The sequence below is a fragment of the Stenotrophomonas genospecies 3 genome, assembly GCF_054473855.1.
Map to the genome: position 1 here is coordinate 113039 of NZ_JBTMUR010000003.1, position 57671 is coordinate 170709.

The 57671-nt window shown below is 66.0% G+C and carries 49 protein-coding genes and 1 tRNA gene (2 of these 50 running past the window's edge); 33 read left to right on the forward strand and 17 right to left on the reverse strand.

Annotation, left to right across the window (positions count from 1 at the left end):
• The 6 genes from ACX9OT_RS05365 to ACX9OT_RS05390 form a co-directional block, all read right to left on the reverse strand.
• Window positions 1-313: the 5' portion of a M13 family metallopeptidase gene (locus tag ACX9OT_RS05365; protein WP_049460715.1), read on the reverse strand. 1694 nt of this gene lie to the left of the window's left edge; 313 of the gene's 2007 nt are visible here — the first part of the coding sequence; the start codon lies at window positions 311-313; its stop codon lies off the left edge, out of view.
• A 308-nt stretch (window positions 314-621) separates the two neighbouring features.
• Window positions 622-2724 (reverse strand): M13 family metallopeptidase, encoded by a 2103-nt coding sequence (locus tag ACX9OT_RS05370; RefSeq protein ID WP_049398732.1) that lies wholly within the window; start codon window positions 2722-2724, stop codon window positions 622-624.
• 190 nt (window positions 2725-2914) lie between these two features.
• Window positions 2915-5767, reverse strand: a complete 2853-nt coding sequence (locus ACX9OT_RS05375; protein WP_459001305.1) for a TonB-dependent receptor plug domain-containing protein — start codon at window positions 5765-5767, stop codon at window positions 2915-2917.
• Between the two features lie 186 nt (window positions 5768-5953).
• Window positions 5954-7981, reverse strand: a complete 2028-nt coding sequence (locus tag ACX9OT_RS05380) for an alpha/beta hydrolase family protein (protein ID WP_107431283.1) — start codon at window positions 7979-7981, stop codon at window positions 5954-5956.
• A gap of 169 nt (window positions 7982-8150) precedes the next feature.
• Window positions 8151-10958 carry a TonB-dependent receptor domain-containing protein gene (locus ACX9OT_RS05385; RefSeq protein ID WP_049423807.1) on the reverse strand — a complete coding sequence of 936 codons (2808 nt, stop codon included), beginning with the start codon at window positions 10956-10958 and terminating at the stop codon, window positions 8151-8153.
• 342 nt (window positions 10959-11300) lie between these two features.
• Window positions 11301-14090, reverse strand: a complete 2790-nt coding sequence (locus tag ACX9OT_RS05390) for a TonB-dependent receptor plug domain-containing protein (protein ID WP_132810556.1) — start codon at window positions 14088-14090, stop codon at window positions 11301-11303.
• Window positions 14091-14304: 214 nt separating this feature from the next.
• On the opposite strand from ACX9OT_RS05390, the gene apbC reads away from it, so the two are divergent.
• Window positions 14305-15159, forward strand: coding sequence for an iron-sulfur cluster carrier protein ApbC (gene apbC / locus ACX9OT_RS05395; RefSeq protein WP_026347084.1), 855 nt, complete (start codon window positions 14305-14307; stop codon window positions 15157-15159).
• 77 nt (window positions 15160-15236) lie between these two features.
• Window positions 15237-15809: a dCTP deaminase gene (gene dcd, locus ACX9OT_RS05400; protein WP_010483020.1), complete on the forward strand. Its 573-nt coding sequence runs from the start codon at window positions 15237-15239 to the stop codon at window positions 15807-15809.
• Between the two features lie 96 nt (window positions 15810-15905).
• On the opposite strand, the gene ACX9OT_RS05405 is transcribed toward dcd, so the two are convergent.
• Genes ACX9OT_RS05405 through ACX9OT_RS05415 form a run of 3 tightly spaced genes read right to left on the reverse strand, consistent with a single transcriptional unit; the run spans window position 15906 to window position 17179 of the window.
• On the reverse strand, window positions 15906-16073 hold the full coding sequence (locus ACX9OT_RS05405; protein ID WP_005418011.1) for a LiaI-LiaF-like domain-containing protein: 168 nt from the start codon (window positions 16071-16073) through the stop codon (window positions 15906-15908).
• A gap of 15 nt (window positions 16074-16088) precedes the next feature.
• Complete coding sequence (locus tag ACX9OT_RS05410; protein WP_049398714.1) at window positions 16089-16511, reverse strand: HIT domain-containing protein; 423 nt, start codon at window positions 16509-16511, stop codon at window positions 16089-16091.
• A complete protein-coding gene (locus ACX9OT_RS05415; RefSeq protein WP_125895846.1) occupies window positions 16508-17179 on the reverse strand; it encodes a dienelactone hydrolase family protein in 672 nt (223 codons plus the stop codon). Before ACX9OT_RS05415 ends, ACX9OT_RS05410 begins: the two co-directional genes overlap by 4 nt.
• Window positions 17180-17382: 203 nt before the next feature.
• On the opposite strand from ACX9OT_RS05415, the gene rimO reads away from it, so the two are divergent.
• Complete coding sequence (gene rimO / locus ACX9OT_RS05420) at window positions 17383-18744, forward strand: 30S ribosomal protein S12 methylthiotransferase RimO (RefSeq protein WP_459001310.1); 1362 nt, start codon at window positions 17383-17385, stop codon at window positions 18742-18744.
• A complete protein-coding gene (locus ACX9OT_RS05425) occupies window positions 18741-19577 on the forward strand; it encodes a DUF3025 domain-containing protein (protein ID WP_459001312.1) in 837 nt (278 codons plus the stop codon). Before rimO ends, ACX9OT_RS05425 begins: the two co-directional genes overlap by 4 nt.
• A gap of 145 nt (window positions 19578-19722) precedes the next feature.
• Here the strand turns inward: ACX9OT_RS05425 and greB are convergent, their stop codons facing one another.
• Window positions 19723-20229 carry a transcription elongation factor GreB gene (gene greB / locus ACX9OT_RS05430; RefSeq protein ID WP_121504573.1) on the reverse strand — a complete coding sequence of 169 codons (507 nt, stop codon included), beginning with the start codon at window positions 20227-20229 and terminating at the stop codon, window positions 19723-19725.
• Between the two features lie 78 nt (window positions 20230-20307).
• The gene (locus ACX9OT_RS05435) at window positions 20308-21813 is read right to left on the reverse strand and encodes a helicase HerA-like domain-containing protein (RefSeq protein ID WP_049423817.1); all 1506 of its coding nucleotides are present in this window, start codon (window positions 21811-21813) and stop codon (window positions 20308-20310) included.
• A 122-nt stretch (window positions 21814-21935) separates the two neighbouring features.
• On the opposite strand from ACX9OT_RS05435, the gene ACX9OT_RS05440 reads away from it, so the two are divergent.
• The gene (locus ACX9OT_RS05440) at window positions 21936-23540 is read left to right on the forward strand and encodes a transglycosylase SLT domain-containing protein (protein WP_459001314.1); all 1605 of its coding nucleotides are present in this window, start codon (window positions 21936-21938) and stop codon (window positions 23538-23540) included.
• Window positions 23541-23562: 22 nt separating this feature from the next.
• Complete coding sequence (locus ACX9OT_RS05445) at window positions 23563-23910, forward strand: ribonuclease E inhibitor RraB (RefSeq protein WP_459001316.1); 348 nt, start codon at window positions 23563-23565, stop codon at window positions 23908-23910.
• Window positions 23911-24001: 91 nt separating this feature from the next.
• Here ACX9OT_RS05445 and asd read toward each other — a convergent pair whose 3' ends face one another.
• Entirely contained in the window at window positions 24002-24844 is an 843-nt protein-coding gene (gene asd, locus ACX9OT_RS05450) for an archaetidylserine decarboxylase (protein ID WP_189720818.1), read from the reverse strand.
• Window positions 24841-25491, reverse strand: a complete 651-nt coding sequence (locus ACX9OT_RS05455; protein ID WP_459001318.1) for an SCO family protein — start codon at window positions 25489-25491, stop codon at window positions 24841-24843. The genes asd and ACX9OT_RS05455 overlap by 4 nt, the downstream gene beginning before the upstream one ends.
• A gap of 122 nt (window positions 25492-25613) precedes the next feature.
• Between ACX9OT_RS05455 and prmB the strand changes: the two genes are divergently transcribed.
• The 10 genes from prmB (at window position 25614) to ACX9OT_RS05505 (ending at window position 36690) form a co-directional block, all read left to right on the forward strand.
• Complete coding sequence (prmB, locus tag ACX9OT_RS05460; RefSeq protein WP_032128243.1) at window positions 25614-26543, forward strand: 50S ribosomal protein L3 N(5)-glutamine methyltransferase; 930 nt, start codon at window positions 25614-25616, stop codon at window positions 26541-26543.
• Window positions 26540-27643 (forward strand): chorismate synthase, encoded by a 1104-nt coding sequence (aroC, locus tag ACX9OT_RS05465; RefSeq protein WP_459001321.1) that lies wholly within the window; start codon window positions 26540-26542, stop codon window positions 27641-27643. Before prmB ends, aroC begins: the two co-directional genes overlap by 4 nt.
• Window positions 27636-28673 (forward strand): 2-hydroxyacid dehydrogenase, encoded by a 1038-nt coding sequence (locus tag ACX9OT_RS05470; RefSeq protein WP_049423825.1) that lies wholly within the window; start codon window positions 27636-27638, stop codon window positions 28671-28673. Before aroC ends, ACX9OT_RS05470 begins: the two co-directional genes overlap by 8 nt.
• A 92-nt stretch (window positions 28674-28765) precedes the next feature.
• Window positions 28766-29794 carry an aspartate-semialdehyde dehydrogenase gene (locus ACX9OT_RS05475; RefSeq protein ID WP_012511725.1) on the forward strand — a complete coding sequence of 343 codons (1029 nt, stop codon included), beginning with the start codon at window positions 28766-28768 and terminating at the stop codon, window positions 29792-29794.
• A gap of 148 nt (window positions 29795-29942) precedes the next feature.
• Window positions 29943-31997: a FimV/HubP family polar landmark protein gene (locus tag ACX9OT_RS05480; RefSeq protein WP_459001323.1), complete on the forward strand. Its 2055-nt coding sequence runs from the start codon at window positions 29943-29945 to the stop codon at window positions 31995-31997.
• 26 nt (window positions 31998-32023) lie between these two features.
• Window positions 32024-32386 carry a VOC family protein gene (locus ACX9OT_RS05485; RefSeq protein ID WP_032128247.1) on the forward strand — a complete coding sequence of 121 codons (363 nt, stop codon included), beginning with the start codon at window positions 32024-32026 and terminating at the stop codon, window positions 32384-32386.
• Window positions 32387-32418: 32 nt separating this feature from the next.
• Entirely contained in the window at window positions 32419-33189 is a 771-nt protein-coding gene (gene truA / locus ACX9OT_RS05490) for a tRNA pseudouridine(38-40) synthase TruA (RefSeq protein ID WP_049398724.1), read from the forward strand.
• Window positions 33186-33842 carry a phosphoribosylanthranilate isomerase gene (locus ACX9OT_RS05495; protein WP_019660598.1) on the forward strand — a complete coding sequence of 219 codons (657 nt, stop codon included), beginning with the start codon at window positions 33186-33188 and terminating at the stop codon, window positions 33840-33842. The genes truA and ACX9OT_RS05495 overlap by 4 nt, the downstream gene beginning before the upstream one ends.
• 253 nt (window positions 33843-34095) lie before the next feature.
• Window positions 34096-34785, forward strand: coding sequence for a hypothetical protein (locus tag ACX9OT_RS05500; RefSeq protein ID WP_081352348.1), 690 nt, complete (start codon window positions 34096-34098; stop codon window positions 34783-34785).
• Between the two features lie 48 nt (window positions 34786-34833).
• Entirely contained in the window at window positions 34834-36690 is a 1857-nt protein-coding gene (locus tag ACX9OT_RS05505; protein ID WP_459001327.1) for a C40 family peptidase, read from the forward strand.
• Between the two features lie 48 nt (window positions 36691-36738).
• Here the strand turns inward: ACX9OT_RS05505 and ACX9OT_RS05510 are convergent, their stop codons facing one another.
• Window positions 36739-37626, reverse strand: coding sequence for a LysR family transcriptional regulator (locus ACX9OT_RS05510; RefSeq protein ID WP_032128249.1), 888 nt, complete (start codon window positions 37624-37626; stop codon window positions 36739-36741).
• Window positions 37627-37724: 98 nt separating this feature from the next.
• Here ACX9OT_RS05510 and trpB point away from each other — a divergent pair, with 98 nt between their 5' ends.
• From trpB to glmM, 5 genes are all read left to right on the forward strand, one after another.
• Window positions 37725-38942, forward strand: a complete 1218-nt coding sequence (gene trpB / locus ACX9OT_RS05515; protein ID WP_014647880.1) for a tryptophan synthase subunit beta — start codon at window positions 37725-37727, stop codon at window positions 38940-38942.
• A complete protein-coding gene (locus ACX9OT_RS05520; protein ID WP_049423832.1) occupies window positions 38939-39619 on the forward strand; it encodes a hypothetical protein in 681 nt (226 codons plus the stop codon). The genes trpB and ACX9OT_RS05520 overlap by 4 nt, the downstream gene beginning before the upstream one ends.
• A gap of 1 nt (window position 39620) precedes the next feature.
• Window positions 39621-40430, forward strand: coding sequence for a tryptophan synthase subunit alpha (gene trpA, locus ACX9OT_RS05525; RefSeq protein ID WP_071229133.1), 810 nt, complete (start codon window positions 39621-39623; stop codon window positions 40428-40430).
• A gap of 259 nt (window positions 40431-40689) precedes the next feature.
• Window positions 40690-41565 (forward strand): acetyl-CoA carboxylase, carboxyltransferase subunit beta, encoded by an 876-nt coding sequence (gene accD / locus ACX9OT_RS05530; RefSeq protein WP_005410473.1) that lies wholly within the window; start codon window positions 40690-40692, stop codon window positions 41563-41565.
• Window positions 41565-42926 (forward strand): phosphoglucosamine mutase, encoded by a 1362-nt coding sequence (gene glmM, locus ACX9OT_RS05535; protein WP_459001330.1) that lies wholly within the window; start codon window positions 41565-41567, stop codon window positions 42924-42926. Before accD ends, glmM begins: the two co-directional genes overlap by 1 nt.
• Window positions 42927-43007: 81 nt before the next feature.
• Here the strand turns inward: glmM and ACX9OT_RS05540 are convergent, their stop codons facing one another.
• Genes ACX9OT_RS05540 through ACX9OT_RS05550 form a run of 3 tightly spaced genes read right to left on the reverse strand, consistent with a single transcriptional unit; the run spans window position 43008 to window position 46910 of the window.
• Window positions 43008-43865, reverse strand: a complete 858-nt coding sequence (locus ACX9OT_RS05540; protein WP_071229135.1) for a polysaccharide deacetylase family protein — start codon at window positions 43863-43865, stop codon at window positions 43008-43010.
• A complete protein-coding gene (locus tag ACX9OT_RS05545; RefSeq protein WP_107433346.1) occupies window positions 43858-45003 on the reverse strand; it encodes a glycosyltransferase family 4 protein in 1146 nt (381 codons plus the stop codon). Before ACX9OT_RS05545 ends, ACX9OT_RS05540 begins: the two co-directional genes overlap by 8 nt.
• Window positions 45004-45023: 20 nt before the next feature.
• Window positions 45024-46910, reverse strand: coding sequence for a DUF3413 domain-containing protein (locus tag ACX9OT_RS05550; protein ID WP_459001332.1), 1887 nt, complete (start codon window positions 46908-46910; stop codon window positions 45024-45026).
• Window positions 46911-47105: 195 nt separating this feature from the next.
• Between ACX9OT_RS05550 and ACX9OT_RS05555 the strand changes: the two genes are divergently transcribed.
• The 12 genes from ACX9OT_RS05555 to nuoH all read left to right on the forward strand — a co-directional run.
• Window positions 47106-48041 carry an isopenicillin N synthase family dioxygenase gene (locus tag ACX9OT_RS05555; protein ID WP_032128257.1) on the forward strand — a complete coding sequence of 312 codons (936 nt, stop codon included), beginning with the start codon at window positions 47106-47108 and terminating at the stop codon, window positions 48039-48041.
• Window positions 48042-48913: 872 nt separating this feature from the next.
• On the forward strand, window positions 48914-49669 hold the full coding sequence (gene tpiA / locus ACX9OT_RS05560; RefSeq protein WP_032128643.1) for a triose-phosphate isomerase: 756 nt from the start codon (window positions 48914-48916) through the stop codon (window positions 49667-49669).
• A 31-nt stretch (window positions 49670-49700) separates the two neighbouring features.
• Window positions 49701-50138: a preprotein translocase subunit SecG gene (gene secG / locus ACX9OT_RS05565; RefSeq protein WP_010486424.1), complete on the forward strand. Its 438-nt coding sequence runs from the start codon at window positions 49701-49703 to the stop codon at window positions 50136-50138.
• 51 nt (window positions 50139-50189) lie between these two features.
• Window positions 50190-50274, forward strand: a tRNA-Leu gene (locus ACX9OT_RS05570).
• Between the two features lie 111 nt (window positions 50275-50385).
• Window positions 50386-50742 (forward strand): NADH-quinone oxidoreductase subunit A, encoded by a 357-nt coding sequence (locus ACX9OT_RS05575; RefSeq protein ID WP_008265012.1) that lies wholly within the window; start codon window positions 50386-50388, stop codon window positions 50740-50742.
• On the forward strand, window positions 50733-51287 hold the full coding sequence (locus ACX9OT_RS05580; protein ID WP_005417936.1) for a NuoB/complex I 20 kDa subunit family protein: 555 nt from the start codon (window positions 50733-50735) through the stop codon (window positions 51285-51287). The genes ACX9OT_RS05575 and ACX9OT_RS05580 overlap by 10 nt, the downstream gene beginning before the upstream one ends.
• A gap of 33 nt (window positions 51288-51320) precedes the next feature.
• Entirely contained in the window at window positions 51321-52070 is a 750-nt protein-coding gene (locus ACX9OT_RS05585; RefSeq protein WP_005410462.1) for an NADH-quinone oxidoreductase subunit C, read from the forward strand.
• Window positions 52067-53374, forward strand: coding sequence for an NADH-quinone oxidoreductase subunit D (locus ACX9OT_RS05590; protein WP_005417935.1), 1308 nt, complete (start codon window positions 52067-52069; stop codon window positions 53372-53374). The genes ACX9OT_RS05585 and ACX9OT_RS05590 overlap by 4 nt, the downstream gene beginning before the upstream one ends.
• 97 nt (window positions 53375-53471) lie before the next feature.
• Complete coding sequence (gene nuoE / locus ACX9OT_RS05595; RefSeq protein ID WP_005410460.1) at window positions 53472-53999, forward strand: NADH-quinone oxidoreductase subunit NuoE; 528 nt, start codon at window positions 53472-53474, stop codon at window positions 53997-53999.
• A gap of 4 nt (window positions 54000-54003) precedes the next feature.
• A complete protein-coding gene (nuoF, locus tag ACX9OT_RS05600) occupies window positions 54004-55344 on the forward strand; it encodes an NADH-quinone oxidoreductase subunit NuoF (protein ID WP_071229139.1) in 1341 nt (446 codons plus the stop codon).
• Complete coding sequence (gene nuoG / locus ACX9OT_RS05605; protein WP_459001338.1) at window positions 55341-57575, forward strand: NADH-quinone oxidoreductase subunit NuoG; 2235 nt, start codon at window positions 55341-55343, stop codon at window positions 57573-57575. Before nuoF ends, nuoG begins: the two co-directional genes overlap by 4 nt.
• A protein-coding gene (gene nuoH / locus ACX9OT_RS05610; protein WP_006381129.1) for an NADH-quinone oxidoreductase subunit NuoH crosses the window boundary here: on the forward strand, window positions 57572-57671 show its start. The gene runs 995 nt beyond the window's last position; the window shows 100 of its 1095 coding nt (coding positions 1-100); the start codon lies at window positions 57572-57574; the stop codon falls past the right edge of the window. Before nuoG ends, nuoH begins: the two co-directional genes overlap by 4 nt.

The following is a 57671-nucleotide window of genomic DNA, read 5'->3' on the forward strand; positions in this document are numbered from 1 at the left end:
GGCCACTGGCCCAGAAGTCACCCAGCAGCTTCTGCACGTTGCCCTGCGGCGCCTTCATCGCTGCGTCGAGCAGTTCACGCTGCTGCTGGCGGCTGCGGTCGACCAGCTGGCCCAGCGCGGTGGTGGCGCCGGTCTGCGGCACCGGGTTGGCCTTCAGCCAGCCGGCATTGGTGGCGTCGTAGAAGTCGCTGCACTGGGCACTGACAGCCGGGGCACGCGCGGCCTTTTTCTTGGCGGCGAAGGCATCGTGGGTCGGGACCAGAGTCGCCAGGCTGATGCCCAGGGCGATGGCAAGCGGACGGAAATTGGGCATGTGGAACGAATCCGTGATGGATTGAGGGCGCGCGCACTATAGCAAGCCGCGCATGGGCGCGGCATGCACGCATCACGGCGCATCCGCCGGGCATGGCCCGGCGCTACCGGGTGTGTGGCATCGACACCGCATGCACGCATCACGGTGGCTCCGCCGTGCCATACGCCGACCAAGGTCGGCATCTGCCAATGGTGTGGGCCTGCACAGGCGCAGCAGATCCACGCCATGCGTGGATGACGGGCGCGGCAAAAAACAAAGGCCCGGGAATTCCCGGGCCTCTGCAGGTCTACCTTGGCATCAGCCAGGGCTTACCAGATCACCACCTGCTGCTCGCCGGCGCGGGCCATCGGCGAACCGGCCTTGCACTGGAAGGCCGCGGCAAAGGTCGGCAGGTTCGACGGCGCACCCATGGCGCGGAACTGCGCCGGCGCGTGCGGATCGGTGGCCAGGCGGACCTTGGCGTTTTCCGGGGTGTACTTGGTGCGCCACACGGTGGCCCAGTTGAAGAAGAAGCGCTGGTCGCGGGTGAATCCATCGACCTTTGCATCTTCCTTGCCGGCGGACGCCTTCTGCAGGGCGTCGTAGGCGGTAGCCAGGCCGCCCAGGTCGGCGATGTTCTCGCCCAGGGTCAGGTGACCGTTCACGGCCTGGCCGTCGACCTTGTACTGGTCGAACTGCTTGACCAGCTTGCCGGTCAAGCCTTCGAAGTTCTTCTTGTCAGCGGCGGTCCACCAGTCTTCCATGTTGCCGGTCGGCCCGAAGCGTGCACCCTGGTCGTCGTAACCGTGGGTCATTTCGTGGCCGATCACCGCACCGATGCCGCCATAGTTCAGTGCGTCGTCGGCCTTCGGATCGAAGAACGGCGGCTGCAGGATGGCGGCCGGGAACACGATCTCGTTCTGCAGCGGGTTGTAGTAGGCGTTGACCGTCTGCGGGGTCATGCCCCACTCGGTCTTGTCCACCGGCTTGCCGATCTTGGACAGGTTGAACTTGTAGTTGAACTCACTGGCCGCGCGCACATTGCCCAGGTAGCTGTCGCGCTGGGTCTGCAGGCCCGCCCAGTCACGCCACTTGTCCGGGTAACCGATCTTCGGGGTGAAGGTTTCCCACTTGGCGATGGCCTTGGCCTTGGTTTCATCGCTCATCCAGCTCAGGCCCTGGATGCGTTCCTTCAGCGAAGCGGCCAGGTTCTTCACCAGCTCTTCCATCTTCGCCTTGGCTTCCGGCGAGAAGGCAACCTTCACGTACAGCTGGCCGAAGGCTTCACCGGCGTCGTTCTCGATGGTGCCCAGCACGCGCTTCCAGCGCGGCTTCTGTTCCTTCTGGCCGTTGAGGGTCTTGCCGTAGAACTCGTAGTTCTCCTGAACGAAGGCATCGGCCAGGTACGGCGAGGCGCTGTCCACGGTGTGGAAGCGCAGGTAGGCGCGCCACACCGAGGGATCGGTATCGCCCAGCGCCTTGCTCACTTCCTCATGGAAGGCCGGCATGGCCAGCGAGAACTTCTCCGGCGCGGCTACGCCCTGCGACTTGAAGAACTCGGTCCAGCTGAAGTTCGGGGTCAGCTTGTCAGCGTCGGCCAGGGTGACCGGGTTGTAGTACAGCTCGACGTTGCGCGACAGCTCCACGCGCGACTTGGAGGCCTTGGCCAGGCGGGTCTCGAACTTGACCACGTCCTCGGCCTGCTTGGCAGCGTCGGCAGCGGCGACGCCGGACAGCTCCAGCACCTTGGCGACGTGTGCCTGGTAGGCCTTCAGCTTGTCGGCGTTCTTGGCATCGGTGTAGTAGGTGCTGTCCGGCAGGCCCAGGCCGCCCTGGCTGGCGTAGGCCAGGTTCACGGCCGAGTTCTTGAAGTCGGCTTCAGCGCCGAAGCCGAACAGGACGTTGTCACCCTTGGCCGCGCTGCTGCGCAGGTAGTCGGCGATGGCCGCCTTGTCCTGCAGGCCGTCGATCGCGGTCAGGTCGGCCTTCAGCGGCTCGATGCCCTGGGCATTGATCTTGGCTTCGTCCATGCCGGTGGCCCACAGGTCGCCGACGATCTTCTCGATATGGTTCGGGTTCTTGACCTGCGCGACCTGTTCAGCCAACTGGTGCTGTACGGCAACCGAACGCTCGTCGAGGATGGTGAACGCGCCCCAGCTGGTGCGGTCGCCCGGAATTTCATTGGCGGCCAGCCACTTGCTGTTGACGTAGTCGCCGAAGGCGCCACAGGCGTCCTTGCTGGCATCCAGATCGCTGGGCTGGAAGGCGTTGTAGGCCGGCAGCTTGCTCTCGTCCAGCGTGTAGTTGGTGGCTTCGGCCGCAGCCGGCGTGGAGGCGGTGGCATCCTTGGCCGGGGTTTCGTTCTTGCCGCAGCCGACCAGCGCGGCCGAAACGGCCAGGGTCAGCAGCACGATCTTGGGAGTACGGGTCACTTTGATGGCCTCCAGGCCGAGTGAGTCAGGGAAGGGCCGCGGGGACGGCCGTGGGCCGAACAATACGCCGCCGGCCTGCCCTGCAAGGGTGTCGAAGGTCATGGCCGGGCGCAAGGGGGCCGCTTCGTGGGCCGGAAAAGACAGACCCGGCAAAAGCCGGGTCTGTCGGGGTACTGCGATAAGGCGTGGATCAGAACTTGTACTTCAGACGCACGAACGGGGTGCGGCCGTAGTAGTCGTACTGGGTGGCGAAGGCCGGTACGTTGCCGTAGCGGGAATCGGCGACACCGATGGAAACCAACGGCGGGGTCTTGTTGAAGATGTTGCTGACGCCCACCAGGATTTCCCAATCGGCCTGCGCGTAGCTGACCGAAGCGGTGTGGTAGATGCGCGAGTCGGCCACGATGTCACGATAGGAGTTCGGACGACCCTGGTAGGTGAACACCGGGTCCAGATCGATGTCTTCGGTCTTGTGGATGTAGGTGGTCAGCCAGTTGTACGACCAGTCACCACGGGTCAGGCTCAGCGCCAGGTTGCCCACCACCTTCGGACGGCCGATGTCACCCAGCAGCTCCGAGGATTCCAGGCCGCTCGCAGCTGCGCTGGAGAACACTTCCTGGGTGTCTTCGATCGTGTAGGTGACCTGGGTCTCGGCCGAGAACTTGCCGAACGAGAAATCGTGGTCGAAGTTTGCGGTCAGGTCGTAGCCACGGGTGCGCTGCTTGTTGATGTTGATGAACTTGTTCTGGATCTGGGTCACCGCATACGGCTGGGTAGCACTGGCCGGATTGCGGGTCAGCAGATCGCAGTAGCTGTTCGGGTACACCGTGCCGCCGTAGCAGCCACGCATGACGTTGGTGCTGCCCAGCTGCGCGATTTCATTGCTCACTTCGTAGTCGAAGTAATCGATGGCCACGCTCAGGTTGGCGAAGGTCGGGGTGAACACGATACCGGCGGTCTTCGCACGCGAAGTTTCCGGAATCAGCGAATTACCACCGCCCTGGCGGTACACCGTGCCGCTGCTGCCGCCGCCGGCATAGTCGGCCGGGATACCTGCGGCCGCACAGTTGGCCTGGTAATTGGTATTGGAGCTTTCACCCCAGCGTACGCACGGATCGTTCGCCTGCTGGAAGAAACCAGTCTCGTTGCCAAGGTACAGCTCGTACAGGCCCGGCGCGCGGTAGGAGGTGCCGATCGAACCGCGCAGACGCAGCGACGGAATGACCTGCCAGTTCAGGCCGACCTTCCAGACATTGTCCGAATCGGCAACGTTGTCGTACTTGAACACGCGACCCGAGGCGTTCAGGCTCAGCGATTCCACCGCCGGCAGGCCCTTCAGCAGTGGCACGTCGAACTCGACGAAGGCTTCCTTGACCTTGTCGTTGCCCTTGGTCACATCAGCCGAGGACGAGCCCCAGATGTCGCCAGTGCGGGACAGTTCGCTCGGCTGGTCGTTGAGCGAGTAATAGCGGTATTCCAGGCCGCCCGCAAAACCGACCGCACCGGCCGGCATCTCGAACAGGTCGCCGCTGACGATGGCGTTGATGGTAGCCTGCTTGTAAGTGGTCTTGCCCCAGTCCCACGCACCGAGCTTGTCGACCAGCTCGTCGACCTTGCGGCCGCTCAGGTAGTCCGGGTCGAAGTAGTTCACCGCCGGCGGCGCGTCGGTGTAGTCCAGGTCGCCGCTCTTGGAGGCCTGGATGGCCAGATTGCCGTACTTGCCACTGGAGTGGCTGAAGTTCGCGTTGACTTCCCACGCCCAGGTGTCGGTGCCCTTGAACAGGCCGTCAAGCTTGGTGGCGGCGTAGAAGTAATCGACGGTGACATCCTGCTGGGACTTGAACAGCATCACCGGGTTGGCGACGATCTCGGTACCCGGGATGTAGGCATACGGGAAGAACTGGCGCCAGGAGAACGTCTCGGTTTCGCGACGGTTGAACAGGAACTGGGTCTTCCAGTTGACCGAATCGAAGCCGAAGTCGGTGGCCACGTAGGCGGTCTTCCGCTCCTGCTTGTTGATGATGTGGCCTTGGCCCCAGCGCGCGAAGTTCACCGGCTCATCGAAGAAGGCCTGGCCGCGCGCGTAGCTCTGGGTCTTGCGCGGGCGGTAGCCCGGCAGCGGGCCGACAGTGGTGCCATCACCCGACGGCACATAGCGGGTGCTGCCGATGTCGACCACGTTGTGCAGCATGTTGACGCAGTTGGCCAGCGGCGTACCGGCATTGAGCGAACGATCTTCGCGGTCGATGCGGTTGCCGTCGGCGTCCTTGACCAGGTCGTTGCTGCAGTTGAGGAAGTCGCGGTCGCCACGGGTCAGCTCGTTGTGCTGATACCACTCGACGGCAGCGATGATGCTGCCCTTCTCGAAGTTCCAGCCATTGGCCAGCGACGCCGAGAACACTTCACCGCCGCCTTCGGTCGGGACGCGGCCGGTAACGGTCAGCTCCGGGCGCTCGATGTTCTTCTTGGTGATCAGGTTGACCACACCGGCCACGGCGTCGGAACCATAGATCGAGGACGAACCGTCCTTCACGATCTCGGCACGCTGCAGGATGGCGGTGGGAATGACGTTCAGGTCGAAGGCGCCGACGGCGCCACGGGTACCGGCCGGGCCGGGGCGCTGGCCATCGAGCAGCACCAGGGTGCGGTTGGCGCCCAGGCCGCGAAGCGACACGGTCTGTACGCCGGTGCCGCCGTCCACGACGAAGCCGCCGAACTGGTGGGTGATCTGGGTTTCGGCCGAACCGATGGCCGACTTCTGCAGGAACTCGGCCACGTTGACCTGGCCCTGCTTCGCGTTGGTTTCGGCGTTGATGGTGAACACCGGCGAAGTGGTCTCGTAGTCCGCACGGCGGATCAGGGAGCCGGTGACCGTAACCTTGTCAAGATCGGTTGCGCGGGTGGAAGCGCTTGAGCTGCTTGACGCCTTTGCTTCCTGCTGGGTGGATTCCTGGGCCAGAGCCGGTGCGACCTGCAGGCAGGCCAGCACAGCAAGAGTCAACGGGACGCGGCTTGGCTTTGATTGGCGGTTGGCGTTGCGCATTTCGTTTTGATCCCCACTTGTTATGCTTCGGTTAATGGAGTGTATGAGTCGCGTAAAGTAAATGCAACATGAATATTAAAATATCTTAACTTGCTGTTGTTATAGGGAAATTCAGTATTTGGGGCATGAAAAAGCCCCTGCCTGGCCGGCAGGGGCTTGGTGAAAGCGAGGGTGCCCGGGGAGGGATCAGAGGCCGCCGGGGCCGCAATCCTTGCTCAGGTAGTCGGCCATGAGCGTCAATGTCGTCCGGAAGTGCGCGGGGTACCACGGCATGCTGTGCGGCATGTCGGGGATCAGCTCGAACCGGGCTGGGACCTTGCCCTGTACGCCGTTGTAGAAGTTCCTCGCATGGAAGGACGGCGTGCGTACGTCACGGTCGCCGACGAAGGTCAGCAGAGGAATCGTGGCCTTCGCAGTGTTCTGCATCGGGTCCATGCCCTTCACCGTGCGCCCCTGCAGAATGCGTTGCAGGCGGTTCTGGCTCCAGGAGGTGCCCAGCCGGCCAAGATCGGTGACCGGGGCACCCGCGATGGCGCACTGGTAGGGGGAGGGGCTGCGCACTGTCGCGGCGGCAGCCGCGAAGCCGCCGTAGGAATAGCCGAAGATCGCGATCCGGTCCTTGGCGGCGATGCCCTGTGAGACGAGCCAGGCGGCGCCGTCATCCTTGTCGTCCTGCATCTTCTGGCCCCACTCGGCGTCACCTGCCAGCCAGAGCTTGCGGCCAAGGCCGGCGCTGCCGCGGTACTGAGGGCGCAACACGGCGTAGCCGCGCGAAGTGAAGAACGGCACCCAGCCGGATGCATCCCAGCCGGTGTAGTCGCGTGCCCACGGCCCGCCGTGCGGATGAACGAGTGCCGGCAGCGGGCCGTCGCCCTGCTTCCAGCCCGGCGGGAGATCCAGAATCGCTGGAATCTGCAGCCCATCGCGTGCGGTGTAGGTCACCCAGCGTTGTTCACCGATCTGCTTGCTGTCCACCCAGGGGCGCTCGCTGCCCAGCGGCACGACATTCTTGCGATCAGCCAGGATGAAGTAGCTCTTCGGGTTGCGGTTGCTTTCCGTGGTGAACAGGACGCGCGAAAGGTCGTCGTTGTAGCCGGTGATGTAGATGCTCAGGCCGGGATAGGCTTTCTGCAGGCCCTCCTGCAGGGCCTTCATCTGCGGATCCACGTACACGGCCTGTCGCTGCGGACCGTCGATATAGAAGCCGAGGACCTGGTTGAAGTTGCTCTTGCGCGTGCCCAGGATCAGTGAACTGATCGAGAAGGAGGGATGGGCGGCCAGAGGCTCCTTGTCGAACTCCTTCTTGGCAGGATCGTACAGTCGCGCCTGCACCAGATCCGAGAACTGGTCGGTCAGCACGTACAGCTTGCCGCTGTCATCGTCTATGCCGACGACTTCCACCGTATAGCGTTCGCTCAGTCGGGTGGTCAGGGGGGCGTGCACTTCGAACTGGCCGGCGCTGTTCTTGATCAGAATGCGTTGTTCGAAATCGTCGGAACCGGCGGATTCGACCTGGGTCTGGGTAAGGACTTCACCTGTGCGGGGATGGAACAGGCCGGGTGACGTGCGGGAGCTGCCCTTGAACAGCAGTTCGGTCTGGCCCGTGCGCAGGTTGAAGCGATAGTAGTTGGCCTGCAGCGTGGCCTCATTGAGCTGGCTGATGATGACCCTGTCTGCATCCAGCGGCAGCCCATGGACGAGCGAGGCGGTACCCGCAAGTTCGAGGCAGCGAAGGGTCTCGGGGCTGACCCCGAGCGTGCGGGTGTTGTTGGCGAAAGCCTCGTCGAACTTGGTCTGGGTGGCGTCGGTGAGGTAGGCCTTGGTCAGGAAGGTCTTGGTGGCTCCCGTACTGTTGCCTTCACCGCAGCCGCCGAGTTTGCCTGTCCATTCCTGGCGCCCGATGACGAGGTTGCGTCCCGCCTTCAGTGCGCTTGCCGCGATGAACTTCATCCGGTCACCGGATGGCGTGATGGCGACCGGACCGGCGCCGAGGTTATCCAGGTTCCAGTTGGCCAGGGCGGTATCGCTGTTGTCGCTGCCGGGCGCGGCGACGATCGCGACCAGCTGCTTGCCGTCGGCGCTCATGGTGACCGACTGGATGGTGGGGATCTTGGCGAAATCCTCGGCTGGCAGAGGGCTTGCGAGGGCAGGGGCAATGCACAGCGCCGCCAGTGCGGCGGCGCCAAGGCGGGCGGGGGACAAGCGCAGTTCCATGGTCGGCAGGGTCCTTGTGGCGGGCACATCAATATGACCTGAAGATGAACGAAGACGTGAATCCAGTCAACTTGGCGTGAATGCCCGGGCGCGCGTCACGCCCTGGAGGGGCGACCAGCAAAAAAAGACCCCGCCGGGGGCGGGGTCTTTGGTGCGGCAAGGGCCTGGATCAGTGATCGCCGAACTCGTACTTGGCCTGCACATAGATCGCACGCCCGTAAGCGTTGTACAGGTAGTTGTTGTACGGCTGGCCGCTGGTGCCGGCGAAGCTGAAGCGCTGGTTGTCCGGCATCTTGTTGAACACGTTGTTGACCATCAGCGACAGGGTCAGGTTGTCCAACGCACGGTAGTTCACGCTCAGGTTGTAAGTGGTGTAGGAGCCCCACTTGCCTGCCTTGTAGCCGGAGCTGTGGACGTAGTCGTAGCCATTGCCCACGTACGCCATGTAGTTCGGCGTCTTGCCAATGTAGTTGGCGTACAGGGTGGTGGTCCACTTGTCCTTGGCCCAGCCGACCGAACCATCGGCGCGCACCTTGGCGTACGAGTCGTACACCCACATCGCGTACGGGTCACGCAGCAGGTCCAGGAACTCATCGCCCGGCTGCGGCTGCAGTTCGCGCTTGAGCATGTCGGTGTAGTTGCCCGAGAACTGAAGCGAACCGAAGCGGCCCATGTCGTGCACGTACTTGAAGCTGGCGGTCAGCGCTTCCAGGTTCTGGCGGGCGACGTTCATCTTCGGGGTATAGATCTCGTCCAGCACGCCGGACGCATCGCGGGTGATCCAGTCGTTGACGTTCTGGCAGCTGGCCGAGGTGTTGTTGGCCTGGCCGCCACGGCAGTAGTACTCAGCCAGCAGCAGCTGGTCGGAGCTGAGCGTATCGACCTCGTTCTTGATCTTCCAGTTGTAGTAGTCCACCGACAGCGACAGGTTGTTGATCGGTGCCCACACAACACCTGCATTCCAGACGTCGGCGGTGATCGGCTCCAGGTCCGGATTGCCGGCGCGGGTGCCGAACACCGAGACGCTGTCATACGGGCAACCGGTGGTGTTGGCCGGGTCGTAGCCCAACTGGCCGCAGCGGTAGTAGTCGGTGGAGCCGTTGGCGTAGTAGCCGCTACGGCCCTGGAACGCGTCGGACAGCGTCGGAGCGCGGAACGCCGTACCGTACTTGCCGCGGAACAGCAGGCTTTCGATCGGACGGAACTCGACGCCGATGCTGTAGGTGGACTTGTCGACGGTGTTGCTGCCGATCTTGAAGGCGTCGTAGCGACCGGAACCGGTCACCGTCAGCATGTCATGCAGGGGCAGGCGCAGTTCGCCGGTCACCGCATAGTTGCTGCGGTGGCCAGCACCGGAGACCGCCGTGGTGCCCCAGACGCTGCCATCCATCAGGCCCGGATCGGGGCTGTAGTCCCAGCCTTCGCTTCCACCTTCAACGACCACGGCCAGGCCGGCGTCGCCGCCGGGCAGCTTGAACAGTGATCCATTGGTGACCTGTGCACGGGCCAGGTTCTGCCAGGTGCGGCTCTGGCTGTAGCTGTAGCCGGTGAAGGTCTGGAAGTCACCGGCCGGCAGCGGCGCGTAGAACGCTTCCCAGTTCGGACTGTAGATGTCGTAGCCGGTGCTGGTGGTTCCCAGCACCGGGCCGAGCACGCGCTGTTCGAAGTAATCGTTGATCGGGTCATTCCAGCGCACGAAGTTGCGCTCGGTCAGCTTGTACTCGCCGCGGGTGAAGCTGAGGCTGTAGTCCCAGTTGCCGGCCGTGCCGCGGCCGCCCAGCGTCACCTGATAGGCCTTGTTGCGGTCGGTGTTCATGATGTCGCGGTAGCCGGCGCCGCCGATGTCTTCCGGGGCGAACACGCGCTGCAGGTTCATGTACTGGCCGCTGGCCTGGTCGTAGAAGCGGCCCCAACCGGAAGAGGTGCCCCACCAGGTGTAGCCGGAACCCGTTGCGTACTTGACCTCTTCCAGGCTGTACAGCGCATCGCCGAACAGCTGGAAATTGTCATTCACGTCGAAGGTGGCAGAGCTGTAGATCTGCGCGCTTTCCTTGCCGTTCTTGATGGTCTTGTAGCCGGTGCCATAGGTCGAGCCACATGCCTGGCCGGTGGGCCGGGTGCCGAGCACCGTGGTGCCATCGAACTGCCCGGCCACATTGGCGCACAGGTTCGGATCCATCATGGCGTAGGCGTTGTTGGCCGCCGGCAGCAGCACCAGGAAGTCGTTGGAAACGTACTGCGGGCTGTAGCCGTCGGGGTTGTTGACCTTGGTCAGATCGCGTTGGTAGCCCCAGATCGGGCTGGTCTTTTCGTACTGCACGTTGACCAGCGCGTGGAAGCGGTCATCGACACCATTGAAGCCGCGGGCGCCGCTGAAGCGGAAGCTGTTGCCGCCGCCTTCGCTGTAGGCGCCGCCACGGACGTTGAGGACGCCACCATCCATGCGTTCCTTGAGGATGATGTTGACCACGCCAGCGATCGCATCGGAGCCATACAGTGAGGACTGGCCGCCCGGCAGGATCTCGATGCGCTCGACGATGTCGATCGGAATGCCGCTGATGTTGTTGAACGTATCGCCGCCGTTGTACAGCGCCGGATATGAAAGCATCGGGCGGCCGTTGATGAGGTACTTGGTGTAACCCGGGCTGAGGCCGAACATGCCGGCGGCTTCGGCGCCCTGGGTGAACGAGGCCGAGGTCTGGCCACCCTGCAGGCCGCCAGTGGACAGCGAGGACTGCTGCAGGACATCGGCAACGCTGGTGAAGCCGCGGGTCTGGATGTCCTCTGCGGTCACGGTCAGGACCGGCGTGTGGTTCTCGATCTCGGTCTGCGGAATCAGCGAACCGGTGACCGTCACGCGGTCAAGCTGGGTCGGTGCATTGCCGCTTTGCGCCAGGGCCGTGCCGGAGGCGAGCAGTGTGCCGAGCAGGGCGAGCGTCAGTGGGTGGCGCGAGAGTGTGGAACGATGGCGAGACATGGAAAATCCCCGTAGTTAGCGATGTCTTGGCTACCGGCTTCCGTGTCGGCTTAACGATCTGTTCAGTTGCATTCCATTCAGCCGGACCGTAACACGCACTTAACGCAGGGAACACACGATCGTCATTTCGTCAATCGGGCTTTTGCCTGAAAAATGGCGATATATCAATGACTAACGCCAATTGTTTTGGAGTGTTTCAAAAGATGACGATATGAAGGGCATTCTTTCGTAGTGCATTTGCTGCTTCTGCATCAATGCTTTGCCGAAGGCTTCCTGGAACCAAAAAAAAGGCCCCGCCGAAGCGGGGCCTGGTCCAGACACGAAGTCCGGAAAACGACGGGATCAGAAGTTGTACTTGACCTGGGCCGAGATCTGGCGGCCGTAGACGCTGTAGAAGCCGTCATTGAACGGGGTCGATTCGTTGCCCGGGTAGTTGTAGCGCTGGCCTTCCGGCAGCTTGTTGAACACGTTGTTGACCATCAGCGACAGGACCAGATCTTCCTGTGCCTGGTAGTTCATGCTCAGGTTGTACGTGGTGTACGAACCCCACTTGCCGGCCTTGGCGCCGGAGGAGTGAACGTAGCCGTAGCTGCGGCCGGTGTAGGCCAGGTAGTTCGGGGTGCTGCCGACGTAATTGGCGTACACGGTGGTGGTGAACTTGGCGATGTTCCAGGCCACCGACAGATCGCCGCGGACCTTGGCGAAGTTGTCGTAGTACCACATGTTGTACGGATCGCTCAGCAGATCCAGCTTGGCGGCACCCGGCATCGGCTGCACTTCACGCTTCAGCATGTTGGTGTAGTTGCCGGAGAACATCAGCGAGCCGAAGCGGCCGATATCCTGCTGGTACTTGGCCGCCACGGTCACCGCTTCCAGGTTCTGGCTGGCAACGTTGAGCTTCGGCGTGTACACGCGGGTCAGGTTGCCACCGGCATCGCGGGACACCCAGTTGGTCACGTCACCGCAGCTGGCCGAGGTGTTGTTCGGCAGGCCGTTGTGGCACTGGTACTCGGCCAGCAGCAGCTGGTCGCTGCTGAGGGTCTTGACCTCGTTCTTGATCTTCCAGTTGTAGTAGTCGGCCGACAGCGAGAAGTTGCTGACCGGGGCCCACACCACGCCTGCGCTCCAGACGTCGGCGGTGATCGGCTTCAGGTCCGGGTTGCCGGACTTTTCGCTGTACACCGAGGTGTTCTTGTAGAACGAGCAGGCCTCGTCACGCAGGCCGTAGCCCAGCTGGCTGCAGCGGTAGTAGTCGTTCTGGCCGGACGAGTACGAACCGCTCATGCCCTGGAAGGCATCGGACAGGGTCGGCGCGCGGAAGGCGGTACCGTACTTGCCGCGCAGCAGCAGGCTCTCGATCGGACGGAATTCCAGACCGATGCTGTAGGTGGCCTTGTCGACGGTCTTGTCGGCGATCTTGAAGGCGTCATAGCGGCCCGACGCGCTGACGGTCAGCTTGTCGTGCAGCGGCATGCGCAGCTCGCTGGTGACCGCATAGTTGCTGCGGTGGCCGGCGCCGGCGACGGCGGTGGTGCCCCACACGTTGCCCTTGACGAACGCCTGGTCCGGCGAGTAGTCCCAACCTTCGCTGCCACCTTCCAGCACAACGGCCAGGCCGGCGTCACCGCCCGGCAGGCTGAACAGCGAGCCGTTGGTCACCTGCACGCGGCCCAGGTTCTGCCAGGTCTTGCTGCGGTGGGTACCGTAGCCGGTGAAGCTGGCGAACTGGTCCGGAGTGATCGGCGAGTAGAAGGCCGCGTAGTCCGGGTTGTAGATGTCGAAGCCATCAGCGGTGGTACCCAGGCGCGGGCCCAGTACGTTTTCGCGGAAGAAGCCATCGATCTTGTCCTTCCAGCGCACGAAGCGGTTCTGGTCCAGGCGGTACTCACCACGGGTGAAGCTGGCGCTGTAGTCCCAGTCGCCGACCATGCCCTTGCCGCCCAGGGTGACCTGGTAGGCACGGCTTTCGTCGGAGTTCATGATGTTGTTGTAGTGGCCCGGGCCGATTTCTTCCGGCGCGAAGGCGCGCTGCAGGTTCACGACCTTGCCCAGGCCCTGGTCGTAGAAGCTGCCCAGGCTCGACTTGGTGCCCCACCACAGGGCGCTGGAGCCGGAGGTGAACTCGGTCTTTTCCTTGCTGTACAGCACATCGGCGAACAGCTGGAAGTTGTCGTTCACGTCGAAGGTCATCGACGAGTAGAACTGGCCGCTGTTCTTGCCGTTCTTCAGGGTCTTGTAGCCGGCGCTGTACACCGAACCGCAGGACTCGCCCGACGGGCGCTGGCCGACCACAGTGGTGCCGTCATACAGCCCAGCGACGTTCGCGCAACGGCTCGGGTCCATCATCAGCAGCTTGTTGTCAGCGTTGGTGATGACGGCGAAGTCGTTCGACGGGACCTGGGCGGTGTAGCCGACCGGGTTGTTCTGGCGGGTAATGTCGCGCTGGTAGCCCCAGATCGGGCTGCCGTTCTCGATCTGCACGTTGAACAGTGCATGGAAGCGGTCGTCGAAGGCGTTGATGCCCTTGGCGGCGCTGAAGCGGATGTTGCTGCCACCGCCTTCGGTGTAGGTGCCGCCACGGAGGGTCATGGTGCCGCCGTCCATGCGCTCCTTCAGGATGATGTTGACCACACCGGCGATTGCGTCCGAGCCGTACAGCGAGGACTGGCCGCCCGGCAGCACTTCGATGCGCTCGACGATGTCGATCGGAATGCCGCTGATGTTGTTGAAGGTTTCGCTGCCGTTGTACAGCGCCGGATACGAGAGCATCGGGCGGCCGTTGATCAGGTACTTGGTGTAGCCCGGGTTCAGGCCGAACATGCCGGCAGCTTCGGCGCCCTGGGTGAACGAACCCGAGGTCTGGCCACCCTGCAGGCCGCCGGTGGTCAGCGACGACTGCTGCAGCACTTCAGCAACACTGCTGAAGCCGCGGGTCTGGATGTCTTGGGCGGTGATGGACATCACCGGGGTCTGGGTTTCAACCTGGGTCTGCGGGATCAGCGAACCGGTGACGGTGATCTTGTCCAGGTTGGTCGCCTTGTCCTGGGCCATTGCCGGGGCGGCGGCCATCAGAGCGGAAATCAGGGCGACGGCGAGCGTGTTGCGACGTGCGGTGTTGCTTACGTAGTTCATGTAGTTCCATTGGAGAGCAAAAACAAAAACGGCACTGCGCATGCGCCATCGCGCGGGCTGGAAATGCCAGCTCCGCAGCCCAAAACAGTGCGGGTCGAACGTAACATGAACTTAACAATCTGTGCACGAATCTGTAGCAATCCTGAATTTCAGTCAGGTTACGTCCAGCTTGTATGATGCTCGGTTATTCCCCCTGACCCCGCCGGTGCTCGTTGTGAACAGTTCTCCCCGCCGTCCCCATGCAAGCCAGGTCCAGAAGGGACTTACGCCGCATGCCCGCATCCGCAACGTGATCGCGGTTGGTTCGGGCAAGGGCGGCGTCGGCAAGTCGACCACTGCGGTCAATCTGGCCGTGGCCCTGCAGCAGCTCGGCGCACGCGTGGGCGTGCTTGATGCGGACATCTACGGGCCGAGCGTGCCGGCCATGCTGGGCCTGTCCGGTCGCCCGGAAAGCCCCGACAACAAGAGCATCGAGCCGCTGCGTGCGTTCGGCGTGGACACCATGTCGATCGGCTACCTGATCGAAGAAGACACGCCGATGATCTGGCGTGGGCCGATGGCCACCTCGGCGATGACCCAGCTGTTCAATGACACCCTGTGGGATGACCTGGACTACCTGCTGATCGACCTGCCGCCGGGCACCGGTGACATCCAGCTGACCCTGACCCAGAAGATCCCGCTGGCCGGCGCGGTGATCGTCACCACCCCGCAGGACATCGCCACGCTGGATGCGAAGAAGGCGCTGAAGATGTTCGAGAAGGTCGAGGTGCCGGTGCTCGGCATCGTCGAGAACATGGCGGTGCATACCTGCAGCAGCTGCGGGCATGTCGAGCACCTGTTCGGCGAGGGCGGCGGCGAGCGCATGGCCGCGCAGTACGGCGTGCCGTTGCTGGGTTCGTTGCCGCTGCAGATCGGCATCCGCGAGCAGGGCGATTCCGGTACCCCGATCACCGTGGCCCAGCCGGATTCGGTCCCGGCCCAGGCCTACCGCCATGCCGCCCAGCGCCTGATCGAGGAGGTTGGCAAGCGTCCGCGTGCCTCGATCCCGATCCTGTCGTCGCTGCTGTAAGTGCCAGGGCAGGGGCCGCCGGCGACGCCCGGCCCCCTGCTAGAATCCTCGCGCCCCCTCGTACCCCAGGACAAAGCATGAGCATCAAGAGTGACCGTTGGATCCGCCGCATGTCCGAGCAGCACGGCATGATCGAGCCGTTCGAGGCCGGGCAGGTCAAGCAGGCCAACGGCGAGCGCATCGTCAGCTATGGCACCTCCAGCTACGGCTACGACGTGCGCTGCTCGCGCGAGTTCAAGGTGTTCACCAACATCAACTCGACCATCGTCGATCCCAAGCACTTCGATCCGGGCAGCTTCGTGGATATCGTCGGCGATGAATGCATCATCCCGCCCAACAGCTTCGCGTTGGCGCGCACCGTGGAGTACTTCCGCATCCCGCGCGACACCCTGGTGGTGTGCCTGGGCAAGAGCACCTACGCGCGCTGCGGCATCATCGTCAACGTGACCCCGCTGGAGCCGGAGTGGGAAGGCCACGTCACCCTGGAATTCAGCAACACCACGCCGCTGCCGGCACGCATCTACGCCAATGAAGGCGTGGCGCAGATGCTGTTCTTCCAGGCGGCCGCCGATGACATCTGCGAGACGTCGTACCGCGATCGCGGTGGCAAGTACCAGGGCCAGACCGGCGTGACCCTGCCGAGGACCTGAGCGGCGCGCCATCGCATGACGAAAACGCCGGGCATGCCCGGCGTTTTCATGGGTGCGGCCACACGCTGCGCTCGCCGGGCATGGCCCGGCGCCAGCTTATTTCCCGCGACCGAACAGCATCGCGATGCCCACGCCCACCAGTGCCACCGGCCACCAGGTCAACAGCAGCTTGGACAGGTTCAGGTGCGTCCAGCCGAGGTTGCTGGCGAGCATGAACAGGCCGATCAGGATCAGCAGGACGGCGGCAACGAGGTTGAATCGCATCGGGTCGGCAAACGCTCAGGACTGGGCTGGATATCCTAGCCGTTCCTTCCAGTAGGCGACATGCTGGTCCAGCGCACCCGGCTCGTAGCGGTGCGCGGGGCCACTGCCCCAGACCGGGCCCGGCCACGCGGGGTCGCCGTCATGGCGGCCGATCACATGGAAGTGCAGCTGGCGCACGATGTTGCCCAGCGCCCCGATGTTGATCTTTTCCACCCCGTCGGCGCCCTTCAGGGCCTTGCAGGCGCGGTTGAGCTCGGTGCGCAGCTTGTCCTGCTGCTCGCCGTCCAGCTCGATCCACTCGGTCACCCCGGCCAGGCGCGGTACCAGCACCAGCCAGGGGAATCGTTCGTCGTTCATCAGCCGCACTTGCGACAACGGTCCTTCCGCCACCAGCACGCTATCGGTGGCCAGGCGTGAATCGAGTTCGAATTCGCTCATCCAAGATGCTCCGAGAAGAAGTCCAGGGTGCGTTGCAGCGCCAGGGTGGCGCTGTCTGGATCATACGCATGTCCGACCTCCCGGTTGAAGGCGTGGTCGGCCGGATAGACGAAGGTGGCCATCTGCGGCAGCTTCTCGCGATGGGCCTGCACGGCCTCCGGCGGAATGCTCTTGTCCTGGGCACCGAAGTGGAAGATCACCGGGGCCTTGGGTGTCTCATCCAGGAACTGGACGTTGCGCGCACCGTAGTAGCTGACCGATGGCAGGCCCAGGCGCAGCGCGGACAGCATCGCCACCGTGCCGCCCCAGCAGTAGCCCACCGTGCCGACCTTGCCGTAGGGGGCCAGCCGGGTCGCTGCGGCACGGACCACCTCCAGCGCCTTCTCCATGCCCAGTGCGCTGACCCGTTCCAGGCCCTGCTTCACGCCGTCGGCGTCATAGGGCAGGGCGTCCGGATCGGCTTCTGTGCCGTCAATCAGGTCGAAAAAGGACGGCGCCAGCACCGCATAGCCTTCGGCCGCGAAGCGCTCGGCCACGCCGCGGATGTGCGGGTTGGCGCCGAAAATTTCCTGCACCACAACCAGCCCGCCACGCGGGGTACCTTCCGGCAGGGCGTGCCAGGCCCGTACCGGGCCGTGATGCGTATCCAGGGTGATCCACTCGGCCATCGTTTCCATCTCGTTGCGGGGAACAGAGCGGCATTGTCGGCGCTGCGTGGGTTAGCGCGGTGTCAGCGGCTGTGCGTGATCGGGCGGCTGGCCATTCAGAGCGCGGCCGCCAACCCCGGTATACTGGCGCCCTTTCAGGCCCCGGCCCCCAGGAACCCCTGCCACGACGGCAGGGGCCCAGGCCCCCAGAGTCCCGCGATTCCATGTCCCAGCTGAACCCCAAAGTCGGCTTCGTCAGCCTTGGCTGCCCGAAGGCCCTTGTCGATTCCGAACGCATCCTTACCCAGCTCCGCTCGGAAGGCTACGACATCGTGCCGTCCTACGATTCGGCCGACGTGGTGGTGGTCAATACCTGCGGCTTCATCGATTCGGCGGTGACCGAGTCGCTGGACGCGATCGGCGAGGCGATGAACCAGAACGGCAAGGTCATCGTCACCGGCTGCCTGGGCAAGCGCCCGGAGCAGATCCGCGAGGCGTACCCGAACGTGTTGGCGGTATCCGGCCCGCAGGACTACCAGAGCGTGATGGAAGCGGTGCACGAAGCGCTGCCGCCCAAGCACGATCCGTTCGTGGACCTGGTGCCCGACTACGGCATCAAGCTGACCCCGCGTCACTATGCCTACCTGAAGATTTCCGAGGGCTGCAACCACAAGTGCAGCTTCTGCATCATTCCGTCGATGCGCGGCAAGCTGGTCTCGCGCCCGGTGGATGAAGTGCTGCGTGAAGCAGAGCGCCTGGTGCGTGGTGGCGTGCGCGAGCTGCTGGTGGTTTCGCAGGACACCTCGGCCTATGGCGTGGACGTGAAGTACGCCGAGAAGATGTGGCGCGACAAGGCCTACCAGACCCGCCTGAAGGCGCTGTGCGAAGGCCTGTCCGAGCTGGATGGGTGGGTGCGCATGCACTACGTCTACCCGTACCCGCACGTGGACGAGGTGGTGCCGCTGATGGCCGAAAACCGCATCCTGCCGTACCTGGACATCCCGTTCCAGCATGCCAGCCCGCGCATCCTGCGCCTGATGAAGCGCCCCGGCGCGGTCGAGAAGACCCTGGAGCGCGTGCAGAACTGGCGCCGCATCGCGCCGGACATCACCGTGCGTTCCACCTTCATCGTCGGCTTCCCCGGCGAGACCGAGGCCGAGTTCGAAGAGCTGCTGTCGTTCCTCGACGAAGCGCAGCTGGACCGCGTCGGCGCGTTCGCCTATTCGCCGGTCGAGGGTGCCACCGCCAACGACCTGCCGGATGCGGTTCCGGAGGAAGTGAAGCAGGAGCGCCTGGCCCGTTTCATGGAAAAGCAGGCGCAGATTTCCGCTGCGCGCCTGGAGGCCAAGATCGGCACCGTGCAGCAGTGCCTGGTCGACGCCATCGAAGGCGATATCGCGGTGGCCCGTTCCAAGGCCGATGCCCCGGAGATCGATGGCCTGGTGCACATCCAGAATGCCGACCAGGTGCCGTTGCGCGTGGGTGAGTTCGTCGACGTGGACATCACCGAGAGCGACGAGCACGACCTGTACGGTGACGCGCTGCCGGCCGCCACCCGCCCGGCATTCGATCTCAAGATGCTGTGACCGCGGCGACGACCGCCGCCGGTGACGGGGGCGGCGTCCGCCGTTTCGTGCCGCCGCCGCGTGCGGCGGTCGATCCACAGGTGTTCGGGCACCCGGTGTTTGCCGGATTGCGCGACGTTCGTGATCTGTTGGAAGGCCCGGAGTGGCCGTCCATTGCAGCGCTCGAGGCACGCCTCGCGCTACCGGGCAAGCAGCTGGTCGAGCAGGATGCCATGCTGCTGGCCGACGGCCTGCACTACGAAGCCCGCATCGCACAGGGCCGCATCGCCACCCGCGCCGACAACTGGCATGACCTGTTCAACGCACTGGTGTGGGCCCACTACCCGCAGCTCAAGCAGGCGCTCAATGCGCAGCAGTGCCGGCATATCGAGGCGATGCCGCCGGGTCAGCGCAACCGCGCGCAGGCGGCACTGACCCAGTTCGACGAAACCGGCGTGATCGTGCGTGTGCGCGATCACACGCTGCTGGCTGCCTGGGATGTGCACGACTGGTGTGCGCTGTTCGAATCGAGACACTGGCTGAGCGGCGACATCGCCATCGCTGCGGTATTCGGGCACGCGCTGATGGAGCAGGCGCTGCTGCCGGGCCGCCGGCTGGTGGGCAAGTGCGTGGTGGTGCACGGCAAAGCCGATGTCACCTGCGTTGACGCAGTGACCGCGGCCATCGCCGAAGGCAGGGCAGTGACCGATCCCCTGCAGTTGCGTCCGCTGCCGTTGGCTGGAGTTCCGGGCTGGCACGAGAGACAGGACGCCGACTTCTATGCAGATGCCGAGTACTTCCGCCCGTTGCGTGCCGGCCGCCAGTATCCGCCGCCGTTGCACGGGGCTATGTAGAGTCGACTGTCAGTCGACTGCTCTTCGTTCCGAGGCCGTGAACGCCTGACAGATGGCTTCGGCGAGTTGAGGATCGCGGTGCGTTTGCCGTCCGGCTGCGGAGGTTTGTGCCGCGCTTCGCGCGGTAGTCGACTGACAGTCGACTCTACAACGGCTCGTATTCCACCCCGATTACCGCAAAGGTGAACTGGCCGCCGGGCAGCTCCACCGAGAATTCATCATCCAGCCGCTTCTTCAGCAGTGCACGTGCCAGCGGCGAATCGATGCTGATCCAACCCAGGCCTGCGTCGGTCTCATCCGGGCCGACAATGCGATAGCGGCTGGTGTCGCCACTGTCCACGTTCTCCAGTTCCACCCACGCACCAAAGAACACCGCCTGAGGATCGGTCGGCGTGGTGTCGACCACGCGCAGCGATTCCAGCCGCTTGGTCAGGTAGCGCACGCGGCGGTCGATTTCACCCAGCTGCTTCTTGCGGTAGGTGTACTCGGCGTTTTCCGAACGATCGCCTTCCGCGGCAGCAGCGGCCAGCGCCTTCACCACCTCGGGGCGGCGCAACCGCCACAGCTCATCCAGTTCGGCCTTCAACCGGGCGTGGCCGGAGGCGGTGATCAGGGCGGTACTCTTTTCTGCAGGGGGGCGCCAACGCGACATGTGGTGCAACTTCTTTTCAGGGGAACGATGGGGCCGGGTCCTTTCCACAGGAAAGGCCTCCGACCCCGGGAGGGCAGGTCAGCGTTTGCCGCCGAAGATGCCGCCCAGCAGGCCGCGCACGATCTGGTTGCCCAGCTTGGTGCCAACGGTACGCGTGGTCTGCTTGGCCATGGTCTCGATCATGCCCTGGCGGCGCTTGGTGCCGAAGATTGCATCCTTGATCGCCTGGCCGAAACCGCCTTCCTGCGCTTCGTCCTGCTCGCGGCTGCGGGCGGCGGGAGCCTGCGCCTGCTCGACTGTTTTCTGCGCACGCTGGGCCAGCAGCTCGGCGGCCGATTCGCGGTTGATCGTGGTGTCGTAGCGGGTGCCGACCGGGCTGCCTGCACGCACCTGGGCGCGCTCGGCCTCGGTGATCGGCCCCATCCGGCAGCGCGGCGGTGCGATCATCGTCTGCTGCACCGGCATCGGCACGCCCTTGTCCTGCAGCGTGGAGACCAGTGCTTCGCCGGTACCGAGCTGACTGAGCACCTTGGCCACGTCCAGCTTCGGATTCGGTACGAAGGTCTCGGCAGCGGTCTTCACCGCCTTCTGGTCGCGCGGGGTGAACGCACGCAGTGCGTGCTGTACGCGGTTGCCGAGCTGGCCGAGGATGTTGCCCGGTACGTCGTCGGGGAACTGCGAGCAGAAATACACGCCCACGCCCTTGGAGCGGATCAGGCGCACCACCTGCTCGATGCGCTGCACCAGTGAGGCCGGTGCGTCGTCGAACAGCAGGTGGGCCTCGTCGAAGATGAAGACCAGCTTCGGCTTGTCCAGGTCGCCCACCTCCGGCAGCTGCTCGAACAGCTCCGACAGCAGCCACAGCAGGAAGGTGGAATACAACTTGGGCTTGAGCACCAGCTGGTCGGCGGCGAGGATGCCGATCACGCCGCGGCCGTCGTGATTGACCCGCATGATGTCGGCCAGTTCCAAGGCCGGTTCGCCGAAGAAGTTCTCGCCGCCATCCTGTGCCAGGCGCAACACCGAGCGCTGGATCGCAGCGATGGACTGCGCGCTGACCAGACCGTACTCGGTGGAGATGTCCTTGCGCTCCTCGGCGACCAGGCCGAGCAGGGCGCGCAGGTCATCCATGTCCAGCAGCAGCAGGCCGCGATCGTCGGCCAGCTTGAATACGATATCGAGCACCCCGGCCTGGGTGTCGTTCAACTCGAGGATGCGTGCCAGCAGGGTCGGGCCCATTTCGCTGACCGTGGTGCGCACCGGGTGCCCGAGCTTGCCGTACAGGTCCCAGAAAATGGTCGGGCTGGCGGCCGGCGCGTAGTCGGCCACGCCGATCTCGGCGGCGCGCTTGAGCAGGTTCTCGGCACCGGTGCCGGGCACGGCCAGGCCGGACACATCGCCCTTCACATCGGCCAGGAACACCGGCACGCCCAGCCGCGAGAAGCCCTCGGCCAGGGTCATCAAGGTCACGGTCTTGCCGGTACCGGTGGCGCCGGCCACCAGGCCGTGGCGGTTGCCGAGTTTCGGCAGCAGGGTGACGGCAATATCGTCGGTGATGCCTTTGCCGAGCAGAATCGGATCCATGGTCCAGCCCTTGTGGTGAATAGCCCAATGTTAACCGCCGGCGGTGACGGGCCGAAGGTCGGCTTGCCCGGACCTTGGCGGCGCCGCTACTCTGCCTGCCTGTTTCGCACACAGTGCCATCAATGCCCGTTCCTGTCCTGATTTCCCGCGGTTGGCCGCTGCTGGCCCTGGCCGGCCTGGTTTCCCTGGCGCCCGACGCCCATGCGCAGCGGGTTTCGGCCCGGGACAAGGTGAAGGTGGATGCGCTGCAGCAGCGCATGACCGCCGCCGAGAAGCGCTACAGCGATGCGCTGCTGCTGGTCGCCAATGCCGACCCCAAGGGCAGCAACGAGGCGGACGCCGCGCTGGAGGACATGGAAGATGTCCTCAACGACTGCGTGAAGCAGAAGGGCTGCCAGATGGGCACCCTGCTGGCCAGCTACAAGCGCCTGCTCAAGCATGATGCTGATGCCGCTGCCAGCGATGACGTGGCCGACGAGGGTGGTGACCGCCTGGAAGCCGACCCCGACCATATCGGCCCGCTTACCGCCGACGTGCCGGAGGCCGCGCGCGCTGCAGCGCTGCTCAACGACAAGCGACATGCCTTCGACACCATGGTCGAGTACAACCCCGCCGTGCAGGCCGGCATCCGGCGCTGGTTGACCGACATGCGCCCGGCGCTGCTGACCAGCTACGAGAACTACCAGAACCTGCGCGCGGTGATGTGGCCGGAGTGGGAAAAGCGTGGTCTGCCGGAGGCGCTGCTGTTCGGCATCATGGCCAAGGAGTCCAACGGCCGTGTGCATGCCTCCTCGCGTGCCGGCGCCGCCGGGCTGATGCAGTTCATGCCGGCCACCGGCCGCCGCTTCGGCCTGGGCCCGGACGGCACCGGCTTCGACACGCGCTTTGACGCACGCAGTGCCGCCGAGGCCAGCGCCAGTTATCTCAACGAGCGCCTGCGCGAACTGAACAACAACGTGGAAATGTCGGTGGCCGCCTACAACGGTGGCGAAGGCCGCGCCGCGCGCGTGTTCAAGCAGAGCGGTGGCCAGAGTTTCTGGACCGACAGCGTCTACAACCAGTTCCCCGGTGAAACCAAGGACTACGTGCCGATGGTGATCGCCGCGGCCTGGATCTTCCTGCACCCGCAGCAGTACGGTGTGGAGCTGCCGAAGATCAGTGCGCAGCCGGCCACGCTGCGCCTGGCCAAGTCCACCACCATCTACGAACTGACCATCTGCCTGGGCAGCCACGGCACCCGTGATGGCTACATGCGCGCGCTGCGCAATCTCAACCCGCGCTATGAGGCCGATGGCTGGATTCCGGCCGGCACGCTGATCAACGCCACCACCCGCATTGCCGGCCTGTACCAGCGCAACTGCGTCAGTGGCCCGCGTGCCGACCTGGCCCGCACCCTGATCACCGCCGATCTGAACGCGGCGATCAAGCGCCCGACCGCCGCCAACTACACCGGCAGCGTGGCCGTGGGCGGCGTGGTGCCGGTGGCCGACGCCGCAGCCTCCACCAGCGTGCCGACCACACCGGTCGCTCCGGTAGCCACGCCGCGCCCGGCGGCACGGCCGAAGCCGGTGCGCAGCCACAAGGTGGGCCGGGGTGAGACCCTGGGCGCCATTGCCGCGAAGTTCCAGTGCGACGTGCCGACCCTGGCCCGCGCCAACGGCCTGAAGGCCCCGGCCTACAGCCTGCGCCACGGCCAGACGCTGAAGCTGCAGGGCTGCGACAAGTAATCCCCCCGACCCTGGAATCCGCATGGACCTCGAAGACACCCGCAACCTGTTCGCCAACCTCCGCGAAAACACCGACTGGGACATCACCGGCCCGTTGCTGTGGGGGTACTTCTTCGTGCACTCCACTGCCGAGCCGTTGCAGGCACTGGCGCAGCACCTGCAGGCGCAGGGCTATACCTTCGTGGAACTGTTCGAGCAGGAGCCGGAAGAGGGCGACGCGCCGTTCCACGTGCTGCACGTGGAGCGTGTGGAGATCCACGACGAAGCCTCGCTGGACCGCCGCAACCAGGAATTCGCTGCGCTGGCCGCGGAAAAGGGCGTGGAAGACTACGACGGCATGGACGTCGGCCCGGCCCCAGCCCTGCAGTAACGCGCGTACCGGTAGTGCCGGCCGCTGGCCGGCAATGCTCGTCGCGTTGGATCAACGGAGATGCCGGCCAGCGGCCGGCACTACCGAAGCCTCAGCGCAGCTTCGCCAGCGCCTGGCCCAGCTGCACCGGGCTTTCAGCGCCCAGCTGCGGGGCGAAGTCAGCCACGCCCGGCGGCAGCAGCACGATCACGGTGGAGCCGTAGTTGAAGCGCGCCATCTCGGCGAAACGCTCCAGCTGGATGCCCTGGCCGCGGTAGTCCTTGCGGGTGATGCGGTCACCGTAGGCCGGAATTTCTTCGCCGCTCCACACGGTTTCCACGCCGGACACCAGCAGCGCACCGACCATCACGCTGACCATCGGGCCGAAGCTGGTATCGAAATGGCAGACCAGGCGCTCGTTGCGCGCGAACAGGCGCGGCACGCCGTTGACGGCGGCCGGGCCGACGCTGAACAGGCGGCCGGGCACGTGCACGGTTTCGCGCAGGGTGCCGGTCCACGGCATGTGCACGCGGTGGTAGTCGCGCGGCGACAGGTACACGGTGGCGTACAGGCCGTCGTTGTACGGCTTGGCGTCCTCGTCACTGCCCAGCAGTTCGGCGGCGGTGAACGACTGGCCCTTGGCCTGGAAGATGCGGCCGGCTTCGATCCTGCCGAGCTGGCTGATGCGGCCGTCGGCCGGCATCACCAGGCTGCGCGGATCGGCATCGGCCACGCGCGCGCCCGGTTTCAGTGCACGGGTGAAGAACTGGTTGAAGGTGGCATAGCTGCGCGGGTCCGGGTTGGCCGCTTCGTCCAGATTGACGTTGAACTTGCGGGTGACCGTGTCGATCAGCCAGCGCGACACGCGCGGATCGTCCGAGTACGCCAGCGAACGCGCCATCGAGGACAGCAGGCGGTGGGGCAGGGCGTACGTCAGGGCGGTGGTGAGGCTCATGGGGCGGTTTTCTTGGTCAGCTTCTGCAGGTCGCGGGCAATGGCCGGCGCGTTGAACGGGGGGCGCACCAGGCCGGCAAGGCGGCCCTGCGGGTCGAGCACGGCCAGGCTGGCCGAATGCTCGACGGTGTAATCCTCGGGGTTCTCGTCGAAGTGCTTGCCTGGCACCTTCTGGAACACGAAGCCCAGCGAGGTGGCGAAGCGCTCCAGCGAGGGAACGTCGGCGGTGGCGGCCAGGGTGTCCTTGTGGAAGCCGTGCACGTACTCGCCCAGGCGGGTGGCGCTGTCACGGTCCGGGTCGACCGAGATGAACAGCACGCGCGGGCGCAGGCTGTCGGGCAGGGCCTCCCACTGGTTCTGCGCGCCGGCCAGCTCGGCCAGGGTGGTCGGGCAGACGTCCGGGCAGAAGGTGAAGCCCAGGAACACCAGGGTCCAGTGACCCTTCAGTTCGCCCGGGATCAGCCGGGTACCGTCGGACTGGGTCAGATTGAAATCGGGCAGTTCGCGCGGCTGCGGGTACAGGGTGATCGCTTCGGTGGCCGGGGCATTGGCCGGCGGCTTCGGCGCGAACACCTGCTGGGCGGCCAGCAGGCCGAGACCTGCCGCCAGGGCGATCAGCAGGATGATGCCGGCGTTGCGATTGAACATGGGAGCCCCCGCGCGAAGTGGGCTCCATCATACCGGCTGCGGCCCGATCGTTTCTGCCGCAACGGATGCCGCCGCGGGCGTCAGCCCCTATAATCGAGGGCCACTTTGCCCGCAGTACCGCCATGACCGCTGAAACGGCCGCCGAACTCCACACGATCATCGATCTGATCCGCTACGGCACCAGCCGTTTCAACGAAGCCGGGCTGACCTTCGGTCACAGCTACGACAATGCGCTGGACGAGGCCACCCAGCTGGTGCTGCACAGCCTGCACCTGCCGCACGACCTCGGCCCGGCGTACGGCCAGGCGCGTCTGCTGCAGGAAGAGAAGGTGCGTGTGCTGGAACTGTTCCAGCGCCGCATCGACGAACGCATCCCGGCCGCCTACCTGACCGGTGAGGCCTGGTTCGCCGGTCTGAGCTTCAAGAGCGACAAGCGCGCCCTGGTGCCGCGCTCGCCGATCGCTGAACTGATCGAGTGCGGCTTCGAACCGTGGTTGGCCGGCCGCGATGTCAGCCGTGCGCTGGACCTGTGCACCGGTTCGGGCTGCATCGCCATCGCCATGGGCCACTATTACCCGAACTGGGAAGTGGACGGTGTCGACCTGAGCGACGACGCGCTGTCGCTGGCCGAGGAAAACAAGGAACGCCTGCAGGCGCACAACGTGACCCTGCTCAAGTCGGACCTGTTCAACGGCCTGACCGGTCGCCACTACGACCTGATCGTCACCAACCCCCCGTACGTCACCAACGACGAGACCGATGCCCTGCCGCAGGAATACTCCTACGAGCCGGAGATGGGGCTGCGTGCCGGCGACGACGGCCTGGACCTGGTGCTGAAGATCCTGCGCGATGCGCCGCTGCACCTGAGCGAAGACGGTCTGCTGATCTGTGAAGTGGGCGAGTCCGAGCAGCACCTGATCAAGCTGCTGCCGGAAGTCGACTTCGCCTGGATCGAATTCAAGGTCGGCCAGATGGGCATCTTCGCGGTCGAATGCCGCGAGCTGATCGCCCACAGCGCGCGCATCACCGAGCTGGCGGCGCAGCGCCCGTGAGCTCCAATTCGTTCGGCAAGCTGTTCACCGTCACCACGTTCGGCGAGTCGCACGGGCCGGCCATCGGCTGCGTGATCGATGGCTGCCCTCCGGGGCTGGCGCTGGACGCGGCCGAATTCGCCCATGACCTGCAGCGTCGCGCTACCGGCAAGAGCCGCCACACCTCGGCGCGCCGCGAGGCGGACGAGGTCGAGATCCTGTCCGGCGTGTACGAGGGCCTGACCACCGGCACGCCGATCGCCCTGCTGATCCGCAACACCGACCAGCGCAGCAAGGACTACGCCAACATCGGCCAGCAGTTCCGGCCGGGCCATGCCGACTACAGCTACTGGCACAAGTACGGCATCCGCGACCCGCGCGGTGGCGGCCGTTCTTCCGCGCGCGAGACCACCATGCGCGTGGCCGCCGGCGTGGTCGCCAAGAAATGGCTGGCCGAGCGCTTCGGCGTGACCGTGCGCGGCTACCTGTCGCAGCTGGGCGAGATCACCCCGGCCGGTTTCGACTGGTCGGCGGTGGAAGACAATCCCTTCTTCTGGCCGCACGCCGCACAGGTGCCGGAACTGGAGGCGTACATGGATGCGCTGCGCAAGTCCGGTGATTCGGTCGGTGCGCGCGTGGACGTGGTGGCCGACAACGTGCCGCCAGGCTGGGGCGAGCCGATCTACGGCAAGCTCGATGGCGAACTGGCTGCCGCGCTGATGAGCATCAACGCGGTGAAGGGCGTTGAGATCGGCGACGGTTTCGCCAGCGCCGCGCAGAAGGGCACCGGACACCGCGACCTGCTGACCCCGCAGGGCTTCGCCAGCAACCATGCCGGCGGCATCCTCGGTGGCATTTCCACCGGCCAACCGGTGGTCGCGTCGATCGCGTTGAAGCCGACCTCCAGCCTGCGCCTGCCGGGCCCGTCGCTGGACACGGCCGGCAACGTGGTCGAGGTGGTCACGACCGGTCGCCACGATCCCTGCGTCGGCATCCGCGCCACTCCGATCGCCGAGGCGATGGTGGCGATGGTGCTGATGGACCAGGCGCTGCGTCATCGCGCGCAGTGCGGCGATGTCGGCACGATCACCCCGCGTATTCCCGGGCAGATCGATGGCTGACACGCGGCCGACCGTGTGGGTGAGCCAGCCGCTGATCGACGCGGCCATCGCGCCGCTGCGCGATCGCGTGCAGCTGCGCAGCACCGACACCGTCACCGCTTGGTCACCCGACCAGATCGCCGAACAGCTGGCCAGCGCCGACGGCGCCATCATCACCCTCAACGAGCGCATCGGCGCAGCACAGGTGGCCGATGCCGCGCAGCTGCAGGTGATCGCCAATGTCGGTGTCGGCTACAACAACCTGGATGTCGACGCGCTTAGCGCGGCCGGCATCCTCGCCAGCAATACCCCGGACGTCCTGACTGAAACCACCGCCGATCTCGGTTTCGCTCTGTTGATGGCCGCCGCGCGCCGCATCACTGAATCCGAGCGCTGGCTGCGCGAAGGCCAGTGGAAGCAGTGGTCGTTCCAGACCATGCTCGGTGCCGACATCCACGGCAGTACGCTGGGCATCCTTGGCATGGGCCGCATCGGCCAGGGCATCGCCCGTCGCGGCGCGCACGGTTTCGGCATGAAGGTGCTGTACCACAACCGTTCGCAGCTTCCGGCCGCGACCGAAGCGGAGGTGGGGGCCCGTTACGTTGACCTGGACACGCTGCTGGCGCAGGCCGATCACCTGCTGCTGGTGCTGCCGTATACCCCGGCCTCGCATCACCTGATCGATGCCGCCGCACTGGCGAAGATGAAGCCGTCGGCGACGCTGGTGAACATCGCCCGCGGCGGCCTGGTCGATGAGATCGCGCTGGCCGATGCGCTGGCCAACGGCCGCCTTGCTGCAGCGGGTCTGGATGTGTACGAAGGCGAGCCAAAGGTACGCCCCGAACTGCTGGCGCTGCGCAACGTCGTGCTCACTCCGCACATCGGCAGCGCCTCGCTGGCCACGCGCACGGCGATGGTACAGCTGGCCGTGGATAATCTGGTTGCCGGGCTCGGCCTGGACGGCGGCCCGTCGCGCATGCCGAGCGCGATCAACGCTGACGCGGCGATGGCCGCGCGCGTGACTCTGGGCAAAAAAACCGGGAAACGATAGGGAACCTCCGCGCGCCCCGCTTGAGGAGGTTCCCCGAACCCAGCTGTCGTGCGTGTTTTTTCCCCATCCCCGTTTTCGTGAGAGTTTCCCCCATGAGCAATGCACAGCGCAGTTTCCACGTCGCCGTCGTCGGTGCCACCGGTGCGGTCGGCGAGACCATGTTGTCGATCCTGGCCGAGCGTGACTTCCCGGTCGGTACCCTGAGTGTCCTCGCTTCCGAGCGCTCGGCCGGCGGTGAGATCGAATTCAACGGCCAGAAGGTCAAGGTCCAGGACCTGGCCACCTTCGATCCGAGCGGCGTCGAGATCGCCCTGTTCTCGGCCGGCGGCAGCGTGTCCAAGGAATACGCACCGAAGTTCGCCGCAGCGGGTGCGGTGGTGATCGACAACTCCTCGGCCTTCCGTTACGACGATGACGTGCCGCTGGTGGTGTCCGAGGTCAACCCGGAGCAGGTCGCCAACCGTCCGCGCGGCATCATCGCCAACCCGAACTGCTCGACCATGCAGATGCTGGTGGCGTTGGCACCGCTGCACCGCAAGTACGGCATCGAGCGCATCAACGTCTCCACCTACCAGTCGGTGTCCGGCGGTGGCCGTTCGGCAACCGAGGAGTTGGGCAAGCAGACCGGCCAGCTGCTGAGTTTCCAGGAAATCGATCCGCAGCGCTTCCCGGTGCAGATCGCCTTCAACCTGATTCCGCACATCGACGACTTCCAGGACAACGGCTTCACCAAGGAAGAGATGAAGCTGATCTGGGAGACCCGCAAGATCCTCGGCGACGACAGCATCCTGGTGAACCCGACTGCGGTGCGCGTGCCGGTGTTCTACGGCCACTCCGAGTCGGTCGCGATCGAGACCCGCGATAAGGTCACCGTGGCCGAAGCACGCGCGCTGCTGGAGCAGTCGCCGGGCATCGAAGTGGTCGATCGTCACGAAGCCGGTGGTTACCCGACCCCGGTCACGCATGCGTCGGGCACCGACGCGGTGTACGTCGGCCGCATCCGTGAGGACCTGTCGCACCCGCGCGGCCTGAACCTGTGGATCGTGTCGGACAACGTGCGCAAGGGCGCGGCGTTGAATGCCGTGCAGCTGGCCGAGCTGGTCGCCGCCGAGCAGCGCTGATCACAGCGGTTGCCTCACCGGTAGTGCCGGCCGCTGGCCGGTATTGCCGTGATGGGGGCGTGCGTGTGTGCCGGCCAGCGGCCGGCACTACCGAAGGTCTCCCATCGGTGGGTGCGGACCCCGGTCCGCACGCTTTATAGTGTCGCCCATGAATAAACGGGCCAAGGGCGCAAAGCGCCCGCTCACCTATCTGTCCGCCGCACTGCTCGCCCTGGCCAGCAGTTCGGCGCTTGCCCTGGGGTTGGGCGACATCCGGGTCCTGTCCAAGCCGGGCCAGCCCCTGCTGGCCGAAATCCCGGTGGTCTCGGCGGACCCGTCCGAACTGGAAAACCTGCGCGTGGCGCTGGCCTCACCGGTCACCTTCGAACGTGTCGGCCTGCAGCGGCCAACCGGACTGGTCAGTGAACTGCAGTTCGAACTGACCCGCGACACGCAGGGCAGGGCGGTGGTGCGCGTCACCTCGCAGGCGCCGGTGGAGACGCCGTCGCTCAGCTTCCTGATCGAAGCCGACTGGGGCCAGGGCCGCCTGGTGCGTGAGTACTCGGCACTGGTCGATGCGCCGCCCAGTGCGTTGGCCGTGGCCGAGCCGGAAATCGTCGCGCCGGCCGGTACGCTCTCCAATACCATCGTGCGTGAACCAGCACCGGCTTCGGTGCCAGCAGCAGAGACGCCCACGACGCCGCCACCAGCGGTGGCGCCAGCACCGGCACGCCCGCGTGCGGCCTCCGCGCCAGTTGCTGCACCGGCGGCCGATGGCAGCATCACCGTGCAGCGCGGGCAGACCCTGTCGGAGATCGCCAGTGCGGTGGCACGTGGCAACCAGGTCAGTCGCGACCGCGCGATGATCGCCCTGCTGCGTGCCAATCCCGAAGCCTTCATCCGCGGCAACGTCAACCTGCTCAAGCAGGGTGCGGTGCTGCGCATGCCCGGCAGTGATGCGCTTGCTGCGGTCGACGCTGCCGAAGCGGCGACGCTCGTGCGCGAGCATGCCGCGCAATGGCGGCAGGCGCGTACCGTGCCGCAACCGGTGGGCATGGCCGCACCGGTTGCCAAGGCGGCAGCCACGAACGCTTCTTCCCCGGCCGCGGCCAATGGGGCACGACTTGAGATTGCTCCGGCGCTGGCGTCCGACGCCGCGCACGCGGGCACAACCACCGGCACCGCTGCCGGCAGCGAGGGTGACATGCTGGGCAACGAACAACTGCGCCAGGCGCGTGAGGACATCGCCACCCGCGATGCCGAGATCGGCGAGCTGAAGCAGCGCGTGGCCGACCTGGAAAAGCTCAAGGAACAGCAGCAGTCGCTGATCGCGATGAAGGACAACGATCTGGCCGCCGCGCAGCAGCGCCTGGCGCAGGCACCGGATGCCCGCGATGCGGCAACGCCGTGGTACTGGCTGGGGCTGCCGGTGCTGCTGCTGGCGGCGGGCGCCGCCTGGCTGCTGCGTCGTCGCAAGCCGTCGCCGCTGCCGCCGTTGCGTGAGGAAGACGATGCCGCCGGCCTGGCCGCAGCGGTGCCGGCGGGTGCGGCGCTGGATACGCTGGCCGAGCAGTCCTCGTGGTCATCGGCTGTTGCCGGCAACGGCCGCCAGGAACCGGCGATGCCCGACTGGGCGACCGAAACCGAAGTGCACGACGTAGTGGTCGCCGAACCTGTCGCCGAGCGCGCGGTACGGGCCGAATGGCAGGCCGAGACACTGCGCGACGAGGACGCGGTGGCCTTGCCCGAAGCGGTGACCGATCTGCCGCGCTGGGACGATTCCGCAACCACCGCCGACGAGGTTGTCGTCGCCGTGCCGCTGCAGGACGAACGCGTTGTACCGCAGGCGCCGGCCGACGTGGCGGTGCCGGATTACGCACTGCATGCCGAACAGCAGCCGCAGTTCCGCGGCGTGTTCGATCTGCCGGCCGACGCGCATGACAACGAGGCGCCGGCGGATGCCGCTCATCCCGAAGCCATCGACGGCATCGACCATGGCAGCATCGAGGTCTCTCATTCCGACGACATCGCGTCGAGCGCAGCCGCGCCTGCCGGCGACGCCGGCTGGTCGCCACGTGCCGGCCAGGAGCGCCTGGAACTGGCCATTGCCTACCTCGATCTGGGCGACGCGCAGACGGCGCGCACCCTGTTGCTGGAAGTCGCCGAAGGCGGTGACCTGCACAGCCAGGCCCAGGCCCGTGAACTGCTGGCGCGCCTGCCGTGACCGAACCTGCCGACAAGGACCTTGCCATGAGCCGCGAACGCCGCATCGACTACGTTGAATTCGCGTCCAGCGACCCGGCTGCCAGCCGTGCCTTCTTCGAGAAGGTGTTCGGCTGGTCGTTCGTCGACTACGGCAGCGACTACACGGCGTTCGACGATGGCCGCCTGCAGGGCGGCTTCTTCCGTGGCCAGCCGCAGCGGGCCAGCGACAGCGGTGCACCGCTGCTGGTGCTGTATGCCGACGCACTGGCGCCGGTCGAGGCCGCCGTGCGCGACGCCGGCGGCGAGATCGTGCGCGCGGTGTTTTCCTTCCCCGGTGGCAGCCGCTTCCAGTTCGTCGAGCCCGGTGGCAACGAACTGGCGGTCTGGTCCGAACGCGATCCGGCCTGAGCGCCGCCCCATCCGCAACATCGAGGTAGCACATGCGTTATGCGCTTGGCGTCGAGTACGACGGCAGCGATTTCAGGGGCTGGCAGAACCTGGGCGAGGGTGGTCCCAGCGTGCAGGCCAGCCTCGAGCAGGCCCTGTCATCGGTGGCTGATGCGCCGCTGCAGGTGGTCTGCGCCGGCCGCACCGATGCCGGCGTGCATGGCCAGTGCCAGGTCGTGCATTTCGATACCGACGTGGTGCGCGATCCGCGCGCCTGGATGCTCGGCACCACCACCCGCCTGCCGCGCTCGATCGCGGTGCGCTGGTGCGTGCCGGTGGCCGATGATTTCCACGCCCGCTTCTCCGCGCGTGCGCGCCGCTATCGCTATCGGCTGCTCAACCGCGAGGTACGGCCGGCGCTGGACCGGCAGACCCTGAGCTGGGAGCGCCGTGCGCTGGACGAGACCCTGATGCATGCCGCCGGCCAGGCATTGCTTGGTGAGAATGACTTCAGCGCGTTCCGTTCGGTGCAGTGCCAGGCGCTGCATGCGCGGCGTGAACTGCAGTCGCTGCAGGTCAGCCGTCATGGCGAAGTGATCGAAGTCGCAGTACGTGGCAATGCATTTCTTCATCACATGGTCCGCAATATCGTCGGATCGTTGATCCTGGTGGGCAGCGGCGAAAAACCGGTGGAATGGATCGCCGAACTGCTGGCCGGGCGCGACCGCACCGTAGCTGGTCCCACCGCACCGCCGCAGGGCCTGGTGTTCCTTGGGCCCCTGTACCCCGACAACTGGCATCTGCCCGCCGAGGTCACGCTATGAGCCGTTCCTACTACCGTACGCGCATCAAGTTCTGTGGAATGACCCGTGCCGGCGACGTCCGCCTGGCCGGTGAGCTGGGCGTGGACGCAGTGGGTTTCATCTTTGCCCGCGAGAGCAGCCGCCGGGTTGCACCGGCCGAGGCCCGCGCGATGCGCCAGGCGATCGCGCCGATGGTCGACGTGGTGGCGCTGTTCCGCAACAACAGCAAGGAAGAAGTGCGCGAGGTGCTGCGTACGGTACGTCCGACCCTGCTGCAGTTCCATGGTGAGGAAGACGAAAGCTTCTGCCGCAGCTTCAACATGCCGTACCTGAAGGCGATCGCCATGGGCGGCCGTGAAGAGGTCAACGCCCGCACCCTGCAGCTGCGCTACCCCAGCGCTGCCGGCTTCCTGTTCGACAGCCACGCCCCGGGTGGCGGTGGCGGCACCGGCGTGGCGTTCGACTGGGGCCGCGTTCCGACCGGGTTGCACCGGCCGTTCCTGCTGGCCGGTGGCCTGAACCCTGAGAACGTCTACGATGCTGTGCTGGCGACGCTGCCGTGGGGCGTGGACGTCTCCAGCGGTATCGAGCTGGAGCCGGGCATCAAGGACGGCTACAAGATGCGCACCTTCGTCGAAGAAGTGCGTCGCGCGGATTGCACCGTTCTGGAGTGATCCGCGTCACCTGAGGGGGCACCCGGAATGTCATCGTCGACGGTGCATTCCGCCGTGCCGTGAAGGCGGGCGAATCCTGAATGCGATGAGTATCACGCTTTCGGGTAATTCAGGTTCCAGCGCCAAAAAGTCGACACCCCCCGAACATCTGATCGGACACAATGCGCCCAGCCTGTCTTGGCTGGGTGCGATGCCGCGTGCGTGTCGCTGGCCGCGCCCCTGAGATACGCCTTACCTTTCGAACGAGGACGCAATGGATATGCCCCATCTCTCTTCCCGCCGTATCCGCCTGGCCCGCCTGACGCTCGTGCCCAGCCTGCTGCTTGCCTTGGGCGCGTGTGCGGCCGGTGACTCATCCGCCCCGACCGCATCGGCACCGGCCGCTGCCGCACCGGCAGATGCACCTGCCACAGCACCGGCCACGGTTCCGGCGGCAGCACCGGCAGCCGACGGCCTGGCTGCGCTGATCCAGGCCAGTGGCGTGAAATGCAGCAACGCCAGTACAGGCAGCGGCTGCACGGCGGGCGATGTGGACAGCGGTGATTTCTACGATGTCGAACTGTCGCCGGACTGTGGCGACCAGGGTTTCTTCGCTGGCGTAGCCGATGCCAAGGGCGTGGAGACGTTGAGTGCGGTGCCATCCACCGGCAGCAAGGCCAGCGTGACCGCGAAGCTGTCGAAGGGGCAGCTGGTCTGCGTGCAGGGCATCGGGCGCACCGGACAGAATCCGCTGTTCTATTACGTCGTTGCGGTTCCCGCTGCGACGGTCGGCAAGTGCAAGGGCAACACGTTGTGTGACACCTATGGCGACAGGCCGATCACTGGCCTGGCGACCACGGGGGGCGAGGCCTGCCATGCGACGGCGCCGGGACGTTACGCCGGGAACTGCGCACAGGGCTGGGTCAGTGCGGACGTGCTCGACGTGTTTTCCAACGGAATGTAATCACCGCCAGGGGAGCGGTCCAATCAACCACTGGCAAAGGAACAGCTCATGTCGGATCCAAAAATCACCCGGCTGGTCAGCAGCGTAGGTACCACGCGCACGCTGGAAATGGACGATGGCAGTGTCGTCGAACGATCAGGCGGCAGCGTCTCGTGGCGCAACAACAATCCTGGCAACCTCAAGTTTGAATTCGCCGGCAGCGCGGACAAGACGGTAACCAATCCGCGTACCCGCGAGCAGGCGCTGGAATCGGCGCAGGGGCGCTACAAGGGCGTGGTCGATCTTGACCAATGGGGCAACGCGGTTTTCGAAAGCTATGAAGCCGGCCGGGTGGCGAAGATCCAGCTGCTCGAACGCCGGTTCGGCGACAAGACCGTGGAGGAAATGCTGCCGAGCTACTCCACCAAGGATTACAGCGGCACCACCCACCACAAGGAGCAGGCGGCCACCATCTATGCCGAAGGCGATCGCCAGGGGGTCGACCTGCGCTCGAAGACCGTCGGCCAGATGAGCGTGCGCGAGCGTGAAGTGCTGGCCGACGGCATCCGCCGTTTCGAGGGCTGGCAGCCGGGTGAGGTTGCCACGCAGCAGCCTCCTACGCGCACACCGGCGGCTGCGCCCGTGCAGACCCAGACCCAACCGCAGGTACAGACGCCTTCGGCGGCGGCGCCCGCTGCGGGCCAGGCCGCGGCTGCAGTCGGCAGTGCCGCGCTCTACAACGAGGCCTATCAGCATTTCATGGCCTCAGGCCGCCAGTACGAATACGGGCGCCCGGACCATCCGCGCCCGGGTCGCGACAGCAGCCGGCTGGAGCGTGACCTCGATGGTGACGGACGCTTCGGCGTGGATTGCTCGGCGTTCGTATGGCGCGGCCTGAAGAACGCGGGTTACGACGTGCGGGGCGAGAACGCTGCGGGGTTCACTACGTCGACGCTGTTCAATGGTGCGAACACCACGGCTTACGCACGCGAGCATTTCGATGTGACCTCGGCTGCCGAAGCACGCAAACCGAACGGATCGCTGAAGCAGGGCGACATCCTGATGTTCTCCTCGTCGCAGGGCCAGCATGTCGGAATTTTCAAAGGCTACGACGCGCAGGGAAACATCCAGTTCATCGGTTCACAGGGAAGCACCGGGCCGGCCGAAGTCACCATCCGGCCGGGCGGGTACTGGGATGGCGGAAGCACCCGCATCGTTGGTGCGCTGACACCGAAGCCGGAATTCCAGGTGCGCGCGCCGCTGCACGGCAATGGCGAACCTGCGCTGTCCCGGCCAACCGCCACCGTGCAGCCGGCTGCATCACACGCGGCGGTCAGCGAGGTGATGAAGCAGGGGCAGCGTGGCGCCGACGTGCAGGCGTTGCAGCAGACTCTCAACCAGCTCGGTGTGCGTGATGCGCAGGGCCATCGGTTGTCAGAGGATGGTCGTTTTGGTGATCACACCCGCGAAGCGGTGATCGCGCTGCAGAAACAGCAGGGGCTGGTGGCCGATGGGATTGTCGGTCGCCAGACCGCTGCCGCGCTGGCGGCGGGCCGTGCGCAGGGCCATGAACCTGCAGCGGCTGTACCGAAGGGGCCGTCGCTGAACGATGCATCGCATCCGGACCACGCACTGCACAACGCCGTCCGCAGCAAGCTTCCCAGCGTGTTTTCCGAAGAGGCTGCCGCCAATATCACCCTGCATGCAAAGCAGAACGGAATCGACGCGGCCGACAAGCTGCAGAGCATCACGGTGCAGGATGGCAAGGCGTTCGTGATGGGCACGACGCCGGGCTTCCGCACCGCGGTCGACCTGGCCCAGGCGCCGCCGTCGCTGGAGCAGACCAGTGCCAAGCTGCTGGCAGATCCTTCGCACCAGCAGCAGGTGCATGAGGAGCAGCAGCGGGTCGCGATGGGCGGTCGCTGAGGCCTGTGTTGCCGGCTCCGGGCGGTGAACGCCGCCCGGGGCCTCGTCTCATTGCAGCTGTGCTGCTGCCCAGTCGGCCAGGGCGTCCACCCGTGCATCGGCCGGGCCATCCGGCCGCGCCAGCACCCAGAAGCCGCCGGTGGCGGTAAACCCCCACGGTGCGACCAGCCGGCCTGCTGCCAGATCTTCGGCCACCAGTGGCTCCGGTGCGATCGCCGGGCCCAGCCCGGCCACGGCTGCTTCCAGCAGGTAGTACAGATGTTCGAAAGCGGTGCCCAGCTGCAGCTTCGCGGTGTCCAGATCGTGCGCCTGCGCCCACGCCGGCCACGCCTGTGGCCGTGAGCTGGTGTGCAGCAGCGTTTCCTGCAGCAGCGCCGAGGGCGGTACCTGCCGCAGGCGCTGCGCGGCCGGGTGCGAGGGTGCCACCACCACGCCGACCCGTTCCGGCGCCAGCTCACGCACCTGCCAGCCCCGTGGCCACGGCCCCTGCGCCAGCAGTAGTACGGCATCCAGCGCCGCCTGTGCTTCGGTGAAACTGCCATCCAGCGCCGACCACTGCAGGCGCACGCCGGGCAGGGCGGCCTGCAGCACGGGCAGGCGCGGGATCATCCAGCGCGCCAGTACGCTGCCGCTGCAGCCCAGCACCAGTGCTGGGGCCGCCGTCGGCCGGCGCAGCTCGCGCACGCAGTCTTCGATGCCGCTGAACGCCTCGCTGCACGCGGCCTGCAGTCGCGTGCCCGCAGCGGTCAGGCGCAGCCCGCGGCCGGCACGCTGGAACAATGCCAGGCCGAGATGATCCTCCAGCAGCTTCAGTTGCCGGCTGACCGCGCCGTGGGTGACATGCAGGTCCTGCGCGGCGCGCCCAACCCCGCCCAGACGGGCGGTGGCCTCGAACGCACGCAGCGCATTGAGGGGAGGCAGCAGGGAACGACTCATGTGAGATTTCCTGACGATATGCGCCAGATAATATCCATTTTTCCGGTCACGACCCGTGCGCTAGAGTATCCACCTGTCTAGAACCAGCGGTCGCTTCCATGTCTGCCTCCCCCATTGCCGACTACCACGCCTTCCCGGATGCCCAGGGCCACTTCGGCCGCTACGGCGGCAGCTTCGTTGCCGAAACCCTGGTCGGCCCGCTGCAGGAACTGGCCCAGGCCTATGACCAGGCCCGCCAGGACCCGGCATTCCAGGCCGCTTACGACCGCGACCTGGCCCATTACGTGGGCCGGCCGAGCCCGATCTATCACGCCCAGCGCCTGAGCGATCATGTCGGCGGTGCGCAGATCCTGCTCAAGCGCGAGGACCTGAACCACACCGGTGCGCACAAGATCAACAACACCATCGGCCAGGCGCTGCTGGCCGCGCGGATGGGCAAGAAGCGCATCATCGCCGAGACCGGTGCCGGGCAGCATGGCGTGGCCAGTGCCACCGTTGCCGCGCGCTTGGGCCTGGAATGCGTGGTGTACATGGGCGCCACCGACATCGAGCGGCAGAAGATCAACGTCTACCGAATGAAGCTGCTCGGTGCGACGGTGGTGCCGGTCACCTCCGGCTCGGCCACCCTGAAGGACGCGCTCAACGAAGCGATGCGCGATTGGGTGACCAACGTGCAGGACACCTTCTACATCATCGGCACCGTGGCTGGTCCGGATCCGTACCCGCGCATGGTGCGCGATTTCAACGCCATCGTCGGCCGCGAAGCACGCGAGCAGATGCTGGCCGAGTACGGCCGCCTGCCGGATGCGATCACCGCTTGCGTCGGCGGCGGCAGCAATGCCATCGGCCTGTTCCATGCCTTCCTCAATGATCGCCAGGTCGAGATCGTCGGCGCCGAAGCCGCCGGTGATGGCATCAGCACCGGTCGCCATGCCGCCTCCATCGCGGCGGGTCGCCCCGGCGTGCTGCACGGCAACCGCACCTATGTGCTGTGCGACGACGACGGCCAGATCATCGAGACCCACTCGGTATCAGCCGGCCTGGACTACCCGGGTGTCGGGCCGGAGCACGCGTTCCTGGCCGATACCGGCCGCGCACGTTACCTCGGCATCACCGATGAAGAAGCGCTGCAGGCCTTCCACCTGCTGGCGCACACCGAAGGCATCCTGCCGGCGCTGGAATCCAGCCATGCGCTGGCACAGGCGATCAAGCTGGCGCGTGAGCGACCGCGTGACCAGATCGTGCTGTGCAATCTGTCCGGCCGTGGCGACAAGGACGTGCATACCATCGCCGCGCGCGAAGGGCTGGTGCTGTGAGCGCGCTGCTGCGGAACAGCGGGGTGCTTCTGCTGGTGCTGGGCCTGGCCGCGTGCCAGCCGCCGGAACCGCCAGTGCTTGCGCCGGCCGCCAAAGCCACCGCGCAGTCCGCACAGCAGCCGGCCGCCAACGATGACCTCGACCCGATGGCGCGTACGCCGATCGTCGATCCGCCGTCTGCGGAAGAGAGCAACGGCGACAACGCCCCCGCCGTCGCCTCGGTGGCACTGGACCATGCCGGCGAAGTGCTGGTCGGCCAGCACATGGGGGACCTGAAGTCACTGGGGCCCTGGAAGGCACAGGGCGCGAAAGAGTTCTTCGAAGGCGACTGCGAGTACTACGACGGCAGGGGGTTGCCGCCGGGCGTGTCGATGATGACCGACGACGACCGCGTGGTCCGTTTTGATCTGAAGCCGGGCGACGACCCGGAACTGCCGGTTGAACAGCCCGGTCCATTCGGCCTGCGCATCGGCATGACCCGCGCCCAGGCCATGGCCCAGTTCCCGAAGCCGCCGGTATCCAGCCCGCATGCCTACGACGGTGACCAGGGCGAGTACCTCACCTGGCAGGACCCGGGTTCGGACCTGGGTATCCGCCTGGAACTGTTTGAAGGGAAGGTCACCCGGATGTACTGGGGAACCAGCGATGCGATTGAACTGATTGAAGGATGTGCCTGAAATGCCCGTATCCCGACTCGATGCCTGTTTCCTGCGTCTGCGCGAACAGCAGCGCAAGGCGCTGATTCCCTTCGTCACCGCCGGTGATCCCTCGCTGGAGGCCACCGTGCCGGTCATGCACGCGCTGGTCGATGCCGGTGCCGATGTGATCGAACTGGGCGTGCCGTTCTCCGACCCGATGGCCGACGGCCCGACCATCCAGCGCAGCTCCGAGCGCGCGCTGGCGCGTGGTGCTGGCAGCCGCTACGTGCTGCAGGCCGTTGCGCAGTTCCGCGAGCGTGACGCTCAGACGCCGGTGGTGCTGATGGGCTACCTGAATCCGGTGGAGATCCATGGCTACGCGGCCTTCGCAACGGCAGCCGTGGAGGCGGGTGTGGACGGCGTTCTGCTGGTCGACCTGCCGCCGGAAGAAGCCGGCGAAGCGCAGCAGGCCTTCGATGCAGCGGGCCTGGCACTGGTCCTGCTGGCGTCGCCGACTACCAGCGAGGCGCGCGCCGACAAGCTGCTGGCGCTGGCCCGTGGCTACCTCTACTACGTCAGCTTTGCCGGTGTCACCGGCGCGTCCGAGCGCCTGGACAGCGATGCCGCCAGTGCCCGCCTGCAGGCCCTGCGCGCGCGCGCTTCGGTGCCGGTGGTGGCCGGCTTCGGCATCAAGGATGCCGACAGTGCTGCGGCGATGGCCCGCCAGGCCGACGGCGTGGTGGTCGGCAGCGCGCTGGTGGCGGCGCTGGCCGAAGCGGGCTCGGCGGAAGACGCGGTGCAGCGCGCCCGGGCCTTCCTCGCCCCGCTGCGGCAGGCGCTGGACGCGTAACAGGACTGCCGGCCGCCGGCCGGCATCTGCCTGACGGCCACATGCAAGTGCTGCCGGCCAGCGGCCGGCACTACCCATGGGTCTGCAGGCAGGGGCTGCCGGCTAGCGGCCGGCATGACCCAGCACCTAAACGTACGTCCCAGCATGGTTTTTTCCGGCGGCCCCGGGGCCAGCAAGGGGGTGCACGGGCGGGGAAAGCGGAGCTAGACTGTCCGCCTTTGCGGCCCTTGGGCCGCCCTGAACGGAAGTGTCCTCCCGCATGAGTTGGCTCAGCAAGTTGATGCCGTCCGGCATCCGCACCGACAACACCCCCAGCAAGAAGCGCAGTGTCCCCGAGGGCCTGTGGGAAAAGTGCAGCAACTGCGGCAGCGCGTTGTACCGTCCTGAACTGGAAGAGAACCTGGAGGTCTGCCCGAAGTGCGGCCACCACATGGCGATCCGCGCACGTGCGCGCCTGGCCGCCCTGTTCGACGCCGACAGCACCACCGAGATCGGTGCGCGCCTGGGCCCGACCGACCTGCTCAAGTTCAAGGACCAGAAGAAGTACAGCGAGCGCATCAAGATCGCGCAGAAGAACACCGGCGAGTACGACGCGCTGATCGCCATGCGCGGGCTGCTCAAGGGCCGTGCGCTGGTGGCCTCGTCGTTCGATTTCGCCTTCATGGGTGGCTCGATGGGCTCGGTGGTGGGTGAGCGTTTCGCGCTGGCCGCCGAAACCGCGGTCGAGATCGGCGCCCCGTACGTGTGCTTCTCGCAGAGTGGCGGCGCGCGCATGCAGGAAGGCCTGTTCTCGCTGATGCAGATGGCCAAGACCTCGGCCGCGCTGGGCAAGCTGCGTGAAGCGGGCCTGCCGTACATCTCGGTGCTGACCCACCCGACCACCGGTGGTGTGTCGGCCTCGTTCGCGATGCTGGGCGACATCAACATCGCCGAACCGCAGGCGCTGATCGGCTTCGCCGGCCCGCGCGTGATCGAGCAGACCGTGCGCGAGAAGCTGCCGGAAGGCTTCCAGCGCTCGGAGTTCCTGCTGGAGCACGGTGCCATCGACCAGATCTGCGACCGCCGCGAAATGCGCGACCGCCTGTCCGATCTGCTGGCAATGCTGGGCCGTCAGCCGGCGCCGGAGGTGGCTTGATGGGAGGCCGCAAGTACTTCGGTACTGATGGCATCCGTGGGCGGGTCGGCCAGGGCGTGATCTCGGCCGACTTCGTGCTGCGCCTGGGCAATGCCCTGGGCCGTGTCCTGGTCGCCCAGCGCGGCCAGGACGGGCGCCGGCCGATCGTGGTGATCGGCAAGGACACCCGCATTTCCGGTTACATGTTCGAAGCGGCACTGGAAGCCGGCCTGGTCGCCGCCGGCGCCGACGTACAGCTGCTGGGGCCGATGCCGACCCCGGCGGTGGCGTTCCTGACCCGCACGCTGGGCGTGGACGCCGGCATCGTCATCAGCGCCTCGCACAACCCGCATTACGACAACGGCATCAAGTTCTTCTCGGCCCATGGCGAGAAGCTCGACGATGCCACCGAACTTGCCCTGGAAGCGGCGCTGGACGTTCCGTTCACCACCGCCGAATCGGAGAAGCTGGGCAAGGCATCGCGTGCGCGTGAAGCGGTCGGCCGCTACATCGAGTTCTGCAAGGCCAGCGTGCCGCGCGCGTTCGACCTGCGTGGCGTGCGCCTGGTGCTGGATTGCGCACACGGCGCCACCTACCAGATCGCACCGCTGCTGTTCCGCGAACTGGGGGCCGAGGTGATCGGCATCGGTGCCGAGCCCAACGGCGTCAACATCAACGCCGGTGTGGGTTCCACCCATATCGACAACCTGGCGGCCAAAGTCCGCGAGACCCGTGCCGATCTCGGCATCGCGTTCGATGGTGATGGCGACCGTGTGCTGATGGCCGACGACCAGGGCAACCCGGTCGACGGTGATGACCTGCTGTACATCCTGGCCCGCGCCTGGAAGGACGAAGGCCGCCTGCGCGGCCCGGTGGTCGGCACGCTGATGAGCAACTACGGCGTGGAGAAAGCTTTTGCCGATCTGCAGATCCCGTTCGTGCGCAGCAACGTTGGTGACCGCTACGTGCACCAGGCATTGGTCGAAGGCGGCGGTGTACTCGGTGGTGAAGCGTCGGGCCATCTGCTGTGCCTGGACCGGGCCACCACCGGTGACGGTATCGTCAGCGCGCTGCAGGTGCTGGTCGCGCTGCGCAACAGTGGGCAGACCCTGCGCCAGGCACTGAAGGGCCTGGTGCGGGTGCCGCAGAAGACCGTCAACGTGCGTCTGGGCAATGTCTCGGCCAAGGCCACGGTGCAGTCTGAAAGCGTGCAGTCCGCGCTGGCTGTGGCGCAGCAGGCCGTAGCCGGCCGTGGCCGCGCGTTCCTGCGGCCGTCCGGTACCGAGCCGGTGGTTCGGGTCACCGTGGAAGCCGATGACGCCACGCTGATGCAGCAGACGCTGGACCGCTTGTCCGCTGCGGTGCGTGAAGCCGCCAGCTGAGGCGACTGCACATCCGTACAAAGAAAACGCCCCGGAATTCCGGGGCGTTTTCTTTTGCGGCGGCCAGGGGGGATGGCGTGTTCAGGGCCCCGGCACCATCTTCTTCTGGCGTGCCTTGAACCCATTGAACAGCGGCGCGATCAGCGGGTTGTAACTCAGGCGGATGCGCTTGCGCAGCCAGTTGGCCGGGCGGTTGCGGATCGCGAAACGATAGATGCGTTCCGGGTCGCCACCGATCACGTTGCGGCCGAACGGGTGGGTGGTGTGCAGGTAGCGGAAGCCCTGCTCGCGCGCTACTTCGATGTGATCCTGGTCGAAATCACCGTACGGCCAGCACAAGGTATCGGACACGTCGCCAAGCTTGTCCTGCAGGACTTCGCGCGAGATCGCCAGATCCCGGCTCAGGCCCGCACGGCGCTGCGCACGGTCCAGATCGTCACGGCGCAACCAGCGGGTGTGGGTATGGGTGTGGCAATGCACTTCGAAGGTGCCGGCGGCGATGGCCGCACGTGCTTCGCTCCAGCGCATCATCACATCGTCACTGCGGTCCTGCTCGTAGATCGCCGCTTCGCAGCCGCGATGGTCCGGCGTCGACGGCAGCGTCGCTCCGGCAATGCCGGCATGCGGACGTTCCGGGCCTTCGCCCATCCAGCCGGTGACCACGAACACCACGGCATGCATGCCGTACTTCTGCAGGATCGGATGGGCATACACCCAGTTGTCCAGGTAGCCATCGTCGAAGGTGATGACGATCGACTTGCGCGGCACCGGCTTGCCGGCCAGGAAGCCGGCGTACTGCTCCAGCGTCAGTGAGGTCCAGCCATTGCCTGCCAGCCACGCGATCTGGCTTTCGAAGTTTTCCGGCGACACGGTGATCATGCCCGGCGAGGGGCTGACATGGTGGTGCATCAGCACCGGAACGGTTCGCGCATCAGCCATGTCCCAGCTCCTTCAGCCACTGGTGGTAGTAGTGTTCGGTGGCTTCACCGTGGCCGTCCGGCGTGAAGCGGTGCGCGCCGTGCATCCAGTCCCAGCCAGCGCGGCCCATCTGCCGCCGCCGTTCCGGGTCGTCCACCAGCAGGCGCAAGGCACCTGTCATGGCGGCATTGTCTCCCAAACGGGTGAGGATCGCATTGCTGCCATCGACCACCATCTCCGGCACGCCACCCACCCGCGTGGCTACGATCGGTACGCCCACATAAGCCGCTTCCAGGAACACGGTGCCGGCCGCTTCCTTGTGCGAGGCCAGCGCGAAGATGTCGAAGCCGGCCATCAGCCGGCAGGCTCCATCGCGGTAGCCGAGCAGGTGCACCTGGCGCTGCAGGCCGTGCTCGGCGCACATCGCCTGCAGTCGTTCCGTCACGGCCTGGCCATCACCGACGATCACCAGGTGCAGGTCCGGGTTGGCCTTGCACAGCGGGATCATCGCCTGCAGCAGGTCGGCATGGCCCTTGGGCTCGCGCAGTACCGCCACGCAGCCGACCACGATGTCCTGTTCGCCGAAACCGAGCTCGGCACGCACCTGCGCGCGCGCGTCCTGCAGGCACTGCCAGGGATCGGCCTTGCGGATCTCGCTCCAGCGCGGCGGAACCGCGATAGGCGGCACGATGCCGATGCGCTCGGCCGGAATGCCACGGTCGGCCAGCAGCTGCTTGACGAAGCTGCTGACGGTCAACACCCGGTGCGGAAGCCCGGTATAGGTCAGCAGCGAATTGACCGGGCTCATCAGGTGGCGTGAGCGCACCACCAGCGGCGTGCCGCCCAGGCGTGCACCGGCGGCGGCGATCAGCGCATCGCGGCGGCTGGTGGTGTTGACCACGTCGTAGCGTTCGCGGCGCACCAGTCGCGATACCGACCACACGCCGCGCAGCAGGCGTGCCAGGCCTCCCATGCGCAGCGTATGCACGGTGAAACCGTCGTCGCGTGCCAGTGTGGCCAGGCGCGCATCGGGCTGGCACAGCAACGACACTTCATGGCCACGCGCGCGCATCACCTGCATGTGCCGGAAGATATAGATCTCCTGCCCGCCCATTCCCTTGGCGGCTTCGGTATGCAGGATACGCAGCGGACGGTTCATGCAGGATCGGTCCTTGAAGTTCAGCGGTTGCGGAAGCGGGTCAGCGCTTCCCATGCGGAGCGGATGGCGGCGGCGTCCGGTGCCTGCTGCGACAGCGGACGGTAGTGCCGGTCGAGCGCGGTGGCGTTGCCGAACTTGTCGAACACGTAGATGGCATCGCCATGGCGTACCGCGCGCTGCGACCAGCTCTCCACCACCAGCGCACGTTCGCTGGTGGTGGGCGCGGCCAGCAGGTCCTGGCCAGTACTGAAGTCGCTCAGGGCGTTCTCGCAGCCCAGTGCGTGGCGCATCAACGTCGGCACCCAGTCCTCATGCGAACTGGTGCGCATCTCATGGCCGCTGGGCTGGCCAGGCCAGTGCAGCACGAACGGCACCTGCAGCTGGTAGTCGGAGAAGTTGCCGTTGTGGCCCCAGTAGTTCAGCTTGAGGTCGTTGAACTCTTCGGCATGGTCACCGGTGACCAGCACGATGGTGTTCTCGGCCAGGCCTTGTGCGCGAAGGTCGTCCAGCAGCGAGCCGATCAGGCTGTCGGCGTAGTGCACGGCGGTGCGGTAGCGGTTGAGCTCCGGCGTCGGGTCGTGGTCCGGGCCGAAGGACAGGAAGTCGATCTCCTTGGCCATCGGCGTGGCCACCGGCGGGTAGCTGGCGGGCAGGTGGTAGCCGGCGTGGGTGGAGTCGAGGAACACGAAGCCGAACCACGGGTGCTGCGCGGCCTGGCTGGTGCGGATGTCGTTCTGCAGCGCGGTGACGATGGCTGCGTCACGCTTGTCGGGTGTCAGGGCGGAGGGGCCCTGGTGCAGCTGGTCGCGTACGTCGGCGAAGGCGGTGCGGTCGAACTCCGGGCTGTACAGCGGCGCGCTGCCGTACAGGTGCAGGTCGTAGCCCTGCTGGCCCAGCACCTGGAACAGCTGCGAGCCGCGCTGTTCGTCCAGCATGCTCTGCCAGTAGCCGCCGGGCAGGCCGTAGAGCAGGCCGAACAGGCCGTAGCGGGTGGCGTTGCCGGTGCTGAAATGCTGGTCGTACACGCGCGAAGCCTGTGCCAGTGCCGTCGTATTGGGCATCAGCTGCGGCGTCATGGCGTCCTGGCGCAGCGACTCCAACACCACCATCAGCACATTCGGCCGATGTGGGTTCTGGCAGCGCAGGGGCTGCAGCGGATACAGCAGCTGCGCATGGCGCGGGTCAGGCAGGCCAGCCTGCTGTTCGCTGACAACGCCCAGTTTGCGCATGAAGCTCTTGGCGGTGATCGGCTGCGCCCAGGGCAGGTAGTTCCACTGCGCGATGACGTCGCGGTCGCCGCGGGCATCGTAGTAGGCGGTGGCGACCTGGCCCCCCCCCATCAGCAGAGCGACCACTGCCCAGGCCTGCAGGACCCGGCGGCGGCGGGGCAGGGCGGGCAACAGCTTCCAGCATGCCCAGGCCAGCAGGCCTTCGGCGGCGAAGATGGCGGCGACCAGCAGTCCGGCCTGCAGCCAGGTTTTCCAGGACAACGCGACCTGGTCCTGCAGCGCGCCGCCGAACACCATGTTCACCACCATGGCATTGAGGTGGAACCGATACAGAGTGAAAACCTTCGCATCAACCAGCAGCAGGCACAGCCACAGGCCCTGCAGCAGCACGGCGCTGATGCTCAGCGTGCGCGCGCTGCGCGGCCACAGGCCCAGCAGCAGCGGCAGCAGGCCTGCGAGGGCACCGAAGGCGAGCAGATGCCCCGGCAGAGCGACGGACAGGTAAACCAGGCCGATTGCGCCACCGGGGTTGTCGGCCAGCGGTACGTTGCCGAGCGTGATCGCCATCGCCAGCAGCGCGTTGCCGGCCACGAACAGCGACCACCAGGCCATTCGGCGCCAGTGACGTGCCGGGCCGGAGGGCAGGGAGGTGTTGGCAGAAGGAGCAGCAGGGCGCATGAAGGACGGAGGCGGCAGGTGGAACAGGGGCGGGAGTCCCGGTTGTGACGGAATCGTTAATCCGCGCGCGGGTTGCGCATTGTATCGGTTTGTTTCTTCGTATCGAGTGGCGTCCCCCGGGCGATCTGTCACAATGTTCAGGTGGGCCATGAATGCGCTGGCCCTTCCAGACCCAACGACAAGCCAGGAACCGCTGTGAGCCAGATCCCCACCCTCGACATCACCCGTTTCGACAGCGACCGCGAGGCCTTCGTGGCCGAGCTGGGCGCGGCCTACCGCCAATGGGGATTCGCGGGCATCCGCAACCACGGCATCCCGCAGGCCGACATCGACGCGGCCTACGATGCCTTCAAGGCCTTCTTCGCCCTGCCGGAGGAGGTCAAGCGCAAGTACCACGTGGCCGGCAGTGGCGGCGCCCGCGGCTACACCCCGTTCGGCGTGGAGACCGCCAAGGGCTCCAAGCATTTCGACCTGAAGGAGTTCTGGCACATCGGTCGCGAGATCGCCGACGACTCCAAGTACCGTGATGTGATGGCGCCGAACCTGTGGCCGACCGAGGTCGAGGGCTTCCGCGAGCGTGGTTACGGCCTGTACCAGGCGCTGGACAACCTGGGGTCGCGCGTGCTGTCGGCGCTTGCCCTGCACATCGGCCTGCCGGAAGACTTCTTCGCCGACAAGACCAACTTCGGCAACTCGATCCTGCGCCCGATCCACTACCCGCCGATCACCACCGACGACATCCCGAACGTGCGTGCCGGCGCGCATGGCGACATCAACTTCATCACCCTGCTGGTCGGTGCCAGCGCCGCGGGCCTGGAAGTGCAGTCGCACGAGGGCGAGTGGGTGCCGTTCACCTCGGACGCGGACACCATCGTGGTCAACATCGGCGACATGCTGCAGCGCCTGACCAACCACGTGTACCCGTCGACCATCCACCGTGTGGTCAACCCCCCGGGTGAGCTGGCGCGCCAGCCGCGCTACTCGGTGCCGTTCTTCCTGCATCCGAATCCGGACTATCTGATCGACGTGCTGCCGTCCTGCATCACCCCGGAGAACCCGAGCCGGTACCCGGAGGCGATCACCGCCCATGGCTTCCTTGAGGAACGCCTGCGCGAGATCAAGCTGAAGTAATGAGAAGTGAGGCCGCCGAAAGGCGGCCTTTTTCTTTAGCAGGGCTGCGCCCCGCACCCGCGGTAGTGCCGGCCGCTGGCCGGCAAGTCCAAAGCCAAAGCGGCTCTGGGCTTCTGCTGGTTGGGCGGGGCGGTGTGGGTTGGCAGGACACGCCGTAAACCCGTCCCTGGGGGCTCGATGGCGCCATCCATGGCGCCAACGGTCCTGCCAACCCACACCGCCCCACCCCCGACAGTTTCCCGGTGACGGTGGGTAAATCGCGATTCCCGGTAGGTGTCGACCTTGGTCGACACGGTAGATCCACGCCATGCGTGGATGAGATCTGTCAGATCCAAGTGGGGTAGGGGGTTGATCTAACCGGTAGCAACCCGGATTGCAGCTTTTGCCTTTGCTCTTGTTCTTCTTTTTTCTTTCCGTGGCGGGCGGAACCGCCGGAATGTGTCAGAGGCCGGGCGGGTGGGGCTGCGCAGGGGCGTGAGCCGCATGGGCCCGAGGCATGCCTCGGGCGGGTTGGGCAGGACGCCCAACCCCGGTCTTGCCGTGTGTGCAGGACGGCGCCCACGAGCAAGCGGCGACCGAGCTTACAGGGGTGAGGGCGCTTTGCTTGCGAAGTACTGCTTCGCAAGCGCCCGAACGCACAGCCGCCAGCGGCTGGGCCGGGCCCCGGAGGGGGACTTGCAGCGCCCCCTGCGCAGTCCCACCCGCCCGGCCAAGCCCCAAATCAACCGGGCTCTCCGCGACCAACCCAACCCCGCCCCCGCCACGAGGGGCTGCGCCGTTGGCTGAAAATCCATGTAACCGCTTACACGGAAACGGATTTTTGCCGTAACGGGTATCATGACCGGCTGACTTCACACAGGAGCAACCCGCTCATGCGCCGCAAGATCGTCGCCGGAAACTGGAAGCTGCATGGCAGCCGTCAATTCGCCAATGAACTGCTGGGGCAGGTCGCCGCCGGGCTGCCGCTGGAGGGGGTGGACGTGGTGATCCTGCCGCCGCTGCCCTACCTCGGGGAGCTGGTCGAGGACTTCGGCGAGACCGGCCTGGCCTTTGGCGCGCAGGACGTGAGCAGCAACGAGAAGGGCGCCTACACCGGCGAGGTCTGCGCCGCCATGCTGGTCGAGGTCGGCGCCCGCTATGGCCTGGTCGGCCATTCCGAGCGCCGCCAGTACCACCACGAAAGCAGCGAGCTGGTCGCACGCAAGTTCGCCGCCGCCCAGCACGCCGGCCTGGTGCCGGTGCTGTGCGTGGGCGAGACCCTGGAGCAGCGCGAGGCCGGGCAGACCGAAGCGGTCATCGCCGGCCAGCTGGCGCCGGTGCTGGAGCTGGTCGGCGCGGCCGGTTTCGCCAAGGCCGTGGTCGCCTACGAGCCGGTCTGGGCCATCGGTACCGGCCGTACCGCTACCAAGGAGCAGGCACAGCAGGTGCACGCGTTCATCCGTGGCGAAGTCGCGCGTATCGATGCTAGAATCGCTGATTCACTGCCCATTGTTTACGGCGGTAGCGTGAAGCCCGACAATGCCGGGGAACTGTTCGCGCAGCCGGATGTCGATGGTGGGCTGGTCGGCGGCGCCTCCCTGGTGGCCGCGGACTTCCTGGCCATCGCACGGGCGGCGGCCGCGAACTAATCCTAGAAGTTTTGTCCGAGGGCGGTTTCCAATGCTGATGTTGATCCTCAATGTCGTCTACGTGCTGGTCGCTGTGGCCATGATCGCGCTGATCCTGATGCAGCGTGGCTCGGGTGCGGCGGCGGGTTCGGGCTTTGGTGCCGGTGCCTCGGGTACGGTGTTCGGTGCGCGCGGCGCCTCGAACTTCCTGTCCAAGTCGACCAAGTGGCTGGCTGTCGTGTTTTTCGGCATCAGCCTCTTCATGGCCTGGTATGCCGGTCATGGCAGCCGCCCGGCGGCCGACCAGGATCTGGGCCTGATGTCCGCACCGGCGGCAGTCGCTCCGGCGGCTCCGGCGGGTGAACTGCCGGCCGTTCCGAAGGCCGATGCGGTCCCGGCCGCCCCGGTTCCGGCCGCGAATGTGCCGGCTCAGGCGGAATCTTCGGTTTCTGGTGAAGAAAAGCCTTCGGAAGGCTCCCAGAAAGACTGAAGCCGGTTACAATACGCGGCGCATCGGGAAGATAGTCTGATGTGATCGTTTGCCCAGGTGGCGGAATTGGTAGACGCACTACCTTGAGGTGGTAGCGACGCAAGTCGTAGGGGTTCGAGTCCCCTCTTGGGCACCATTTGTAAGTAAAGCGGGTTCGTCTGGCGCGCAAGGCGCCAGGCAGATTCCCGTCCACTCCCCCATGCCAAAGCGCCTGCAGGCGCGGCGGCAGAGGCAAGAGAGAATCGCTGTGCTGGCCGAATATTTGCCGTCTCTGCTGTTTCTGATCGTTGCCACCGGTATCGGCATTACGCTGATGCTGGTTGGTCGATTCCTCGGTCCCCGCCGCCCCGATCTGGAAAAGCTGTCGCCGTACGAGTGCGGCTTCGAGGCCTTCGAAGACGCGCGCATGAAGTTCGACGTGCGCTACTACCTGATCGCGATCCAGTTCATCGTCTTCGACCTGGAAATCATCTTCATCGTGCCGTGGACCCAGGTCTTCATGGAGCTGGGTGCCCGTTCGCTCATCACCATGGGCCTGTTCGTCGGCATGCTGTTCCTCGGTTTCATTTACGTCTGGAAGAAGGGAGCGCTGGAATGGGAGTGATTCAGACTCTCGATGGCCTCATGAACAACCCGTCGCCGGAAGGCCGGGTTGATGACATCCTGCGGCCGGAAGGCGACAACCCGCTGCTGGAAAAGGGCTTCGTCACCACCAGCGTCGACGCACTGCTGAACTGGGCGCGCACCGGCTCGATGTGGCCGATGACCTTCGGCCTGGCCTGCTGCGCGGTCGAGATGATGCACGCCGGCGCCGCGCGCCTGGACCTTGACCGCTACGGCGTGGTGTTCCGTCCGTCGCCGCGTCAGTCCGACGTGATGATCGTGGCCGGCACCTTGGTCAACAAGATGGCCCCGGCGCTGCGCAAGGTCTACGACCAGATGCCGGACCCGAAGTGGGTCATCTCGATGGGTAGCTGCGCCAACGGCGGTGGCTATTACCACTACTCCTATTCTGTGGTGCGCGGCTGTGATCGCGTGGTGCCGGTGGACGTCTACGTCCCGGGCTGCCCGCCGACCGCCGAGGCGCTGGTGTACGGGATCCTGCAGCTGCAGAAGAAGATCTGGCGTACACAGACCATCGCCCGCTGACCCCTTCACCTGACAAGAGCGCGCCAAGCCCCCATGGCAGAGCAAGCATCCTTCATCGACCGACTCTCCGCACGTTTCGCAGGTGCGAAGGTCATCGTGGTCGAACCCCGCGGCGAAGTGACGCTGGAAGTGCCTGCCGCCGAGTGGCACGCCACCGCCCTGGCGCTGCGTGACGAGTTTGGTTTCGAGCAGGCCGTGGATCTCTGCGGCGTCGACTACCTCGGTTATGGCTCCGACGAATGGGACACCGCAGACGTGTCCTCGCAGGGCTTCAGCCGTGGCGTCGAAGGCAAGGCCCAGGGCCGCTTCGCGTGGGGCGAGTTCCCCACCGAGGAAAACGGTGCCGACGGTGCCCGCCCGCAGCACATGCCGACCCAGCGCTTTGCCGTGGTCGCCCAGCTGCGTTCGTACCAGCACAACCTGATGATGCACCTGCGCTGCTTCGCCCCTGACGAAGCGTTGCCGGTAGTGTCCTCGCTGACCGGCATCTGGCCGGGCCTGAACTGGTTCGAGCGCGAAGCGTTCGACCTGTACGGCGTGATCTTCGAAGGCCACCCGGACCTGCGCCGGATCCTGACCGACTACGGTTTCGTCGGCCATCCGTTCCGCAAGGACTTCCCGCTGATCGGCAATGTCGAAGTCCGCTACGACGAAGAAAAGAAGCGCGTGATCTACGAACCGGTCACCTCGGTGGAGCCGCGCGTCGGCGTGCCGCGCGTGATCCGCGACGACGCCCGTCTGCAGACCGCAGAAGGTGAGCGCGCGCAGGAGGCAGTGAAGTGAGCCACGTACACCAGGCCGGCGAAGCCTTCGCCAGCAACGCCGCCGAAAGCCGGCAGGAAATCCGCAACTACACCATGAACTTCGGCCCGCAGCATCCGGCCGCGCACGGTGTGCTGCGCCTGATCCTGGAAATGGACGGCGAAACCATCATGCGCGCCGACCCGCACGTGGGTCTGCTGCACCGTGGTACCGAAAAGCTGGCCGAGTCCAAGCCGTTCAACCAGTCGATCGGCTACATGGATCGCCTGGATTACGTGTCGATGATGTGCAACGAGCACGCCTACGTGCGCGCGATCGAGACCCTGATGGGCATCGAGGCGCCGGAGCGTGCGCAGTACATCCGCACCATGTACGACGAAATCACCCGCATCCTCAACCACCTGATGTGGCTGGGCTCCAACGCGCTCGACCTGGGTGCGATGGCGGTGATGCTGTATGCCTTCCGCGAGCGCGAAGAGCTGATGGACTGCTATGAAGCGGTCTCCGGCGCGCGCATGCACGCGGCGTACTACCGTCCGGGCGGTGTCTACCGCGACCTGCCGGACCACATGCCGAAGTACAAGGAATCGCGCTGGCACAAGGGCAAGGCGCTGAAGCAGCTCAATGCTTCGCGCGAAGGCTCGCTGCTGGACTTCCTGGAGAACTTCACCGTCGAGTTCCCCAAGCGCATCGACGAATACGAAACCCTGCTGACCGACAACCGTATCTGGAAGCAGCGTACCGTCGGCATCGGCGTGGTCACTCCGGAACTGGCCCACCAGTGGGGCATGACCGGCGTGATGCTGCGTGGCTCGGGCATTGCCTGGGACCTTCGCAAGAAGCGCCCGTACGCCAAGTACGATGCCGTCGATTTCGACATCCCCCTGGGCAAGGAAGGCGACTGCTACGACCGCTACCTGGTCCGCGTTGCCGAAATGCGCGAGTCCAACCGCATCATCAAGCAGTGCGTGGCATGGCTGAAAGCCAACCCCGGCCCGGTGATGGTGAAGAACTTCAAGGTTGCTCCGCCCAGGCGCGAGGACATGAAGGACGACATGGAAGCGCTGATCCACCACTTCAAGCTGTTCAGCGAGGGCTACTGCGTGCCGGCCGGCGAGACCTACTCGGCGGTGGAAGCCCCGAAGGGCGAATTCGGCTGCTACCTGGTCTCCGATGGCGCCAACAAGCCGTTCCGCGTGCACCTGCGTGCGCCGGGCTTCGCCCACCTGTCCTCGATCGATTCGGTCGTGCGCGGCCACATGCTGGCCGACGTGGTGGCGATGATCGGTACCTACGACCTGGTGTTCGGCGAGGTTGACCGGTAATGCCGTCCGCCACGCCAACGCCCGCTGCAGGCAGCCGGCGCAAGCCGGCGCCGCAGTTTCTGGAATTTCACGTTATGCATTTCGCTGAGGTCGGCCGATGAAGGCGACAGGTAATTTCGAGGCGGCGCGCGACGTCGACCCGATGGTGGTGCTGAGCGACAAGACCCGCGCTCACATCGATCACTGGCTTTCCAAGTTCCCGCCGGACCGCAAGCGCTCTGCCGTGCTGCAGGGCCTGCATGCGGCCCAGGAGCAGAACCAGGGCTGGCTGACCGACGAACTGATCGCCGGCGTGGCCAAGTACCTCGACCTGCCGCCGGTGTGGGCCTACGAGGTCGCCAGCTTCTACTCGATGTTCGAGACCGAGAAGGTGGGCCGCAACAACGTGGCCATCTGCACCAACATCAGCTGCTGGCTCAATGGCGCCGAGGACATCGTCCGCCATTGCGAGAAGAAGCTGGGCATCAAGCACGGTGAATCGACCCCGGACGGCCGCGTCTACCTCAAGCGCGAGGAAGAGTGCCTGGCCGGTTGTGGCGGCGCGCCGATGATGGTCATCAACGGTCACTACCATGAGCGTCTGACCCTGGAAAAGGTCGACGAGCTGCTGGACGGGCTGGAGTAAGGGCATGGCACATCACCACGAATCCAAGGGTCCGGTCGGCCCCGCGCCGCTGCCGCACCAGGTGGTCTACACCACCCTGCATTACGACACCCCGTGGTCGTACGAAAGCTACCTGAAGACCGGTGGCTACGCCGCCCTGCGCAAGATCCTCGAAGAGAAGATCCCGCCGGAGCAGGTCATCGAGATGGTCAAGGCCTCGGGCCTGCGCGGCCGCGGTGGCGCAGGCTTCCCGACCGGCCTGAAGTGGTCCTTCATGCCCAAGGGCAACATGCAGAAGTACATCCTCTGCAACTCGGACGAATCCGAGCCGGGCACCTGCAAGGATCGCGACATCCTGCGCTACAACCCGCATTCGGTGGTGGAAGGCATGGCGATCGCCTGCTACGCCACCGGTTCGACCGTGGGTTACAACTACCTGCGTGGTGAGTTCCACCACGAGCCGTTCGAGCACTTCGAGCAGGCCCTGGCCGACGCCTATGCGAACGGCTGGCTGGGCAAGAACATCCTCGGCAGCGGCGTGGACATCGACATCTACGGCGCGCTGGGCGCCGGCGCGTACATCTGCGGCGAAGAAACCGCGCTGATGGAATCGCTGGAGGGCAAGAAGGGCCAGCCGCGCTACAAGCCGCCGTTCCCGGCCAATTTCGGCCTGTATGGCAAGCCGTCGACGATCAACAACACCGAAACCTATGGTTCGGTGCCGGCGATCATCCGCAACGGTCCGGAGTGGTTCAAGGGCCTGAGCCTGACCGCCAACGGCGGTCCGAAGTGCTTCTCGGTGTCCGGCTGCGTGCAGAATGGCGGCAACTTCGAAGTGCCGCTGGGCACCAAGTTCCACGACCTGCTGGAAATGGCCGGTGGCCTGCGTCCGGGCCGTACCCTCAAGGGCGCGATCCCGGGCGGCGTGTCGATGCCGGTACTGACCGCGGCCGAGCTGCAGGATCTGCCGATGGACTACGACACCATCCGTGCGCTGGGCTCCGGCCTGGGTTCGGGTGCGATCGTGGTGCTCGACGACAGCGTCTGCTGCGTCAAGTTCGCCTGCCGCATCAGCCAGTTCTTCCACAAGGAATCGTGCGGCCAGTGCACCCCGTGCCGTGAAGGCACCGGCTGGATGCACCGCGTGCTGGAGCGCATCGTCGCCGGCAAGGCCACGATGGAAGACCTGCACCAGCTGAAGGCGGTGGCCGGCCAGATCGAAGGCCACACCATCTGTGCGTTCGGTGAAGCGGCTGCATGGCCCATCCAGGGCTTCCTGCGCCAGTTCTGGGACGAATTCGAGTACTACATCGTCAACGGTCATTCGATGGTTGACGGCAAGAAGGTGGAGGCAGCCGCCGCATGAGCGCGCAACCCGTAAACCCGAACGTGCCACCGGATCACGTGACCATCGAAATCGATGGCAAGTCGCTGGTCGTGCCCAAGGGTTCGATGATCATCCAGGCGGCCGACAAGGCCGGCATTTCGATTCCGCGCTTCTGCTACCACGAGAAGCTGCCGATCGCCGCCAACTGCCGCATGTGCCTGGTGGACGTGGAAAAGTCGCCGAAGCCGGCGCCGGCCTGCGCCACCCCGGTGATGGATGGCATGAAGGTCGCCACCCGCAGCGAGAAGGCACTGAAGTTCCAGCGCTCGGTGATGGAGTTCCTGCTCATCAACCACCCGCTGGACTGCCCGATCTGCGATCAGGGCGGCGAGTGCGAGCTGCAGGACGTGTCGCTGGGCTATGGCCGTTCGGTCAGCCGCTTCAACGAGCGCAAGCGCGTGGTGCCGGACGAGGACATGGGCCCGCTGGTCGCCACCGAGATGACCCGCTGCATCCAGTGCACCCGCTGCGTCCGCTTCACCGCCGACGTTGCCGGTACCTACGAGCTGGGTGGCATGTACCGCGGTGAGAACCTGCAGATCGGTACCTTCGACGGCAAGCCGCTGACCACCGAGCTGTCCGGCAATGTCGTCGACGTCTGCCCGGTCGGCGCACTGACCAACAAGGTGTTCCAGTTCCGCGCCCGCCCGTGGGAACTGACCGCGCGCGAATCGCTGGGTTACCACGACGCGATGGGCTCGAACCTGTTCCTGCACGTGCGTCGCGGCGAAGTGCTGCGCACCGTGCCGCGCGACAACGAAGCGGTGAACGAGTGCTGGCTGTCCGACCGTGACCGCTACTCGCACCAGGGCCTGTACAGCGAAGACCGTGCGGTCAAGCCGCTGCGCAAGGTCAATGGCGAGTGGAAGGAAGTGAGCTGGGCCGAAGGCCTGGCCGCGGCCGCCGAGATCCTCAAGGCCAACCAGGGCGACAACCTGGGCGTGCTGGTGCACCCGTCCACCTCGAACGAGGAAGGCGCGCTGCTGGCCCGCCTGGCCAAGGGCCTGGGCTCGAGCAACATCGACCACCGCATCAACAACCGCGATTTCTCAGACGCCGCAACCGCCGAAGTGTTCGGCCTGCCGCTCGCCGAGATCGAAGGCGCCGACCGCATAGTCGTTCTGGGCAGCAACATCCGCCAAGAACTGCCGCTGCTGCACGCTCGCCTGCGCAAGGCGCAGACCACCAACGGCGCGAAGATCCACGTCGTCAACCCGGTGGACTTCGACTTCGCCTTCAGCATCGCCGGCAAGCAGATCGTCGCGCCGTCGAAGTTCGTCGACGCGCTGGCCAACGCCGAGCTGCGTTCGGCCGTGCAGGGCGGCAACAACACCGTGCTGATCGTTGGTGGCATCGCCGAAAACCATCCGCAGGCTGCCGCGATCCGCGCCGCCGCGCGTGACTTCGCCGCTGCGACCGGTGCCAAGCTGTGCCGCATCCCGCAGGGTGCCAACGCCGTTGGCCTGACCCGCGCAGGCGTGCTGCCGGCCGGCAAGGACGTCGCCGCAATGCTGGCGCAGCCGCGCCAGGCCTACGTGGTGTACGGCCTGGAGCCGGGTCTGGACTTTGCCGACGCTCCCGCCGCGCGCAAGGCGCTGGTCGGCGCCAAGGTGGTGGCCTTCAGCCAGTTCGCCTGCGTCTCCACCCGCGACGTTGCCGACGTGATCCTGCCGATCGGTGCGCTGCCGGAAATCGACGCCACCCTGACCAACCTCGATGGTCGCGAGCAGTCGGCCCGTGCCGGCGGCAAGCTGCCGGGCGAGGCCCGTGAGGGCTGGCGCGTGCTGCGCGCCCTGGGCGGTGAGCTGGCGGCAGCCGGTTTCGACTTCACCGACCTGGCCGGCCTGCGCGCCAGCCTGGCCCCGGTGTCGGTCGCCGTTGCCGCCTCGGCACAGCCGGTGGTTGCCGGTGAAGGCCTGGAAGTGGCTTCGACCGCCGCGATCTACCGCACCGATGCGGTGGTCCGTCGCGCCCCGGCGCTGCAGTCGCATCCGCTCAACAACGCCCCGCGCATCGTGCTGAACGCTGAAGATGCCGCTCGCCTGCAGCTGCAGGAAGGGCAGATGGCCAAGGTCGGCACCGATGCCGGCAAGGCCACCCTGCCGGTGGTGGTCGACGCCCGCGTCGCTGCGGGGTCGGTCTGGATTGAATCGGGCCACGGCGCGACCGCGCCGCTGGGTGCCGCTCGCGTAACGGTGGTGGCTGCATGAACGAATTGCTGTTGAACGCGGTCGATCCGCTGCACCAGTGGCTGCTTGGCCTTGGTGACATCGGCGCGCTGATCTGGATCATCCTGAAGATCCTGG

Excerpts from the sequence above, each read along its gene's own strand:
- ACX9OT_RS05375 (WP_459001305.1), bottom strand. The coding sequence starts at position 5,767 with ATGCGCAACGCCAACCGCCAATCAAAGCCAAGCCGCGTCCCGTTGACT.
- ACX9OT_RS05380 (WP_107431283.1), bottom strand. The coding sequence starts at position 7,981 with ATGGAACTGCGCTTGTCCCCCGCCCGCCTTGGCGCCGCCGCACTGGCG.
- ACX9OT_RS05385 (WP_049423807.1), bottom strand. The coding sequence starts at position 10,958 with ATGTCTCGCCATCGTTCCACACTCTCGCGCCACCCACTGACGCTCGCC.
- ACX9OT_RS05390 (WP_132810556.1), bottom strand. The coding sequence starts at position 14,090 with ATGAACTACGTAAGCAACACCGCACGTCGCAACACGCTCGCCGTCGCC.
- dcd (WP_010483020.1), top strand. The coding sequence starts at position 15,237 with ATGAGCATCAAGAGTGACCGTTGGATCCGCCGCATGTCCGAGCAGCAC.
- ACX9OT_RS05405 (WP_005418011.1), bottom strand. The coding sequence starts at position 16,073 with ATGCGATTCAACCTCGTTGCCGCCGTCCTGCTGATCCTGATCGGCCTG.
- ACX9OT_RS05410 (WP_049398714.1), bottom strand. The coding sequence starts at position 16,511 with ATGAGCGAATTCGAACTCGATTCACGCCTGGCCACCGATAGCGTGCTG.
- ACX9OT_RS05415 (WP_125895846.1), bottom strand. The coding sequence starts at position 17,179 with ATGGCCGAGTGGATCACCCTGGATACGCATCACGGCCCGGTACGGGCC.
- rimO (WP_459001310.1), top strand. The coding sequence starts at position 17,383 with ATGTCCCAGCTGAACCCCAAAGTCGGCTTCGTCAGCCTTGGCTGCCCG.
- greB (WP_121504573.1), bottom strand. The coding sequence starts at position 20,229 with ATGTCGCGTTGGCGCCCCCCTGCAGAAAAGAGTACCGCCCTGATCACC.
- ACX9OT_RS05435 (WP_049423817.1), bottom strand. The coding sequence starts at position 21,813 with ATGGATCCGATTCTGCTCGGCAAAGGCATCACCGACGATATTGCCGTC.
- ACX9OT_RS05440 (WP_459001314.1), top strand. The coding sequence starts at position 21,936 with ATGCCCGTTCCTGTCCTGATTTCCCGCGGTTGGCCGCTGCTGGCCCTG.
- ACX9OT_RS05445 (WP_459001316.1), top strand. The coding sequence starts at position 23,563 with ATGGACCTCGAAGACACCCGCAACCTGTTCGCCAACCTCCGCGAAAAC.
- asd (WP_189720818.1), bottom strand. The coding sequence starts at position 24,844 with ATGAGCCTCACCACCGCCCTGACGTACGCCCTGCCCCACCGCCTGCTG.
- ACX9OT_RS05455 (WP_459001318.1), bottom strand. The coding sequence starts at position 25,491 with ATGTTCAATCGCAACGCCGGCATCATCCTGCTGATCGCCCTGGCGGCA.
- prmB (WP_032128243.1), top strand. The coding sequence starts at position 25,614 with ATGACCGCTGAAACGGCCGCCGAACTCCACACGATCATCGATCTGATC.
- ACX9OT_RS05470 (WP_049423825.1), top strand. The coding sequence starts at position 27,636 with ATGGCTGACACGCGGCCGACCGTGTGGGTGAGCCAGCCGCTGATCGAC.
- ACX9OT_RS05475 (WP_012511725.1), top strand. The coding sequence starts at position 28,766 with ATGAGCAATGCACAGCGCAGTTTCCACGTCGCCGTCGTCGGTGCCACC.
- ACX9OT_RS05480 (WP_459001323.1), top strand. The coding sequence starts at position 29,943 with ATGAATAAACGGGCCAAGGGCGCAAAGCGCCCGCTCACCTATCTGTCC.
- ACX9OT_RS05485 (WP_032128247.1), top strand. The coding sequence starts at position 32,024 with ATGAGCCGCGAACGCCGCATCGACTACGTTGAATTCGCGTCCAGCGAC.
- truA (WP_049398724.1), top strand. The coding sequence starts at position 32,419 with ATGCGTTATGCGCTTGGCGTCGAGTACGACGGCAGCGATTTCAGGGGC.
- ACX9OT_RS05495 (WP_019660598.1), top strand. The coding sequence starts at position 33,186 with ATGAGCCGTTCCTACTACCGTACGCGCATCAAGTTCTGTGGAATGACC.
- ACX9OT_RS05500 (WP_081352348.1), top strand. The coding sequence starts at position 34,096 with ATGGATATGCCCCATCTCTCTTCCCGCCGTATCCGCCTGGCCCGCCTG.
- ACX9OT_RS05505 (WP_459001327.1), top strand. The coding sequence starts at position 34,834 with ATGTCGGATCCAAAAATCACCCGGCTGGTCAGCAGCGTAGGTACCACG.
- ACX9OT_RS05510 (WP_032128249.1), bottom strand. The coding sequence starts at position 37,626 with ATGAGTCGTTCCCTGCTGCCTCCCCTCAATGCGCTGCGTGCGTTCGAG.
- trpB (WP_014647880.1), top strand. The coding sequence starts at position 37,725 with ATGTCTGCCTCCCCCATTGCCGACTACCACGCCTTCCCGGATGCCCAG.
- trpA (WP_071229133.1), top strand. The coding sequence starts at position 39,621 with ATGCCCGTATCCCGACTCGATGCCTGTTTCCTGCGTCTGCGCGAACAG.
- accD (WP_005410473.1), top strand. The coding sequence starts at position 40,690 with ATGAGTTGGCTCAGCAAGTTGATGCCGTCCGGCATCCGCACCGACAAC.
- glmM (WP_459001330.1), top strand. The coding sequence starts at position 41,565 with ATGGGAGGCCGCAAGTACTTCGGTACTGATGGCATCCGTGGGCGGGTC.
- ACX9OT_RS05540 (WP_071229135.1), bottom strand. The coding sequence starts at position 43,865 with ATGGCTGATGCGCGAACCGTTCCGGTGCTGATGCACCACCATGTCAGC.
- ACX9OT_RS05545 (WP_107433346.1), bottom strand. The coding sequence starts at position 45,003 with ATGAACCGTCCGCTGCGTATCCTGCATACCGAAGCCGCCAAGGGAATG.
- ACX9OT_RS05550 (WP_459001332.1), bottom strand. The coding sequence starts at position 46,910 with ATGCGCCCTGCTGCTCCTTCTGCCAACACCTCCCTGCCCTCCGGCCCG.
- tpiA (WP_032128643.1), top strand. The coding sequence starts at position 48,914 with ATGCGCCGCAAGATCGTCGCCGGAAACTGGAAGCTGCATGGCAGCCGT.
- secG (WP_010486424.1), top strand. The coding sequence starts at position 49,701 with ATGCTGATGTTGATCCTCAATGTCGTCTACGTGCTGGTCGCTGTGGCC.
- ACX9OT_RS05580 (WP_005417936.1), top strand. The coding sequence starts at position 50,733 with ATGGGAGTGATTCAGACTCTCGATGGCCTCATGAACAACCCGTCGCCG.
- ACX9OT_RS05585 (WP_005410462.1), top strand. The coding sequence starts at position 51,321 with ATGGCAGAGCAAGCATCCTTCATCGACCGACTCTCCGCACGTTTCGCA.
- nuoE (WP_005410460.1), top strand. The coding sequence starts at position 53,472 with ATGAAGGCGACAGGTAATTTCGAGGCGGCGCGCGACGTCGACCCGATG.
- nuoF (WP_071229139.1), top strand. The coding sequence starts at position 54,004 with ATGGCACATCACCACGAATCCAAGGGTCCGGTCGGCCCCGCGCCGCTG.
- nuoG (WP_459001338.1), top strand. The coding sequence starts at position 55,341 with ATGAGCGCGCAACCCGTAAACCCGAACGTGCCACCGGATCACGTGACC.